The following is a 57671-nucleotide window of genomic DNA, read 5'->3' as shown; positions in this document are numbered from 1 at the left end:
TCCATTATTTCGAGATACCATACGAAAATCAATGCGCTTTCCTATGTTGAACAGGGCAAAAGTTCAAACACAATTGGAGAAGAAGAAAAAGAACTTCGCTTTAAAGCTCTTGAGGCGGAAAGGAAATTCCTGGACCAACTCATTAAAGAGGAGAAAGTAGATAGGGAATCCGCTTATATTTGCTTGGAATATATCCAACGTATGGAAGGGGCAGTCACTAATCGGATGAAATTCCGTTTTTACAGGTCCTTGACACTTTTCCGACGATCGATGTTAAAGGTGTTTAAACTATTCTTCCCGAATAAAAAAGAAATAAGAAGAATCAATTTGGAGAGACTAGAAAAGGTGAAAGACCTTAAGATCAGGATGTATAAAGTGGCTATCCAAGAGATACAAGCAGGCATTACACCTGAAAACCATGAGACATCTTCCATGATCATCGAAGAGTATAAATTACTTATTTTGAGATACAAAAGAGAAAATAAAGGGCGTAAACCTAGTAAAATGGTCAATTATGAACGAGAACTATTTTATAAGGCGATTCAGGCAGAACGTGACGACGTTCAGGAAATGTTTGAAAAAAGAAAAATACCAAGGGATGTTGCCAATAGAATCCGGCAGCAAATCAATTTACGCGAAGCACTTAGTATCAACGAAAACAGTCATTGACCATATTCAGGATAAGCACGGTCGAATTAATCGACCGTGCTTTTTCGGTGCGCTTGGAGGAGTTTCAACCGTAGAGAAAAGGAAAAGATAAAACAAAGCGAGTGGGATATCGATAAGGAACATTCGCACACCATCTACTAAATGATTGGAATTTGTCTGAAATGTTACATCCGGTTCAAAAGTCCATGTTGAATTCGTGGCTGTTTTAATTTCCCTTCTGCCTTATGGTACACTTTGTTTATTGATAAGTATGCTAATAGAGGTGTGAAAATATGAAAACAGTTGTAGTCATTGGCGGAGGAATTACAGGGTTGTCGACCATGTATCATTTACAGAAGGTCGTGAAGGCCGATAACCTTCCCGCAAGATTAATCCTGATAGAAGGAAATGATACATTAGGCGGTAAAATCAATACGATTCATGACGGTGCTTTTAAGATGGAGGCGGGTGCGGATTCGATTGTTGCCAGAAAACAACATGTAAAACCATTTATCAAAGAATTGGGTCTTGAAGATGATGTGGTCTACAATGCCACAGGAACATCATTCATCCATACGGACGGGAAACTGAAGAAAATACCTGAAGACGCTCTATTCGGTATTCCGATGAGCCTGGAGTCCTTGGCAAAAACCGAACTCATTTCTCCACAGGGTAAGGTGGACGCGTTAAGAGATTTTTATACAAAAAACGAGACGTTTACGAAGAATGATTCAATCGGTTTATTTCTGGAAAGCTTTCTGGGTAAGGAACTCGTTCAGAAGCAGATTTCTCCAGTTTTATCTGGCGTTTATTCAGGTAAGTTAAATGACCTGACCATTGCCAAGACATTACCGGAAATGCTGGATTATAAAAATGAATATGGGAGCATCATCCGCGGCTTATCGGAGAATAAGGATAAATACAAGAGCAAGGGAAACAAAAAATTCCTTTCGTTTAAGAATGGTTTATCGATGTTGGTTGAACGGTTGGAAGAACTCCTCGATTGTGTGGACATTTTAAAAGGGAATCCGGTTGAAAGAATAAGGAAAAATGAAGAGCGCTATACGGTTACCTTAGTAAATGGAGAAACCATCGAGACGGATTTCATCGTTCTAAGTACGCCACATACGACTACGCAAAAACTATTGGGCGACACTGAACTGGACCAGGACTTTGCCGGATTGCTTAATAGTTCGATGATCAGCATATACCTTGGATTCGATATCCCCGACAGTACACTGCCTGATGGAACAGGATTCATTGTCGGTGAAAATAGTGATTTGATGTGCAATGCCTGTACCTGGACTAGTCGGAAATGGGAGCATACTTCAGAAAATAGCCAGTTGCTAGTCCGGCTCTTTTATAAAAGCTCCAACCCTGATTATGATCGGTTACAGTCATTATCGAAGCAAGAATTAATACAAGTGGCATTAGGGGATATTAAAAAAAGCTTGGATATTTCTGAGTATCCTGTATCAAGCGAAGTTACGAAGTGGCAGGACAACATGCCGAATTACCACATTCAACACCCTTACATTGTTCAATCCCTAGAGCAGAAAATGAAAGCGAACTATCCGAATGTACTTCTTGCAGGTTGCTCATATTATGGGGTAGGGATCCCTGATTGTATTACGGATGGAGAGAAAAGGGCCCAGGAGATTGCGGCCAGATTATGATGAAAAAGGACTGCCGAAAATGGCGGTCCTTTTATTATGCACATCTTTCGGCAGAATGGATTGGGCATCTAAACGGGTAAACTTTCATTAAACGATTGATTAAATACTGGTAAGGATACAAGAGGCAGCCTTCCTTTTTCCCAGTTGTTGGCGGACTATCTAGCCATCTCATCGTAACGGGATTTTTTCCTTGCATTACCGTTGAACTTTTACTTAATTCCTGTATAATAAAGACCGTTAAATTAAAATTAAATTAAACTTAAAGTTTACTAATACAAAACTTTATTGACTGTAAGTTTACTATTCCTAAACGGATTGAGGTAATACTATGCATATTGGCAAAAAGATTAAAAATCTCCGTTTAAAAAAAGGATTGACTCAGGAAGAGTTGGGAGAGAGAACGGATTTAAGTAAAGGGTATATCTCGCAGCTGGAAAGAGATTTAAGTTCACCTTCAATAGAGACTTTTTTTAATATCCTTGAAGTACTTGGCTGCACTCCAAAAGACTTCTTTGATGAAGAGGAGCAAGTTCAAAAGGTAGTGTATGAGGAAGAAACGCAAACCTTTTTCATTGATGAAGAGCGCGGTTATCAGATTCAGTGGCTTGTACCAGAATCCAATGAAAAAGAAATGGAACCGATTCGGCTGACACTTCAGGAAAAAGGGGAGTTCAAGCAGTTTGAACCCTCGTTGTCAGAAACCTTTGGATATGTATTGAGTGGCAGGGTGATTGTGAAGCTTGGTACACATACCTATTTTGTAAAAGCTGGGGAATCCATTTACTTTCATGCATCCGATGAACATCAAATCATCAATGATTTTGATGGAGCATCCGAATTACTGCTGGTGGTGACGGAATCATATTTATAGAATTTAGTGATTGCAAACGCTTGTCTATTTGAAAAGTAGAACATGCGGTTCAATGGAAAGAGGGAAGTCTCTATGGCAAATGAAAAGATTATACGGTTTGAAAATGTTACGAAGCAATTCGATGACGATACAGTTGTTCTGGATAATGTCAGTTTTGAAATTGAAAGAGGGAAGTTTTATACACTACTGGGTCCATCGGGTTGTGGTAAGACGACCATCCTACGATTGATAGCAGGGTTCACGGAAGCTTCAAAAGGTGATATTTATTTTGAAGGTGAAAAAATCAACAATGTTCCGGCCAATAAACGTCAGGTCAACACGGTTTTTCAAGATTATGCCCTATTTCCACATTTGAATGTGTTTGAGAATGTGGCATTTGGACTTCGGATAAAAAAAATGAAGAACGCCGACGTCGAGGTTAAGGTGAAAGAAGCCCTAAGTTTCGTGAATTTGGATGGCTATGAAAAACGCGAAATCAGGGAGATGTCAGGCGGTCAGCGTCAGAGGGTAGCGATTGCACGGGCGATTGTGAATGAACCGGAAGTCATTCTTCTAGATGAACCATTATCAGCCCTGGATTTAAAACTGCGTACCGAAATGCAGTATGAATTGCGGGAATTGCAACAAAGACTTGGCATTACTTTTATCTTCGTCACTCATGACCAAGAAGAAGCGCTAGCGATGTCAGACGAAATTTTCGTCCTTAATAAAGGGAAAATCCAACAAAGCGGAACGCCTATTGATATTTATGATGAACCTTTGAATCGCTTTGTTGCCGACTTTATTGGCGAATCCAATATCGTAAAAGGAAAAATGATTGAAGATTACCTTGTCGAGTTTGTAGGGAGACAATTCGAATGTGTGGACCAAGGATTGAATCGTAATGAAGCCGTGGAAATTGTCATCCGACCTGAAGACTTAGAGATTACTTCAGTCGATCGAGGGAAACTGCAAGTTCGGGTGGACTCTCAGTTATTCCGTGGTGTGCACTATGAAATCAGCTGTTATGACCATGATGGAAATGAATGGCTAGTCCAGTCGACGAAAAAGGTGACCGTCGGGGATGAAATCGGTCTATATTTTGACCCAGAGGCCATACACGTCATGCGTTTGGGAGAAACAGAGGAAGAGTTCGATAAGCGTTTAGAAGCGTACCATGGTGGAGAAAGCCATGAAAAATAAGTTTTCTAGAAATATTTACTTTATCCCTTATATCTTATGGATTGCATTTTTCGTCATTGCGCCGATACTACTGGTTCTGTATTATTCCTTTTTCGATATCGAAGGCAATCTGTCGTTAATTAACTATCAAAAGTTCTTCACTCCCGTTTATTTGAAGATGACACTCAGTTCGTTTTGGTATGCCTTTTTAATTACAGCGATCTCGCTATTAGTAGCGTATCCAACAGCGTATCTTCTGACCAAGACCAAACACAAGCAACTTTGGCTGCTGCTGGTCATTGTGCCATCATGGATCAATCTGTTATTAAAAGCCTATGCGTTCCTTGGCATATTCGGCACATATGGCATGACGAATGCCTTTTTGGAAGCGATAGGAATTGGAAAACAACAGATACTCTTTACTGATTTCAGTTTCATATTCGTTTCCGTTTATATTTTTATTCCATTCATGATTTTACCAATATTCAATGCGTTGGACGAAATGAATCCGACTCTTGTAGATGCGGCTAATGATTTAGGCGCATCACGTTGGATGACTTTCCGACGCGTGATATTCCCGTTAACGATCGATGGCGTTAAGACCGGCTGCCAGGTTGTTTTCATCCCAGCCCTTTCACTGTTCATGCTGACAAGGCTAATTGCTGGAAATCGGGTCACTACGCTCGGAACTGCAATTGAACAGCATTTCTTGGTGACCCAGGATTGGGGAATGGGTTCTACCATTGCCGTCTTTTTAATCATTATTATGTTCCTGATTATGTTCGTAACGGGTAACCGAAAGCAGGGTGTGTAAATTGAGAAAAAAACTATCGCCGTTATCGAGGGTTTTCCTTGTCCTGATTTTTCTGGTACTCTATGCGCCGATTTTCTTTTTAGTCTTTTATTCGTTTAACAGCGGTGGAACGATGTATGACTTCGAGAGTTTCACGCTGGATTGGTATAAGGAGCTTTTCCAGGATACAAGGCTGTTGATCATTGTTTTAAATACGCTTGTGATTGCCTTATTGTCGGCGCTAATCGCCACGATTATCGGGGTCATCGGTGCTATTGGGATCCGTTCTTTTACAAACAGCCAAATGAGGAATTCATTCTTATCCCTCAATAACGTCCTGATTGTAAGTCCAGATGTCATTATTGGTGCTTCCTTTTTGATTCTTTTCACAATGGCTGGCATCAAGCTTGGGTTCTACTCGGTACTGCTATCACATATCGCTTTTAGCATTCCAATTGTTGTGTTACTGGTGCTTCCAAAGCTTCAAGAAATGAGCCCTACCTTGATTGATGCAGCCCGAGACTTAGGGGCGAGCCGATGGAATGTAATGTCGAAAGTCATTCTGCCTTATATTTCACCGGGTATTTTTGCCGGTTTCTTTATGGCATTGACTTATTCACTGGATGATTTTGCGGTTACGTTCTTTGTAACGGGTAATGGATTCTCTACTTTATCAGTGGAAATTTATTCATTGGCCCGCCGTGGGATTTCCTTGAATATTAATGCGTTATCGACCTTGCTATTCTTTGTCACACTAATATTGGTCGTTGTCTATTACTTTGTTACGCAGCGAGTCAAGCATACAGGAATGGGGGGGAAAAGATGAAGAAGATTGTCCAAATGTTCCTAGTCATTTCAATCACCTCTGCCTTGCTGTTATATGTGACATCGAAGTTGAACTCATCGCAGGGATTTACAAGTAGCGATACACTGACCATTTATAATTGGGGAGACTATATCGATACGGATTTGATTGACCGATTCGAGGAAGAAACCGGAATCAAGGTCATTTACGAGACATTCGATTCGAATGAAGCAATGATGACAAAGATTGAACAGGGCGGTACCACCTATGACGTGGCTATTCCGTCCGAATATATGATTGATAAAATGCGTAAAGAAAATCTGTTGATTCCACTGGATCATTCCAAACTTCCAAATTTGAAAAACATCGATGAGCGATTTATCGATTTACCTTTCGACCCGGAAAACAAGTTTTCGGTCCCTTACTTCTGGGGCACCGTTGGGGTTGTTTATAATTCCAAGATGCTTGGGGGAAAAGAAATAACAAGCTGGGAAGACTTATGGGATAAAGATTTGAAAAATCAAATCCTTTTGACGGATGGTGCTCGTGAAATAATCGGCATGGGTCTAAACTCGTTGAATTATTCCCTAAATGATACGAATGAAAAACACCTTCAAGAAGCGAAAACGAAGCTTGATAGCCTTACTCCAAATGTAAAAGCGATTGTTGGAGATGAGAGCCGCATGCTCCTGGAAACGCAGGAAGCAGCTATTGGAATCGTCTGGTCAGGAGTGGCCTCCGAAATCATGGCGGAAAACGAAGCCCTTGAATATGTGGTGCCCAAAGAGGGATCGAACTTATGGTTCGATAATATGGTCATCCCAAAAACAACGAAAAACGTGAATGCGGCCCATCAGTTTATTAATTTCATGTTAGATCCCGAAGTGGCTGCACAGAATGCGGAATATGTAAGCTATTCCACTCCGAATAAAGCAGCCTTGAAGTATTTACCGGAAGAAGTAGTGAAGGATGAGAGGTTCTATCCATCTCCTGAACTGACTGATAAACTAGAAGTGTATGAAAACATCGGAAAGAAAAATCTGGCCCGTTATAACGACCTTTTTCTAGAATTCAAGATGCATCGCAAATAAATGGAAGCCTGGTTTGAGAAGGTGTTGTCCTCCTTCTCGGACCAGGCTTTTTTTTTGCATAGTAGATAAGTCGCCCACTGGATAAGCCGGTTTCCTTTGATACTCTAAAATGTCGGTGGAGAAAAAATTATGTTAGTATAATCATTAAGAGCAGAGTGAAGAGGAATCTTAAGATATTCTTAATAATTTCCTGCTATTATAAAATGAAAAATCAAGGGAGAGAGAATATGAATTTATTGAAAAGCACGAAGACATATGTATGGGCAGGCGCCATATTAATTATCGCCGCCATCCTAATATATGCAATGGTAGTCTCTACTGATAAGACAGTCGCGAGCGTAGGCGGAGAGAAAATCAAAGAGGCAGAGCTACAAGATACGCTTGTCAAAAATTATGGAGCAGAAACGGTCGATCAATTAATCACTGATAAAATCGTTGAATTAGAAGCAGATAAGGAAGGCATTAAAATTACAGAGAAAGAAATCCAAAAAGAAATCGATACCTTAGCTGAATCATACGGTGGAGAAGATGCTTTAAAAGAGCAATTGGAAGCGAGCGGTTCTTCCCTAGCGGCATTGAAACAAGACATCGTGGTTTATCTTCATACGAAAAAATTAGTTGAACCTAGGATTACTGTTACTGATGATGAAATCAGCGCGTATTTTGAAGAAAATAAAGATACGTTTGCCCAAGAAGAACAAGTGGAAGCTAGTCATATTTTAGTGGAAGACAAAAAGACAGCGGAAAAAGTAGAAAAAGAACTTGCTGCTGGCGGAGACTTTGCTGAGCTGGCAACCAAGTATTCCACTGATGCTGGAACGAAGGAAAAAGGCGGAAGCTTAGGATACTTCGGAAAAGGTAATATGGTTAAAGAATTTGAAGACGTTGCCTTCAACATGGACGTTAATAAAGTCAGTGACCCGGTCAAAACGGAGTATGGATACCATATCATAAAAGTTACGGGTAAAAAAGAAGCTAAAAAAGCGAATTTAGAAGATAGCAAGCCAGAAATCAAAGAAGCGCTTCTAAATAATAAATTACAAGAAGAATACACGGTTTGGTTAGCAGAAGTGAAGAAAGATTACGATATAACGAATAAATTCGAAGCAACGAAATAAGATACGAGGGAAAATGGTGCAAAATCGGTAACATACGATTTTGCACCATTTTTTGTTTATATACGATTTTGTGAGATGAAATCTGGCGATATTTCAATTGTTTTTAGTGGTTTTAGGGTGTTAAAATTAATCGATATGAAGAAAGGTTTACATAAAATGGACATGTTGACGGGCTATTTTACAAGGTATACGGAATGGGTGATGGAAGAAAGTTTCATGTGAAAATAATGTTAAAGCCTTTAAACCAATAGGAACTGTTTTAGAAAGAAGGGGAAGGCAAGTGAAGTCGTTAAGAAAGTTATTGCCCTATCTGAAGCCATATACGCTGTTTGCGATTTTAGCACCGTTATGTATGTGTATAGAGGTAGCGATGGATTTACTACAACCCACTATGATGCAGCATATCATTGATGAGGGAATAGCCAACCAAGACAATGTGTATGTGACCAAACTAGGCTTTTTGATGCTGGGAGCTGCAGTGATTGGACTGATAGGTGGATTGGGTTGTACCGTTTACAGCACGAAAGCCGCTGTTCATTTTGCTTCAGATGTACGTAGGGATGTTTTTTGGAAAACGGAACTTTTTTCTAGTAAGAATACTGATTCATTCGGGACAGGTAAGCTGATCACGATTGTGACAAATGATATTACCTCTGTGCAGTCTTCTCTTATGATGACCTTACGGATATTTGTCCGGGGGCCGCTCATGTTTATTGGGAGTGTCATTATCGTCTGGGTGACAGCACGTGAATTGTTTCCGGTATTAGCGGTCGCTGTACCTGTTTTGATGGTCGCCATTATTTATTTTTCCTCACAGGCAGGGAAGTTATTTAAACGGGTTCAAGAAGCCATGGATCATGTGAATACAAAGCTCCAGGAGACACTGAGTGGCATCCGGGTCATTAAGGCATATGACCGCCAGGAATTTGAAAAGGAGAGTTTCAAGGAGTTTAATGATAAGCTGACGAAACGAAATGTAGCGGCAGAGCAGACCATTATGGCCTTAATGCCCATTTTGTTATTTGTTATCAATTTGGGTGTGGTGGCTGGTATGTGGATGGGTGCAATCAGGGTAGAAAACGGAACGATGCAGGTCGGTGTCATATTAGCTTTCATCAACTACTTGAATATCATCATGAACGGATTGATGTCGAGTAGTCACGTCTTGATGCAGATCACGCGCTCCTTTCCTTCGGCAGACCGGATTCAACAAGTGTTAGATACGGAAATTGATATTAATGAACCTTCCAAACCAGCATCTGTTCAGGCAAGGACGGGGGATGTGAAGTTTGAACGTGTGAATTACAGTTATAGCAAAAATGGTGAATATGTGATTAAAGATATTAGTTTTCATGCCCGAGGAGGACAAAAGATAGGTATTATCGGTTCAACAGGCAGTGGGAAGTCCACCCTCGTTAAGTTGATTCCGCGTTTATATGATCCTGATACCGGTACGATTACTATTGATGGCATCCCTTTACAGGATTATCCTCTAAAAAGCCTAAGGGGTGAGATTGGGTATATTCCTCAAAGGGCCTCGCTGTTTTCCGGAAGCATTGAAGAAAATCTACGGTTCGGAAAAGAGGAGGCGGGGACGGCAGATATGGAAGCAGCGACTCAATCCGCGGCCGCTCTTGATTTTGTTAAGGGCTTTGAGGGGGCATTCTCGTATAGGCTGACTCAGGGTGCCAACAATTTGTCAGGTGGGCAAAAGCAAAGGTTGTCTATTGCAAGGGCTTTTATCCGAAAACCTAGGATCTTGATCTTGGATGACTCGACGTCAGCGATAGATGCCCTATCGGAAGCAAAGGTCCTACAGGCGTTGAAGCGGGAATTTACCGATTCGACGGTGTTCATTGTTTCATCCAAGATATCTTCGATTATGGATGCCGATCAGATTCTTGTGATGGATGACGGAATGATTGAGGCGAAGGGTACTCATGAAGAACTACTCGCCAAAAGTCGTGTTTACCAGGATATTTATCGGACGCAAAGCGGAAGGGAGATAGCTCCCCATGAATAAGCAGATGAATCAACCTCCAGTATCAGATGTGATGGGGAAAGCCCGCGGACCAAGAGGATTTGGTGGCCCGGTCGTTCAAGCAAAGAATAAAAAACAGACGGTTAAAAGGATTTGGCAGTATGTAGAGAAGCAGAAAGCGGGTTTGATCATAGCGATTTTATTTGTGGTGCTCTCGACATTACTTGGTCTATCAGGACCTTATCTGATTGGAAGAATCATAGATCACTATATTATTCCGAAAGATATTACGGGTACGGTAAGAATGCTAGGGGTACTTGCAGCTGTCTATATCGGATCGTCTCTGTTCACCTGGATGCAGACAGCCATCATGATAAATGTATCGTTACGGACCATTCGAACGCTGCGTAAAGACTTATATAATAAATTTCACACGCTTTCCTTACGATTTTTTGATAACCGGGTTCATGGAGATTTGATGAGCCGGGTGACGAACGATATTGATCAATTGAACAATGCATTAAGTCAAAGTGTCATCCAAATTTTTAATTCGTTGCTCATGATTGCCGGTGTGACGATAGCGATGTTCTCCATGAATGCAATTTTAGCGGTGGTAACCCTACTGATTGTCCCGCTGATGATACTGACGACTAAAAAGATCATCAAATACAGCAGCAGTAACTTCATAAAAAGGCAACGTGACTTAGGGGAGTTAAATGGGTTCATCGAGGAATCCATTTCAGGAACGGAAGTCATCACTTTATTTGGAAAAGAAGAAAAGGTCTTCAGCCAGTTTTCCACCGTTAATGAGAGGCTTCGCCGTTCTTCAATGGCCGCTGATACAGTTTCCGGGTTCTTGGGGCCAATTAATAACTTCATTAACAACATCGGCTTAGCTATTGTCATCGGTGTCGGTGCTTTGATGGCCGTAAAGGGAACGGTCACGGTGGGACTCATTGCCGCTTTTGTGACCTACTCCCGGCAATTTTTCCGACCAATCAATCAACTGTCCAGTCTACTAAATACCTTTCAATCAGCCATTGCAGGAGCCGAACGTGTATTTGAAATCTTGGATGAAACGCCTGATATGAAGGATAAAAAGGGTGCAATACCCGTCGATGCCTTTAAGGGGGATGTAGAGTTTACAGATGTCCATTTTGGCTATTCCAAGGATCAACCGATTCTAAAGGGAATTAACTTTACGGCATCAGCCGGGCAGACCATTGCCCTTGTTGGTCCGACCGGATCGGGGAAAACGACGATTATTAATTTGCTATCCCGATTTTATGAAGTGGACCAGGGTCAAATCAACATGGATGGTCGAAACATACAAGACTATAAAATTAGTGATTTACGAAAGAAAATCGGCATTGTTCTCCAGGATACTTTTCTATTTTCGGGGACCATTTTAGAAAATATCCGATATGGCCGGTTAGATGCAACAGATTCTGAAGTGATTGAAGCGGCTAAGGTTGCTTCGGCACATGGCTTCATCAAACACTTGCCAGATCAGTATCAGACCCGGATCACAACAGGCGGTTTGAATTTAAGTCAAGGGCAAAAGCAGCTTTTGGCCATAGCCAGGGCCATCTTGGCGGATTCGGATGTGTTGATTTTAGATGAGGCGACATCGAGTATTGATACAAGGACGGAAATTGAAATCCAAAAAGGAGTGAACCGCTTGACGGAGGGGCGCACGAGCTTCGTCATCGCCCACCGATTGAAAACAATAGAAACCGCCGACAAGATTTTGGTTATAAAAGATGGTGAAATCATCGAAATGGGTACCCATCACGAACTTATGATGAGTCGAGGGTTTTATAAGGATTTGTACGATAGTCAATTCAATATTTAGTACGAAAAAAGAGCAGAGTTTTCTCTGCTCTTTCTTTATGTGTTAGAAGTTGGATGAGATGGATTTTTCATTTGATAGTTGGGATTTGGTGACCATTTCATCGCTATCTTTTTCGCCTTTTTTATTATCTTCCTTTTCCGTTTTCAGGGATTGTGCAGGAGTTTCTTTCAATTGCTTCCCAGCCACTACGACTTTAGAGCTAATGTCCTTCAATTCACTTGTTGCATCTTTCGCTGAACCGAGGGCGTTGGTGGAAATCTCTTTCACTTCCGATACTTTTCCTACGACTTCTTCATTAACGGTTTCATATAGGGTTTCAACGTCACTGATTGCCTCTTTGATCGTTTCGGTTGCACCCTTAACGCCGGATACCATTTGTTCCTTCACTTCACCGGGATTTTGTTTTACCTGTTCAATCATATTCATGGAATTGTCTTTTAAAAGAACTGCAGAACGTTTCATTTTATTTCTTGTGTTCGAGTCCAATAATGTTAAGGCACCGCCGACAATTCCTCCGATAATAATACCTTTTAGTAGTTTGCTATTCGATTCGTTTTGATTATTTGATTGAGTCATCTATACTTCCTCCTTTAAGAATGGTTAGTATGTTCTTACTTTCTTGTTTCCCTAATTTTCCATGATTTAAACGGATAACAATAAAACTGTCATCTAATTGACATATTAATCCAATTTATAGTAAGATGGCAAATAGTTAAGTGACTGAACTACTTTTTATGGGGTGAAGGGATGAGTGATAAACAAGTTACCGAATTGATTGATCGATACATGAAGGTTTCCTTTCATGTGAATAAGATGGGGGAGCTTCTCATTAAAGACGAGATTTGTGATGTACTGACAAATGAACAATATTATACTTTGCGTTTCATAAAACAACAGCAATTCTGTACCTCGACCGAGCTTAGTGAGGCTTTCCATGTCAATAAAAGCGCAGTCACATCGAACATTAAACGCCTTGAAGGCAAAGGCTTGATAGAGCGTGCACGTGACCTTGATGACCGAAGGGTGGTCCATTTGAGGCTTTCCGAAAAGGGAGAAACATTATTTCAGGAAATGGAGCAGAAGATTCATATAGTCGTAGAGACAATCATGGGGAATTTTAAATATGAAGAGATTGTTAGTTTCCTGGATACATATGAAAAGCTTTCATGGACTTTTGCCGAGATGAAGATGGGGATAAGGGAGGAAAGGTAAATGAGAGCAATTTTAAAAGGAAAATGGGCAATCGTCATTATCTGGATTGCCATTACAGTTGGATTATTGTTCATAGCTCCTAATATGGCGGAACTCGTCAAGGAAAAGGGACAGTTGGATGTTCCGAAAGAGTATTCTTCCGGAATGGCGAATGAACTTTTGAAGCAAGTGCAAAATGAGGATGAATCGCAGGTGGCCCTGGTTTTTCATAGTGAAAAGAAGCTGACTGCAGATGAAAGGCAAGAGATTGAAAAGGGGATACAAAGGTTAGAAGTGAATAAAGGGGAACTGGGCATCAAAGAAATACTGACCCATTTTAAAGAACCATCCCTTAAAGAACAGTTGGTTTCGAAAGATCAATCCACGATACTGACCTCCATCACCATGACCAAGGGAGACCGTGAGGCAAAGGACGTCATTGACGCGCTTTATAAGGAATTGGATCAAATAGATGTTGATCATTATTACACGAGCAGTTGGATAATCGATGAAGATCTTAATACCAATTCCCAGGAAGGATTAAAAAAAACGGAGGGAATCACCGTCATCTTCATATTGGTGGTATTATTGGTGGTCTTCCGTTCGGTAGTGACGCCTCTTATTCCGATGATTACAGTAGGCTTCACCTATTTATGCTCCCAATCCATCGTTTCCTTTTTGGTGGACCGTTGGGATTTTCCCATCTCGTCCTATACCCAGATTTTCTTGGTCGGGATTTTGTTCGGGATCGGAACGGATTATTGCATTCTCTTGTTAAGTCGTTTTAAAGAGGAATTATCAGGACAGGAGTCATTGACGGAAGCCATTGTAGAAACGTATCGTACGGCTGGTAAAACGGTCTTCTTCAGCGGATTGACCGTGATGATCGGATTTGCGGCCATTGGCTTTTCCACGTTTAAGCTATATCAATCAGCAGCTGCCGTGGCCATCGGAGTCTTTATCCTGATGGTTGCCCTGTATACAATCGTTCCATTTTTCATGGCAGTGCTTGGCAAGAAGCTATTCTGGCCTTCAAAAGGCAAGCTTGAACATAGCGATAGTAAGTTGTGGGGCAGATTAGGAAACTTCTCCTTAAATCGTCCTTTGCTGGCCTTGCTTATCGTGGCGATTGTTTGTGTTCCCTTTTTATTGATGTATGAAGGGAAGATTTCTTATAACTCTCTTGAAGAGGCTGGGAATGATGTTCCCTCAATCATGGCCTTCAATATCATTGCCGACGAATTTGGTCCGGGACAATCCATGCCAACCCAGATCGTCATCCAGAATGATGAGCGGATGGATTCAGAGGATTATGTCGGGCTTGCGGAGAAGATCAGTGTGGAAATCACGAAGGTGGATGACGTCGATGTCGTCCGTTCTGTAACCCGTCCGACCGGTGAGCCTATAGAGGATTTGTTTGTCTCCAATCAGGCCAAAACGTTGGAAAAAGGAATCGGAGAAGGGAATCAAGGGATTGAACAGATTAGTGACGGATTAAAGACGGCAGGAAGTGAACTTTCAGAATCTGGTCCGCGTTTAAAGAAGGCGACAGACGGAATCGGAGGCCTGATCTCTGGAACCAATGAATTGAAAAACGGGGTAGGCCAGGTAGAGACCGCTTTAACGAGTATTGAAGCAGGTATCCGTGATGGCTCCTTAGGTACAGGGGACGTGAAAAAAGGACTGGAAGAGGTCAAGTCTAACCTTGAAAAGCTGGCTACAGGCAGTGGAAATCTTTTGGAAGGCTACCAGCAGTCCACATCTGGATTGAATGAACTTAAAGGCGGGTACAAAGATATTCAGACAAATCTTAATGAGGTGTCGAAAAGTCTTACGGGGCTGAACGCATCCTTTGAAAAAATGGAAGCTAGTAATCCGGAGCTTCAGCAAGATGTGAACTACCAAACAATCAAACAAACGGTCCAGGGCGCACAGAGTGGGGTAGGAACGATGGCAGCTGGACTAACGGAACTCAATAAGAATCTCGGCCTTGTATCTGGTGGCTTGAATACCGCGAATAAAAGCATGGCGGAAATCGTGAACGGACAAAAAGCCCTGGGGAAAGGTCTAACCCAGTTGATCACAGGGGTGGATACCTTGCAAAAAGGATTAACGACCATGGCCAATGGACAAAGCGAAGTCATTAAAAATCTATCCCAGTTTGAAGGGGGCCTAACAAGCTTAAGCAGTGGTCAGCAAGAGCTATTGAATGGCTTTTCCAGCATGGGTGGTCAGCTAAACCAATTGGAAGATGGTTTAAATAAAAGTGCCGATGGCCTGAATGAAGTCCATGATGGATTATCATCTGCACAGGGCTATTTATCCGGTCTTGCGAAGACGGATAAAACGGTCACAGGCATGTACATTCCAAAAGAGGTGTTGGAAAGCAAGGAATTTGGAGAATCACTGAATACCTATCTATCTGACGACGGCAAAGTGATGACACTTGATGTAATCTTCAAGACGAATCCATATTCCAACGAATCCATTGAACAAATTGATAGGATTGAGGATGCGGTCAAAAATGTAACGAAAGGAACAAAACTAGAAAATGCCAACATTGCTATCGGCGGAATTACAAGCACCCATCATGATTTGAGCATGATGTCAGAGGCTGATTTCTCTAAGACAGTGGTGTTGATGCTTTCAGGTATTGCAATCGTTCTATTCTTTATGTTTAGATCGTTGGTTATGCCAATCTATTTAATCGTGTCTCTTGTTTTGACATACTTCACGGCAGCGGCGATTACAGAATTGATATTCGTTAACATTCTGGGGTATGCGGGCATAGGCTGGGCCGTTCCATTCTTCGCTTTCGTTATCTTAATAGCACTCGGAATCGATTATAGTATTTTCTTGATGGATCGCTTTAATGAGTGGAAAGGTAAACCGGTAAAAGAAGCGATGTATTTATCGATGCGGAAAATGGGGACGGTCATTATCTCCGCGGCCGTGATCCTTGGTGGGACTTTCGCTGCCATGATGCCTGCAGGCGTTCTGTCACTCCTAGAGATTGCGACTTTAATATTGGTAGGCCTAGCTCTATACGCGTTCATCATATTGCCACTGTTTATCCCAGTGATGGTTGCAACGTTCGGAAAAGCTAACTGGTGGCCGTTTATGAACCAACAGCAATCTGAGAAATGATACCAAACGAAAGGCACCCCACCTGGGTGCCTTTCGTTTGGTTACTTAGCATTAACGCGTTACATAAACATCTTTTGCTGCTTCTTCTTGTTGGGCGATATTATCGTATCCATAACATACGGGAGCCCCATTGGAGGGGTCTATCATGATCCGTGCATCGATTTGAAAGACCTCTTTCAAGACTTCCGGTGTAATCGTCTCGGAAGGGGTTCCAACCTTCATGATTTTTCCATTCTTCATGGTGATGATTTCATCAGAAAAGCGGGCCGCATGATTGATGTCATGTAAAACCATGACGATGGTTCTATTTTGTTCTATGTTTAACCTTTCAACGATCCGTAGAACTTCCAATTGATGAGCCATATCAAGGTATGTCGTAGGTTCATCCAATAATAATATGCCCGTTTCCTGTGCTAATGCCATGGCAAGCCAAACCTTTTGACGCTGCCCACCGGATAGGTTGGCTATTTCCCTATCACGAAAAGGGAGGGTCTTGGTAATGTCCATGGCCCATTCAATCTTTTCTTTATCGTCTCTGGTTAATTTATTGACATTATTGCGGTGTGGATATCTACCATATGAAATAAGTTCCTCCACTTTCAATTGAGAAGGTGCGACAGGGTTTTGGGGAAGCAAGGCCATTAACTGGGCAATCCGCTTTGTATGAATGGACTGTAAATCCTGCCCCTGCAGATAAATGGTCCCGTTTTTTTGCTTAAGGATGCGCCCTATTGTTTTTAGTAAAGTGGATTTACCGCATCCATTCGGTCCAATGATGGTTGTGATCAGTCCTTCTTTTATTTCCAAATTTAAATCTTTGAACACTGTGAATTTTTCATAATTGGTTTCCAGATTTTCCATCTGCAGAATGCTCACGGGCCATCTCTCCTTTTATCTTTTTTCTTTTATTAATAAATAGAGAAAATAGGGAACACCGATAATGGAAATGACGATTCCTACTGGCAATTCAGCCGGTGCAAACACCGTCTTTGCGATATAGTCGGAAGCGATTACCAGGAAGGACCCAATCACCCCACACACAGGAAGCACATGTTTGTGGTGGATTCCTACAAGGTGTTTTGCAATGTGTGGGGACATCAACCCGATAAATCCGATGTTACCTGATACGGAAACACATGCACTCACTAAGCCGATACTGCTGAGCAAGAGAATCGAAGTTTCCTTTTCTACTGATATTCCGAGGCTTTTTATACTGGTCTGTTCCAATTGAAACAAATCCAATAAATAGGCCTTCCTCATAATGATGGGTATTAAGATTATTAGCCAAGGTAACATGGCGACGATGTATTTCCAATTGGCCGAGTAGATACTGCCTGAGATCCATACAGTGGCCATTTCAAAATCCGAAGATTTCATCTTCAAAGATATGTAGAGGGAAAGGGCCCCAAATGCCGAGCCAATCGCAATCCCGGTCAGTAAGAAACGACTCGTATCAAGGGATCCGTTTTTCCACGAAATAAGGAATATGATGAGGGCGGCTGAAATTCCACCAACCAATCCAAACAACGGAACGCTCATGATGGACAGCCAATCAGAACCTGCTCCAATATATTTACCTTGAAAGAAAAACATGAAGATGACGATGGCAGTTCCGGCCCCTGCATTTATTCCCAAGATGCCTGAATCCGCCAAACCGTTTCTCGTTACACCTTGAATGACAGCTCCTGCAATACCTAGTGCAAGTCCCACTAGACCGGCAATGACAATGCGGGGGAGCCTAAAATCAAAAATGACCAAATCGTAGTCTGCGACCGGGTTTATACGGAATAACGTCCGAACGACATCCATGACGGTCATATCAAAGGTACCGCTTACCAAGCTTAAATAGCTTGTCGCTATGATTAGGCAGATACCGACTGTCATTGTGATAACCAAGCGTTTCGATGATTGACTATACACTTTTTTCTCCTCCTTTCGTTCTTATTAAATATAGGAAGAAAGGGATGCCGATTAAGGAGGTGACCACTCCGATCGGCGTTTCGAATGGATAATTAACGAACCTACTGATTACATCGCATAATGCTAGGAAAATTCCACCGATTACACCAGCACAGGGAACGATCCATTTATAATCGATTCCTATTAAAAAGCGTGTGATGTGTGGGATGATCAACCCTATAAATCCAATCTTGCCGACGAGTGCCACTGCAATACCCGTTAGGCATACGACAGAGAGTTGGGAAACAAGCTTAACTAGTTTCGTACGTTGACCTAAGTTGATGGAGACTTCATCCCCCAGAGATAGAATGGTGATGGATTTGGAAATGAATAGAGCAAGGATGATGCCAATTGCCCCAATGGGGATCGAAAGTTTCAGGATGTCCGGATTGATCTGATGCAATCTTGCATTATACCAAAAACTAACACTCTGGGAAATTTGGAAGTAGGAGGCTATCGCAGCCGATATACTACTCAAAAATGTTCCGATTACCGTACCGATTATGGCTAGGCGTACCGGGGATAAACCATTATGTAGTAATGAACCAAAACCAAAAACTATGCCAGCCCCTAAGGCAGAACCCAGCATCGAAAAAAGAATCATATGGAAAGAAGACATGCCAGGAGCGAAAACCATACAAAGAGTGATGACAAATGCAGAGCCATCGGTCACTCCCATGATTGAAGGGGATGCAAGATAGTTTCTTGTCATCCCCTGCATGAGTGCTCCTGATATGGCTAAAAATGCCCCAACAAGAAGGGCACCCAGAACCCTTGGCAATCGTGAAGTGATTATAATAGCATGATCGACGTTCTCTGGGTCATAATGCAAAAATGCATTCCATACTGTTATAAAGTCTATATTTTTTGCACCATAAAGAATGGACAAAATGGTTGTCAGAATAATTAAGACGGGTGCCATACATAGAATTATGATCGGTAATGAATTTATTTTTGCCATATCAATCAACGCACCTTACTGCTTATTTAGCTAAATTTTCCGATGCAGCTTTTAAGAAGGCTGTTTTACTCCAAGCTGTTCCACCTTGTGCAAGCGGATCAACAGAGTTCACAAACACCTTATCGTTTTTAACAGCCTCGATGCTCTTCCAAATGGAGTTGCTTTCCAATTCTTCTAAAGCTTTTGGTTTTTCAGCATTTTCGCTTTCCGAGAACTGTAGGAAGATATAGTCCGGGTTAATTTCAGCAAATTTCTCTAATGCAATCATTTCTTGCGCTTTGACTGGTTTAATTTCTTCAGGAACCGTTAATCCTAAATCAGCATATAACACTGGGTTGAAGTATATATCTTGAGGATATAGGAATAGACTACCGTTTCTTACCCTCACAACCATTACCTTTTTATCCTTCAGGTTTTCGCCGACTTCCACTTTTGCTTTTTCAGCATCCTCTTTGTATTGAGAGATGATAGATTCGGCCTTGTCTTCCGTGCCGGACAGCTTGGCCATTAATCGTAAGTTGTCCTCCCAATCAGTAGAAATATGTGAGTAAGGGAATGTTGTAGCCACTTTATCTAATTTTTCCGTTACCGTACCGTCGGATTTGGATGTCCACATGATAGCATCTGGTTTAAGGCCAAGAATGGTTTCGTAGTTTGGCTGCATTTTCTCACCAATTGACTCTGCACCCTCAAGGTCTTTCGCCAAATATTCTGGAAGTTTCCCACCTACCGTTATAGCACCCACTGGTTTAACTCCTAATGCAGCGGCATCTTCCATTGACTCCAAACTTGCTGTCACTATTCTTTTAACTTCAGAAGGAATCGTATATTCCTTGCCAAGATAGCTTATCTTTTGTGTCTCTTGCTTCTTCGTTTCGGTCGCACTGCTTTTTTCAGAAGTATCCCCTGAACTGTTTTCAGCATTACCGCAAGCTCCAAGTCCAATACTAAAGACTGCCGCCATGCCAAGTACCATTAACTTTTTCTTCATGTTCTGACTCCCCTTATTCTAAAATATTTTTTTAAAAATGTGTTACAAACAATATGTAGATGTTCTCTAGCGCAGTTAAAAATTTATTTCGATACCTGTCCAACTAGGAATCTAGTGAGTTAAACGAAGGTAACTAGTGATAACGATTATCATTATCATGCAATATACAATATATAGGTAATCTGCAAAATTATCAATAGCATTTTTGTAAAAAAATAAAATATCATCATTAATTTTCTAAGAAAAAGTTATTCAGGAAAAGGCGTGGTTGCAAATTTCACCATTGTTGATAAACTAAATGAGAAACATTATCATTTGGTGGGAAGTAAGTACTATCAATAAATGGGTTATGAAATACATGATAACTAGAAGTGAAGATTAATAGTCGAAAATTAGGTAATGGGAGGAATGAAAGAATATGGAGAAAGAAAAGGATAAGGCAGCAATGGTGGGTCACTTTAGGGAAGATAGAGAAGTAGTCTTGAAAGGGACGAGTCAATTCCTCATGAAATCTAGTAGGGAAGGACGGATGTACCAAATTTTCATCTATCGACCAAAAGAGGCACAGCCAGCAGGAGGATTTCCAGTCATATATGTGCTCGACGCCAATTCGGTGTTTGGAACCATTGTCGAGGCCATGCGTTTGCAGTCGAAGCGACCTGAAAAGACAGGGATCGTACCTGCCGTTATCGTCGGTATTGGATATCCGATAGACGGAGCATTTTCCACCGACCGTTATTATGACTTCACATTGCCCGTCGATTATTCAGAATTGCCAAAGAAACCTGATGGGGGGGATTGGCCTCCACATGGAGGGGCGGCGAACTTCTTGAATTTCATTGAAGAAGACCTCAAGCCCGAGATTATGAGTTCCATTAACATCAACCGGGGTAGACAAGCGCTTCTCGGTCATTCATTAGGTGGCTTGTTTACCCTGTATACCTTATTCAGTAATCCTCAAGCTTTTCAAACATATATCGCGGGTAGTCCCTCGATTCATTGGAATAAAAAGTGGTTTTCGGAAGAAGAGAATCATTTCCTGAGTCGATTGGGAAGGGATGATAGGGATATCTCCTTATTTGTAGGTGTGGGGGAATTCGAAAAAAATCACAAAAGTGGCATGAATGAAAATGCATTAGAACTCTCTAACCGTTTAAGAACTTCAACGAAAGGCCGGCTACATGTAAAGTTCACGGAGTTCGAGGAGGAAAATCACGTGTCTGTTTTACCTCCATTAATTAACAAGGGACTACGTTTTGCTTTAAGGGCAAATGGACCTGTGTAGGAATAGGTCTTTCTTAGCAAATCGATGAATACCCATTGACCGTGAAGATAGAAATGTATAACATTACCTGTAGAATTTAAATGATAATGATTATCATTATTGATAAAAGATAGAGGGAGAGCTGGTTAAAGGGTTCTCTACCAAACGATTTTTGTAATGAAACTGAGAATCTGTTGCATGGTTGCACTAGATTCTTTTATTAAGAAAGGGAGAGTTAAGCATGTACTTTCAGGAATGTAAGGGGAAAGTGGCACTCGTAACGGGAGGAGCACAAGGGATTGGAGGTGCAGTCGTTCAGTCGTTAGCCAAGCTTGGTATCGTAGTAGCGGCGGTTGACTTCCAAACAGATAAATTACAGAAACACGTAGATGCCTTGAAGTCTAAAGGTTTAGAGGTATATGGGTTTTCAGCAGATGTAAGTGATAGTCCAGCCATCGACCGCATTGTTGATACGGTCGAGCGAGAGATTGGTCCAATAGAAATATTGGTGAATGTAGCCGGGGTTCTTAGCCCGGGGCTAATCGAGTCCTATAGTGATCAAGACTGGCAAAGGACTTTTGCCGTCAATTCCACTGGTGTCTTCAATGTCTCCCGTTCCGTGAGTAAACATATGATAAACAGGAAAAAAGGTTCGATTGTTACAGTGGGTTCCAATGCAGCGAGTGTCCCACGAATCAATTTAGCGGCCTATGCGGCATCCAAGGCAGCGGCCACCATGTTTACTAAGTGCCTAGGCTTGGAATTAGCTCAGCATAATATTCGTTGTAACATCGTTGCTCCTGGTTCGACCGCTACGGAAATGCAGTGGTCTTTATGGGAAGGTGATAATGGGGTAAAACCGGTCATCGATGGCATGCCTGAATTATATAAAGTAGGAATTCCACTGAAAAAAATTGCGGAACCTTCTAACATTGTCGATGCCATTCTTTTCTTCATATCCGACCAATCAAATCATATTACCATGAGTAATCTTTGTGTAGATGGTGGAGCTACATTAGGAGTCTAATAAGCTCGGAAGACCACTATAATATCTGACTATTCAATAACGAAGGGGTTATAGCACATGACTAAACATCCATATAATTCGACTGTATTGGAAAAACCGATGTTGGAAGATTACCAAGATGGCGACTTCTTTCTATCAAGCCCGAACCAAACCTTATTGGGAAAAGGTTCCTTGCTAACGGTTCCGGGAAATGAAGAAAAAGAGAATCAGATGGAGGATCTTGCTAACAGGGTTGCAGCAACGTTGGAGCGAGCAAAAAGGCTTGGACAGGATAATCCAATCGTCACCGGCGCCATACCGTTCGATTATAAGAAGCCCGCTAATCTGCATGTGCCAGAGACGATACATTCAACTGTACGTGTTCAAGAATATGGTCCTAGTAGAACAGTGGAGACGGATTCAGTCCCTACATACCAAATTAAATCGGTTCCAGAGCCTGCCCAATATAAAGAAGGTGTCGAAGAAGGACTAGTACAGATAGCCAGTGGTCATCTGGACAAAATCGTCTTGGCTCGGTCCTTGCAACTTACATCTTCGATAAGTGTAAATATCAATGAGTTGCTTCATAACTTGGCAAGACAAAATACAAAGGGTTATACATTTGCCGTTGATTTGGGAGAGCAAGAAGATTCAAGCGTTTGCACCAAAACATTAATCGGCGCAAGCCCGGAACTACTAGTTTCAAGAACTGGATTACACGTGGTGGCTAATCCGTTGGCAGGCTCCCGACCGCGAAGTGACGATCCAGTGGAAGATCAAAGACGTTCGAAGGAATTGCTTTCTTCTTCAAAAGATTTACATGAACATGCTGTCGTAGTAGAGGCAGTGGCGGAAGCACTTCGTCCATTTTTCAAGAAGATGGAAGTCCCCAAAAGCCCATCGGTAATAAGTACAGAGACAATGTGGCATCTATCGACAGAAGTGAAGGGGGAACTTGTGGATCCTGAAACTTCTTCTTTGGAGCTTGCCATCGCGCTTCACCCGACTCCTGCCGTATGCGGTTCGCCGTTTGAGCGGGCAAGGGAATCCATCTTGGAGATTGAACCTTTCGATCGGGGATATTTCACGGGAATGGTTGGGTGGTGTGATGCAAATGGTGACGGTGAATGGATCGTCACCATTCGATGCGCAGAAGTGGAAGAAAAGGCGCTTCGTTTGTTTGCCGGAGCCGGCGTGGTCGGAGAATCTAAACCGGAAGAAGAACTTGCCGAAACTTCGGCTAAGTTTCAAACCATGCTTCGCGCAATGGGGATTGATACGGAATTATCAAAGTAATTGGCATGGAGGGGAAAGATGATGTTAGAAGGTTTTACTTCGTGGCCTAAGGATTTGGCTGATTTATATAGAAAAGAAGGTTGTTGGAAAGGGGAGACCTTTGGCGGCATACTACGTGACCGTGCCAAGGAGCATGGAGATCGGATTGCCATTACCGGAGGGGAAAGAAACCTGACTTATGCAGAGTTGGACGACCGTGCCGATCGGTTAGCGGTCGGCCTTCAAAAGTTAGGGATAAAGAAGAATGACAGGGTCGTCATCCAGCTTCCTAATGTCGTTGAGTTTTTTGAAGTCATTTTCGCCTTATTCAGGATCGGGGCTCTTCCTGTATATGCCCTTCCTTCCCATCGCAGCAATGAAATCGGGTATTTTTGCGAGTTCACTGAAGCCGTTGCTTACATCATTCCAGATAAACATGGTGGATTTGACTACAGAACACTTGCCCGAGGCGTTCAAAGTAAGAATGATAGCTTGTTGAATGTGATTGTGACAGGGGACGCAGAGGAGTTCACAAGTTTGGAAGGTTTATACGGAGAACCTGACGAATTGGTGGAAACAATCGTCCAGTCTAGTGATGTCGCTTTCCTACAGTTATCCGGCGGAAGTACGGGTTTATCAAAGTTAATTCCAAGAACACATGATGATTACATATACAGTTTAAGGTTAAGTGCTGAAATTTGCGGAATCAATCAAGATAGCATCTATCTAGCGGTGCTTCCTATCGCCCATAACTTTACGATGAGTTCTCCTGGCATCCTAGGCACATTATATGGTGGGGGACAGGTTGTCCTTTCACCTGGTCCTAGCCCTGATGAAGCATTTCCTCTCATTGAAAAACATGGTGCGACGATTACCGCACTCGTACCGCCCCTTGCATTGAGATGGCTTGAAGCCGTTTCATCCCGTAATGATGATTTATCAAGCCTTCAAGTGATGCAAGTTGGAGGAGCGAAGTTTAGCGCTGAGGCCGCCCGTCGAGTAGGCCCGGCCTTTCAGTGTAAATTACAGCAAGTATTCGGCATGGCGGAAGGACTAGTGAATTATACGAGGCTTGATGATTCAAACGAGCTCATCGTGAACACTCAAGGAAGTCCAATGTCAGAATTTGATGAAATTCGTGTGGTTGATGAAGAAGATAAGGAAGTTGCGCCCGGTGAAGTAGGGACATTATTGACAAGGGGGCCTTATACGATTTGCGGTTATTACAAGGCACCGGAACATAATGAGAAGGCCTTTACTAAAGATGGATTTTACCGTACGGGTGACTTGGTAAGCATAAATTCTTCAGGCTACTTAGTCGTTGAGGGCCGAGATAAGGATCAAATCAATCGAGGTGGCGAAAAAATTGCGGCAGAAGAAGTGGAAAACCATCTGCTGGCCCATGAAGCCGTTCATGATGCAGCCATTGTCTCGATGCCTGATGAATACCTTGGGGAGCGGTCATGCGCATTCGTGATACCAAGGGGGGAAACCCCTAAAGCCAGAGAGCTCAAACAGTTCTTGAAGGATAGGGGTCTGGCTACATTTAAAATTCCCGACCGAGTGGAATTCATCGAGACCTTTCCTAAAACGCCATTAGGAAAAGTAAGCAAAAAGGCACTTCGACAAATCATTTCTGACAAGCTAAATGAACGTAAAATAGCAACATTATTAAAATAAATTAGAAAAAGGAGTGATTTGATGGCTATTCCCGCTATCACACCATATGCAATGCCAGTTGAATCTGATTTACCAAAAAATAAGGTGGCATGGAAGGCGGAACCGAAGCGTTCGGTTCTTCTCATTCATGATATGCAACAATATTTTATCGATTTTTTCGAAAAAAATGATTCACCCATACCGGAACTATTGAAGAACATAACAACCATCAAGGATCGTTGTGTGGAATTAGGCATACCGGTAGTTTATACGGCGCAACCGGGAGATCAAAATCCTAAGGACCGTGCGCTCCTGACAGATTTTTGGGGAACGGGGCTCGATGATGACCCGAACCAGACAAGAATCGTGGGCGACGTTGCTCCGTCGGATGACGACATCATGCTGACTAAGTGGAGATACAGTGCATTCAAACGAACCAATCTTCTTGAATTAATGGAAGAACAGGGACGTGATCAACTTATCATTTGTGGAGTATATGCCCATATTGGATGCCTTTTAACGGCAAGCGAAGCGTTTATGCAAGATATACAACCATTCCTGGTGGCAGATGCGGTCGCTGATTTTTCGTTGGAAGAACATAAAATGGCCCTGAAATATGCCGCAGAGCGATGTGCGTTTACAACTTCAACGCTTCAGTTGCTTGACCAATTACAAGTCAGTGAACAATCATCACCTGCTAGTCAGGAAGGAGCCGATTGGACAATAGAGGAATTAAGAATAATGATTTTCGACCTTCTTGGCGAAGACCCTTCAGAAGGTCTTGAAGATTATGAGGATTTAATCGATAGAGGAATGGACTCCATTCGCATGATGAGCCTTGTGGAAATGTTGAGAGGAAAAGGGGCGGAAATCAATTTCATGCAAATGGCTGAGAAACCGACAATTGCTGATTGGTGGAACCTGCTATCTTCCCAGAAAGTTTTAGCTTGATCCGATGTGAAAAGGAGGTAAATGAGGTGAGTAATATGGAGAACCAAAAAACTCGTATGGCATTGTCCGGCGCACAGTCCGGCATATGGTTTGCGCAGCAACTAGAGCCGGATAACCCGATTTACAATACGGGTGAATACATAGAGATTAAAGGGAAAATGGAAGTAAGTAAGTTTGAAGCAGCGCTCATGCAGGCAGTAAGGGAGGCAGAAAGTTTACATATTCAATTTGGGGAGGACCAAAGCGGACCTTATCAAGTCCTGGTGGACTCCACTGAACTACCCTTTCAGTTCTTGGATGTAAGCGATCAAGATAATCCTGAAGAGAAGGCCTTGCAATGGATGAGAGAAGACCTGCTTCACCCCATTAACTTAAAAACGGACAGCCTTTATTCTCAAGCATTGTTTAAGGTTGGACCAGAACGGTATTTCTGGTATCAGCGGATTCATCATATAGTAATGGACGCCTTTGGATTTTCACTAATATCGCAGCGGGTCGCGAAGCTGTATACGGCACTTGTCCAAGGTCGACCATGTGAAGAGGCAGCCTTTAGTCCTTTCGTTAAGCTATTGGAGGAAGATGCTAGATACAGGGCGTCCGAGAAATTCGAAGCCGATCGTCAGTTTTGGCTGGAGCGCTTTGCTGATCAACCGGAAGTCATGAGCCTTGCTGAACGGGCTCCTAGGACATCTAACGGTTTTCTTAGCCAAACGGGTTATTTATCGACTGTTGCCACACAATCCTTTAAAAAAAAAGCTCATAAATACTCGGGGACGTGGCATGAAGTGGCAATGGCTGTCGCTGCTGTATATATTCATCGTCTGACGGGAACGGAAGACGTCATCCTCTCCCTGCCGATGATGGGGCGTTTGGGCTCTGTTTCAATCAATATTCCGAGTATGGTGATGAACTTACTTCCATTGCGTGTAACCGTTCGACCGGATATGGCGTTGAAGGAAGTAGTGAAGCAAGTATCAAGCGAAGTGCGTAATATCCGCCGCCATCAAAACTATAGACATGAAGAACTTCGCCGTGACCTTAAGCTTCTTGGTGATAATCAAAGATTATTCGGTCCGCAAATCAATGTCATGCCTTTTGATTATGGATTGGACTTTGCGGGTAATCAAGCCATTACACATAAGCTGGCAACAGGCCCGGTCGATGACATATCGATAAACATATATGACAAGTCTGATGGAAATGGATTAAGAATCGATTTGGATGCTAACCCGGAAGTGTACGATTTGGAAGAGCTAGGCATTCACCATACCCGATTCTTAAGGTTGCTCGAGAAGGTGGCCACTGCAGAAGAGGTCCAGATGATCGGGGAACTTGAAGTGCTTTTACCAGAAGAACGTGAGAGGGTCATGCACCAGTGGAATCAAACCGCCGAGGAGATTCCGTCTGCCAACTTGCCAAGCCTGTTTGAAAAACAAGTAGCTAAAAGCCCATACCTAACAGCCCTGGTAGATGAAAAGTCGGTCCTTAGTTATGAGGAATTGAATAAGCGTGCCAATCAATTTGCCCATCTTTTATTGGAAAAAAATCTAGGGCCGGAAAAATTCGTGGCGATTGCTTTACCGCGCTCTGCGAACATGGTCGTGGTCATGTTGGGCGTATTAAAGACAGGGGCTGCATATTTACCAATCGATCCCGATTATCCCATTGACCGCATTGAATACATATTGAACGACGCGAAGCCTATTTGTCTAATAACAAACCGGGAAATTGCTTCAAAACTACCAAGTGGTGGCGAAACGGAACTCATCTTATTGGATGAGGCAGAGCATGCTCTTTCATCAGGAAAATATTCCGATGGAAATGTGGACGAGTCAAAGAGGAATGGAGCCCTATCACCTCTTAATCCAGCTTATATGATCTATACATCCGGTTCCACAGGGAAGCCAAAAGGTGTCGTCATTCAATCGGAAGGGTTGATTAATTTCCTTTCTTCCATGCAAAGCCAATTTTCCTTGAATCAAGAAGATAGGCTTCTGGCAGTCACTACCATCGCATTTGATATATCCGGTTTAGAAATGTACCTGCCACTTCTTAATGGAGCCAGCTGCGTCGTTGCAGCCAAGGAGAAGATTCAAGAACCCAAGGCGTTGGCAGACATCATTACCGAACATGATATTACCATCATGCAGGCGACACCTACGCTTTGGCATGCCATGGTATCCAATTATCCAAATGTAATCAAGGGGCTTAAGGTACTTGTTGGTGGGGAGGCTCTTTCCATTAGTTTAGCCACAGCATTAAAGGATTTAGGGTGTGAAGTAACCAACTTATATGGTCCAACTGAAACGACGATATGGTCGACCTCTAAATCGCTGGATTCCAGTCAGACAGGCATGCCATCCATAGGATCACCCATTTGGAATACACAGGTGTTTGTACTCGATGCAGGTTTACAACCAGTCCCTCCCGGAATCGTTGGCGAATTGTATATTGCAGGGAAAGGGCTAGCCCGGGGGTATCTAGGTCGCCCGGATTTAACAGCAGAGCGTTTTGTTGCCAACCCGAATGGTCCTAAGGGCAGCCGGATGTACCGTACAGGTGATTTGGTTCGTTGGAGAGTGGATGGTTCACTGGATTATATTAGTCGCGCTGACCATCAAATTAAAATACGTGGTTTCCGGATCGAGCTTGGAGAAATCGAGGCAAAGCTTGTCCAACATCCTGAGGTTTTACAAGCGTCCGTGATTGTTCGTGAGGATATTCCTGGTGATGAACGAATTGTGGCTTATATTGTTCCTTCGCTGGATTCGACAGTGGATCCAGGGGAACTTCGTGCATTTGTTGGCAGTAGTCTTCCGGATTATATGATTCCATCGGCAATCGTTGAGATGCAAGAGTTGCCGCTAACTCCGAATGGGAAGCTTAATCGTAAAGAATTGCCAGTGCCCGATCTCTACTCGCTGATTTCAGACCGAGCACCAAGAACACCGCAAGAGGAAATTTTGAGCGAGTTGTTTGCTGAAGTTCTAGGTCTATCTAGAGTAGGAATTGATGATAGTTTCTTTAATTTAGGTGGGCATTCACTCCTTGCATCAACTCTAATGGCACGAATACGAAATACATTCGGAGTTGAACTCGGCATAGGCAAGATTTTTGAGTCACCGACCGTGGCGGGTCTTGCAAAACAGCTTTCCAATGGAAAAAGTGCACGATTGCCCGTGAAAAAAACGAGTAAGCCCGAAAAGATACCCCTTTCCTTTGCCCAGAGGAGATTGTGGTTCCTACACAGTCTTGAAGGCCCTAGTCCAACCTATAATATTCCGTTGGTCATAGAATTATCAGGGGATCTTGATACGAATGCTCTCGAGGCAGCAATCAATGACCTGGTTGCTCATCATGATACGTTACGGACGATTTTTCCAGTGACAGAGGGGAATGCTCATCAATGTATCATCGACCCTTCTGAAGCACAGGTGGAATTGTTAGTAACAAGAATAAATGAGTCGGATCTGGATACGGAGATAGCCGTCGCAACACGTTATAGTTTTAATCTTGCAGTGGAGCCATCCATTTATGCGCAGCTTTTCACAGTGGAACCGGATCAGCATGTATTAGTTTTACTTTTACATCACATTGTAGCCGATGGATGGTCCCTTACACCTCTTACGCGAGATTTGTCTGCGGCTTATAAAGCCAGGGTTCTTGGAGAGGTACCTAGCTTGACTCCTCTTCCTGTCCAATATGCGGATTATGCGCTTTGGCAGGAAGAATTGTTGGGAAAAGAGAACGATCAAGCTAGCTTAGTGAAAGAACAGCTTGATTATTGGAAGGAGACACTGGCGAATCTTCCCGATCAGTTGGAGTTGCCTATGGATTTCCTTCGGCCTATCGAACCAAGCTATAAGGGGGATACATTGAAGTTTATGATTTCTCCTGTCCTGCATCGTAGATTAGTGGATGTGGCTCGAGAAAACGGAGTCAGCTTATTCATGGTATTGCAGGCGGGACTTGCGACCTTGCTTACTCGCCTTGGAGCGGGTACGGACATTCCGATTGGAAGTCCGATTGCAGGGCGAAGCGACGATGCTTTGAGCGAAATAGTGGGATTATTTATTAATACCTTGGTGCTCCGTACGGATACTTCTGGAGACCCAACTTTCCGTGAACTTCTTGAAAGGGTAAGGAATGTTGATTTACAGGCGTATGAACATCAAGACTTGCCTTTTGAACGCTTGGTAGAAGAACTGAATCCACCACGTTCACGATCTAGGCATCCATTATTCCAAATCATGCTTGCCCTGCAGAATACGCCTGAGCCAAAGCTAGAGCTTCCGAGCATTCATTCCAACCTAGAGCTATATAGTGTGGGGACTTCCAAATTCGATATGACGATTGAGATTCGGGAAATGCATGATGATACAGGAAAACCGGATGGAATGAGCGGGTTTCTTGAATATAGTGCAGATCTATATAAACCTGAAACCATCGAAAGGATGCTTAACCGATTCGTACGAGTATTAGAGGGGGCTGTAATGGACCCGGACCAGACAATCGGACGATTGGAAATATTGGAGCCAAAAGAACGTCAAGAAATTCTTGTTGATTGGAATCAGCATGGTGAAGAAATCCCTGATTCCTGTTTACCAGCTTTGTTTGAAGAACAAGTGAACAGGTATCCAGATAAAATCGCTGCTGTATATGAAGATGAATCCCTAACATATGAAGAGCTAAATCATAGGGCAAACCAGCTTGCCCGTCTGCTAATGGCTAAAGGGGTTGCATCGGAGCAATTTGTAGCATTGGCCACACCAAGATCATTGGATATGGTGGTTGGCATACTTGCTGTACTGAAGGCGGGGGCGGCTTATTTGCCTCTAGATCCTGAATATCCTATCGACAGATTGTCTTTCATGCTTCAGGATGCGAAGCCTAGCTACGTCCTTACAAGTTCCAGTGTGGCAACTAGCCTTCCGAATCTGCATGATATCCAACAAATTGTATTGGACGATCCGAGCACGTTAGTGGAAATGTCACGATATTCAACAGATAACCCACTAGATCGTGAACGGAAACAGCCTTTATCACCATTAAACGCAGCTTATATTATTTATACTTCAGGTTCAACGGGTGTACCGAAAGGGGTAGTCGTCCCCCATCAAAATGTAGTACGGCTCTTTGGGTCGACAGAAGACTGGTACCAGTTCAATTCGGATGATGTTTGGACGATGTTCCACTCTTATGCTTTCGATTTTTCGGTATGGGAAATATGGGGGGCGCTTCTTCATGGCGGGAAGCTTATAGTTGTATCTCATTCAATCAGCCGGTCACCAGAAGAGTTTTTACAGCTCCTTGTGGATGAAGGAGTCACGGTTCTTAACCAGACCCCATCTGCCTTTTATCAATTAATGCAGGCGGATCGTAACAAGCCGGAACTTGGACAGAATCTAACGTTACGGTATGTGATTTATGGTGGGGAGGCACTTGAACTAAGCCGCTTGGAGGATTGGTATAGCCGTCATCCGGAAACTGCGCCGCGATTGATTAATATGTATGGAATTACGGAAACGACCGTTCATGTAAGTTATCTGGAACTTAACAGGGAAGTCACCGCCGTGAAGGCGAACAGTCTCATAGGCTGTGCCATACCGGATCTTGGGGTGTATATTTTGGATGCGAGTCTACAACCGGTACCTGCAGGAGTAACTGGGGAGATGTATGTCTCTGGTTCAGGTTTGGCCCGCGGGTATCTTGGGCGCCATGGTTTGACGGCAGAGCGTTTTGTTGCTAATCCATTCGGTCCATCAGGAACCAGGATGTATCGGACCGGAGATTTAGCCAGATGGCGTGCTGATGGCTCATTGGACTATATGGGACGGGCCGATCACCAAATCAAGATTCGCGGTTTCCGTATCGAGCTGGGAGAAATTGAATCATTACTTGTCCAGTGTCCTTATCTGGAGCAAGTTGCCGTCATCGTTCGTGAAGATCACCCAGGTGATAAGAGATTGGTGGCTTATGCTGTGCCAGCGGCAAATGCTGTTTTCAATCCAGCCGAGTTACGCCGGTTTGTGGCAGCAAGCCTTCCAGATTACATGATTCCATCTGCATTTGTCCAAATGGCCGATTTGCCTTTGACGGCAAATGGAAAGTTGGATCGAAAGGCGTTGCCAGTACCTGATTTCGGTGCAGCCGTTTCAGGACGTGGACCAAGGACCCCACAGGAAGAAATCTTATGTAAACTTTTCATGGAAATTCTTGATCTTCCACACGTTGGAATCGATGATGGATTCTTTGATCTGGGAGGGCATTCCCTGCTTGCCGTCCAGCTGATGAGTAAGATACGTGAAGCGCTTGGCGTTGAGTTGAGCATCGGAAACTTATTTGAAGAGCCGACAGTTGCTGGCCTAGCAGAAAGGCTTGAAATGGGTTCGAGTCAGAGTGCTTTGGATGTCTTGTTGCCACTACGCAAAAGTGGCGAGGAACTTCCGCTGTTCTGTATACACCCAGCGGGAGGGTTGAGCTGGTGCTACGCCGGGCTAATGACGGCTCTTGGTCCAGATTACCCGATATATGGACTGCAAGCTCGGGGAATTTCTGAGCGTGAGCGCTATCCGGAAACACTGGTAGAGATGGCAGCGGATTATATCGAACATCTCCGCAAGGTCCAGCCAAAAGGCCCTTATCGTTTATTGGGTTGGTCACTGGGTGGAAATGTGGTGCATGCCATGGCTACCCAACTGCAAAACGAGGGGGAAGAAGTCCAACTTGTGGCCATTCTGGATGCATTTCCAAGTCAATTTTTGCCGACTACTAATGCTCCTGGTGATGAGGAAGCATTGATCGCCCTGCTTGCCTTGGGTGGGTATGATCCTGATAGTTTAGGAGACAAGCCATTGGATGATGCTAGTGCCATAGAAATTCTGCGCCAAGATGGAAGTGCATTAGCTAGTTTGGAAGAAAAGACAATCCTTAACCTGAAGGAAACCTATGTGAATTCTGTTCGAATCATGGGTGAATATGAACCAGGAGTGTTCAATGGTAATGTTTTGTTCTTTAAATCAACACTCATACCAGAATGGTTCCCTAGCCTTTCAACGGATACATGGAAACCATATATAAATGGATTGATTGAACAACATGATATTGAGTGCCGTCATAAGGATATGTGTCAACCTGAGCCACTTGCGGAAATCGGACAGGTGATTGCAAACAAGTTTTCAAATATGAAAAAAAATTACGCATTAATTAATGAAGGTGGAGATGAATAATGACTAACCCTTTTGAGAACGAGAATGGTACGTATAAAGTATTGATAAATGAAGAAGGTCAGCATTCCCTCTGGCCTGCCTTTTTGGACATACCAGAAGGTTGGTCCACCATTTATGGAGAAGAAAGCAAAAAGAATTGCTTGGACTATATTAATGCCAACTGGACGGATCTTCAGCCTAAGAGCCTAAAGCTCGTATCGAGCCTTGATGGCGTAAAGTGAACGTGCGCATACACGAGAATCCTAAATTAGTCGTTTGCATGGTTTATGTGATTGCCATGTTCATGGTTTCGATGGACGGCACGATCGTCAATGTCATTCTTCCCGTCATCGGCCAGGAATTCAATGTCATCCCCTCAGCCACAAGCGGTATTAATATAGGCTACTTAGTAAGCCTCGCGGTCTTTCTCCCTATATCGGGGTGGCTTGGGGATCGATATGGTACCAAGAAAATTTTCCTATTCGCACTTGGGGTTTTCACACTCGCTTCCCTTCTATGCGGATTTGCGACAAGCCTAGAGACCTTGACCTTATTTCGGGCCTTGCAGGGTGCAGGCGGTGGACTCCTTACTCCAGTAGGAATGGCAATCTTATTTAGGACATTTTCTCAGAAAGAACGAATGAAAGTGTCAAGGACCCTTGTCTTGCCCATTGCCTTTGCACCAGCCATTGGTCCGGTTGTCGGTGGTTTCTTTGCGGAACAGCTATCTTGGAGCTGGGCTTTTTATATCAACATTCCTTTTGGAATCATCGCTTTCCTCATCGGTTTGCTGTTCTTGAAGGAACATAAAGAGCCATCGGCCGGCAGGCTTGACCTGACAGGGTTTCTGTTATCAGCTGCCGGCTTGTCGATGGTCATGTATGCACTGAGTACCGGTCCTTCAAAGGGATGGAGTTCTCCAGTCATTATGTATACGGGACTGATTGGCTTCATACTTGTCTGTTTGTTTGTATGGCGAGAATTACGGGTCAAGGAACCCATGCTGGATTTAAGCTTATTATCGGACAAATTGTTCCGTTCTCTTGGCCTTATTTCTCTATTATCGCAAGCAGCATTAATGGGCATGCTCTTTATATTCCCGTTAATGTATCAGAATGCCATGAATGCCTCTGCCCTGGATAGTGGATTGGCCACTTTTCCTGAGGCATTGGGGCTTATGGTAGCATCCAGGATGATTCCTTGGACTTTCAAGAAATTGAATGGCCAGCAGGTGATCTGTCTTGGGCTACTTGGGACGGCCTTAATCTTTGTCCTCATCAGTATTGTTGGTCCGACAGCGAATCCTTGGTCTTTACGACTCTTATTATTTAGTGTCGGCATCTGCTTGGGACATGCAGTGATTGCTGTACAGTCTTCCATTTTCACGAATATTACTTCAGCATCGATGGGAAGGGCAACTACATTATTCAATGTCCAGAATCGATTCGGCTCAGCTGTTGGGGTAGCCGTACTAGCGAGTGTGTTGGGAGCCTTGGGGACAAGCGAGGTGGCAAGGAACGGAATAGAACAGAGTAACTTGGAATCCTATCAATATGCTCTCCTTGGCTCATCAGTCTTTCTTGTTATAGGTCTTACTATCTCGTTACGTCTGAAGAAAGAAGACTTTAAGACCATCTTGCCAAGTCAGCAATCGACTGAAATTCCTAAGACAGAACCAGTCAGAATGAGTAAGTGACAAAATTCCAGATGGAGATGCTTGAAATAGAGGGTTGCTGTGATTCTAATCAGCGGCCCCTATTTATTTGTTTGAAGAGTATAAAAGGGGGGCTAGATGTGATTGAACTATATAGTTGTAAATTGCCTGCGAGCAGGGAAAATGCGGGTATGGACAATTTGCTTGTTCATGTTTCAAAAGAAAGGCAGAGCCGATTGAAAAGGTTTGTGAAGACTGATGATGCATATCGTTCCCTGATTGGGGATTTGTTGGTGCGTTTCGCATTAAAAGAACGATACGGCTCGATGGATAGGGAACTGAGAATTCAAACGAATGAATATGGCAAGCCGTTTTTATGTGACTTTCCTTCCTTCCACTATAATATCTCCCACTCTGGTGAATATGTAGTGTGTGTGGTTCATGATGACGCAGTGGGTGTGGATATAGAATACATAGGACCATTTGATTTACCCCTCGCCAAAGAGCTTTTTACTAAAGAAGAGTATCAATACGTTTTGAATGATAGAGAAGGCGGCCTTGGAGCCTTTTATGACATCTGGACCTTGAAAGAGAGTTATGTGAAAGCGGTTGGTGAAGGCTTATCCATGCCATTACAGGGGTTTTCTATGAAAAAGTGTAGCAATGGATCCATCCAAATCACAGATATGGAAACAGAAAGACAGATTAGGGATTACATATGCAGACAGTACACAATAGACAATCACTACTGTTTATCTGTTTGCGCCCATCATGCCAATGCAGATCAATTTAGAAATGAACCGACATGTGTCACGTTTCAGGATGTATGCGAGAGTTTGAATGTTCATTCCTGAATATGTACAGGGCGTTGGAAAACGGTGCTTAGATAGGGACGAGATAAAAACAATGGCCTTTGGCCTAAGTCTGGTATAGATCCTATTACTGATGGAGGAATGAAATGTGAAACAAATTAATGTTGCCCAGGTTATAGAAGGGAGTAAGTTTAACTCTTTTCATTTAACTGTTTTACTATGGTGTATTTTCCTCATCCTTTTCGATGGATATGATCTAGTCGTTTATGGAGCCGTCATTCCAACCTTAAGTCAAGAGTGGGGGACATCACCGGGCATCTTGGGATTGATAGGGAGTTTGACGTTGGTAGGCGGTTTAATAGGCTCACTTATTTGCGGGATCGTAGCGGATAAAGTAGGGAGAAAGAAAGTAATCATAGCTTGTGTTGCTATTTTTGGTTCGTTTACTCTATTGACAGGTTTAGCGAAGGGACCGGTAGATTTTGCGATATACCGTTTTCTTGCAGGGCTTGGTTTGGGCGGCATTCCGCCGTTATTGGTGGTGCTCACCTCTGAATATTCTCCCAAGCCGATTAAGAATATGATGGTGGGTATCATGTTCAGCGGATATTCGATTGGAGGTATATTAGTCTCTCTTTTCGGAATGAAGGTCATTCCGGAGTTGGGATGGGAATGGATGTTTTTCATAGGGGCCATTCCCTTATTGGCCATTCCCTTTTTAATTAAATCTTTACCTGAATCCCTTTATTATTATGTGGAAAAGGGAGAATATGAAAAAGCGAAGGGAATAGTGGCTCGTTTAAATCCCTCCTATGTTCCCCATGATGCAGATCGATTTATCATGAATTTATCAACTTCCGGTGTTCCAGTGGTAAAGCTCTTCGAGAATCGCCGTGGAAGATCCACCATCATGTTTTGGATCGCATGCTTTATGGGATTGCTGATGGTATATGGATTGGGTACGTGGTTGCCTCAACTGATGATTAAAGCAGGCTATCCGTTGAATTCCAGCCTGCTGTTTCTTTGTTGCTTGAACATTGGAGCAATCGTCGGTTCGGTATGCGGGGGTTGGCTAGCAGATCGAATTGGCTCAAAACGAGTGTTGATCAGTTACTTCAGTATAGGCGCGGTCTGCTTGCTCCTCCTCGGTTTTAAACCAGGGTCATTCTTTCTATATGTTTTGGTGGCAATAGCAGGGGCTGCGACAATTGGATCGCAAAATTTAAACAATGCTTATATCTCCATGTTCTATCCGACACAGATAAAGTCGACAGCACTGGGGTGGGCATTAGGTATAGGTAGGTTTGGGGCTATAGTGGGACCAACAATCGGTGGGCTGTTAATCGAGTGGGAGTTGCCTATTTATATAAACTTCCTCAGCTTTGCGATTCCCGCTTTTATTGCGGCGATCTCCATTAGTCTTGTCCAAAATAAATATAATAGCACCATGAATCTTGAACTCTCTTCTCCCAAACGATATCAAAAGATTATTTGAATACTTTATTGATCGCGTCAAAGGAGGGATGGGATTTTGGCTGAGTATACTTGCCAAGTATGTGACAAGACATTCAAAAGCTATAATGCAGATGCTAAGTATTGCTCTCAACCGTGTAAGGGAAAGGCTTATATAAAATATCCAATAAGACATTGTGAATCATGTAATCGACCCTTTAAACCAAGAACTGCATCAAATAAATATTGTTCAATGGGATGCAGTCATAAAAGTAGGAAAAATCCGGTCATTATTCATAGCTAGACCAAGGACCATCAAAAAAAGAACCCAATTTGAACATTCAGATTGGGTTCTTTGCCTATATATTAAGACCTTATGAAAACGAAAGAACCTTTGGCTCTTGTACATCCACTATATTTTGGACCTCTGTGCCGTCAATCGTCTCTTTTTTCAACAGGACCTCTACAAGCTCTTCGTATTGTGGACGGTTTGATTCGATCAGTTTTTCCGTTTCTTGAATGGCCTGGGTGAAAAGGGCTTGCATTTTTTGTTCTTTCTCACCTTTATTGAATGTTAAGGTGAAGCCGTCTTGCAACATGCCCGTATCGACCATCTGTTCAAGTAAATGCTTTGCCTGTTGAACGTCGCCACCAACTCCGACACTATGTTCACCAAGAAACATTCTTTCTGCGACACCGCCTGCTAAAATCATTTTCACTTGATCTAGCAACTCACTTGCCGTAGCTAAATGAAGTTCTTTAGGAATCGGAGCCACATACCCAAGGGCCTCGCCACGAGGGATGATGGTCGCTTTTCGAACAGAACCCGGTTTAGTGAGGGCAGCAATCAGGGCATGTCCACTTTCATGAATGGCCACCCGCCGCTTTGTATCCATATCGCTCAACGTTCGGGAAGTAGCCCCTAGAATGGTCCGGTCAATCGCGTAATCAAGATCTTGTTTGCGAATCATTTCCTGATCATGACGTAGCGCATGACGAGAAGCTGTTTCAAACAAGGAACGTAAATCCGCCCCGGAGAACCCGGATGTACTCTCAGCTAATTCATCCAAGGAAGAAAGGACATCGGCCGCCAGTTTCTTCCCTTTTGTATGAATGGCAATGATTTCTTTTCTTCCGTTTGTATCAGGAATCGGCACCTGGAACGAGAAATCGATTCTGCCTGGACGAAGAAATGCCTCATCAAGCATGTCCTTTCTGTTTGTGGCTGCCACGAATAGAATGCCTTCGTTTGAATGGCCTCCGTCTAACTGGACAAGAAGTTCAGTCAAGGTTTTTTCAGCTTCTTCCCCACCATGGGCTTTCCGTTTACCGGCCAATGCGTCCACTTCGTCGATGAAAATGACAGCAGGTGATTGTTTCCGGGCATTTTGGAAAAGGCTACGTACACGAGCTGCCCCCACTCCAACGAACATTTCATTGAAGGCCGAACCGCTAGTCGAAAAGAAGTTGGCGCCCAATTCTTTTGCAATGGCCTGTGCCAATAATGTTTTCCCGGTTCCTGGAGGACCGTATAGTAAGATGCCTTGTGGAGGCTTGATCCCAATTTTAGCTGAACGCTCCGGTTCTTTTAGAGTGGTGAGGGTTTGCAGGATCTCTTGTTTGATTTCGGGTTGCAAACCACCTATATCGGCTAAGGTTATATCGGGAAGTGCTCTAGGTGTAGAGATATTTTGTTTCTTGCTTTTTACGCGTAAACCGCCTTTTGATTTCTTCTGTATAATAATTGCGGTTGTGACTAGTGCCGCCAGCAATCCGCCTAAAATCCATAATGCAGACTTATTTGTCGATGAAAATGAATAGCGAACGTTATAAGTTTCGACTAGTTTGTTGACCATTTGACTGTTCGGAGGGATGTTAGAGACATATTTACCTTCTGGTGTAGTGATATGAAGTGTTCCATTTCGCTTTTCTTCAATAGAGACGAGGGCACCATTTTGGGCCTGAATGGTCTTTTCAACGGACGAGAAAGGAACGACCATTTCTTTTGACTGAGTCACAACGTACCAAGATATAACACCAATTATCACAATGAACACCGTTATGAACGGCAGCAACTTCGAAACTAATTTTGAGTTCGAGTTCAATATTTCATCTCCTTTAAGAATATATATTCAGTATAAAATTTTTAAACGCGTTAGCCATAGGTCATAAGTCCTAAAAATAAAGGTAAATACTTCCATGTTTTGATTTATGTGATGGGTGCCGCTTTTCTCTAAGGACTGAGTCGGATAGTGGACATCCAGTTGTTAACCTGCATGATAGACTTTTTAAAAATGAAATGCTAAAGTGAAATGGTCTTAGTGATGAAAAAATATAAAGGTAGATGAGTTGAACATTTATGAATAAATTTATGAGGGATTATATGATTACGATGAAGGATATTGTTCGGGAAGGCGATCCAATTCTGCGTCAGGTGACTGATGAAGTTAGCCTGCCAATTTCTGACGAAGACCGAGAAACATTAGAATGCATGATGCAGTATTTAAAAAACAGCCAAGATCCTAAACTTCAAAAGAAGTACCACTTACGAGAAGGGGTAGGCTTGTCAGCCAACCAAATTGGCCTGAATAAACGAATGTTCGTTATGTATTTTCCAGATGAAAAAGGAAAGGTTTACGAATATGCTATAGTGAATCCGAAAATTGTCAGCCATTCGGCATCCATGATTTACTTACCTCAAAGTGAAGGCTGCCTTTCTGTGGATCGTGATATCAAAGGATATGTGCCACGTTATGAGCGGGTGAAAATTAAAGCATTGGACAGCAATGGAGAGAAAATCGAGATGCGATTGAAAGGATTTGCAGCGATTGTTTTTCAACATGAGCTGGACCATTTAAATGGAATGATGTTTTATGACCGAATCAATTCCGAAAATCCTTTCAAGCTTCCAGAAAATGTGGAAGTGAAGAGCTTATAATGGAAAAAAGGCAAAGCCCCCATGCTTTGCCTTTTTGCTTGTTTAAGGTTGTGACAGTGTTTCCGTTGTCAAATGCTTTTGTAAATCACTGAATATGGCCTTGCTCATATGCTGGTATCCTTCTGACGTAAGGTGAATGCCATCGTCACTGATTAAATGGTCCAGATCACCGGCAGACTTTATATAAGAACGCACATCGATCAATGGCACCTTCAAATCCTCGGCCAGTTTTTTTAACTGGCGGTTATACATGCCATGCCAATGTTCAATCCCACCGACTTGAGAGACAAAATGTCCGATGGATGGTCCGAACCGATTGGCAATCGACCGATAATATCTGGCGGGATCCAGTGGGGGAAGAGTTAAAAGAAAGGGTGTGACATGCTTGTCCTGAACTTGCTTGACGAGTTGAGTGATATTTTCAAGGTACCGTTCAATCGGAACGATAGGCTCATGGTCTCCTTCAGGATTCTTCGCGACTTCCTCCCAATGGAAATTACAATCGTTACCACCGACTTCTATCAATACGATATCGGGATTTTCTGACATGACATCTTTCTGGACACGGCTAACTAGCAAGTCAGAATTGTCATTAAAGACCCCTTTATTCAAAACTTCAACGAATGGCAAGGACTCTGTCAACTTCGCTAAAGAGCTTGGGTAATTCTCTTTAATGATGCGAAGCCGGCCTTTAACGTAGGAGATACCTCTTGTTAAACTATCTCCGAAACAGACAATTCTCAAAATCTTCACCTCGATCGGTTAATGTGTTACTTATCATTTTAGTGGCATAATTGTATTTCGGCAAACTAAAATTTTTCATTCTTGAAAGAATGTTGTTTTATTAAAAGGATACCCGATTTTCTTAAATGAAAACTTTAAAAAGCGCTGGAAATCCAGCGCTTAAACATTTAGTGTGACGTTTTTTCCTTTGGTGACGTTTCTACTCTTGCTTTTCCCATGAAGAAAACAACGATTGCTGCCAAACCAATAGGAATCAGGGCTAAAGTGAAGATTAATGATATCGAATCAGACATGGCATACACGATTTTATCCAGGATCATATCTGGGATTTGGGCACGCGCATCTGACTGGAATAGCTGACGTGGATCCTGCGTAAGAACAGATGTTTCCGGCCCGCCTTGCATTCCTTTAAAGGCATCCGCCATCTTACTTGTGAAGGCGTTGTTCTGTATCGCCCCATAAATGGTAACGCCTAATGTCATCCCAAACGAACGGAGGAATGAATTGGTTGAGTTAGCAGACCCACGATACCTCGGTTCCAAGTTGTGGATGGAAGCGATCGGTAGAAGGGAGAATGAGAAGCCCATACCGAATCCAGTAAGAATCATATAACACGTTAGTAGTGTCCTGCTGGTTTCCGGGGTTAACGTTCCTAATAATAGCATTCCTGCAAAATAACAAACGACGGAAATCGTCATTAAGTTGCGGAAGCTGGTCTTGGAATTGAATATTCCCCCGATAGCACTACCGACAACGGACCCCAGCATCATTGGGGTTAGGATTAACCCTGCATTGGTAGCCGAACCTCCATAAACAGCCTGCACGAAAATCGGAATATACACAGTTAAAATGATGAACGTTCCGCCGTATAGGATTGCCAAGATCTGAGACGTTGCAAATAACCGCCTTTTAAATAACCATAATGAGATAATGGGATCTTTGGCCCTTTTTTCGAAAAAGAAAAATGAAACAAAAAACACGACAAAACTTGCAAACAAAGCAAGGATAGGAGATGAAGTCCATCCATACTCGCCACCAAGCTCGAGGGCGAACATTAAACTGACGACAGCGATAACGAGAGTCGCGGCCCCGCTATAATCGATTTTCTGTTCATGCGTATTGGCCTTTTCCTTGTAATAACGAAGAATGAAGAATAACGAGATGAAGCCGATTGGAACGTTGACGTAGAAAATCCAATGCCAGCTGGCATACTCCGTAATATAAGCTCCTAATAGAGGACCTAATACACTAGATGCTCCAAATACAGCCCCGAAAAGGCCGGTAAGTTTCCCACGTTTTTCAGGTGGGAAAATATCAAAGACGATGGTAAAGGCAATTGGCATCAAGGCACCTCCACCAATACCCTGAATGGCCCTGAAAATACTTAACTGGACAATGCTTTGAGCCATGCCGCATAGGGCAGACCCAATTAAAAAGACGATAAGCCCAAAAATGAAAAATCGCTTCCGACCGTACATATCGGAGAGTTTGCCGAATATCGGCATACTTGCCATCGTGGCGACCATATAGGCCGATGTCACCCAGACAAACTTATCGAACCCGCCTAAATCGGAAACAATCGTCCCCATGGCGGTTGCAACAATCGTATTATCCATTGCTGACATCAAAATTCCCAATAACAGTCCGGCAACTATAAACTTTTGATGTTTTGGTTGTTTCTCCAAAATGTTTTTTCCTCCCTTTTTATGAAACAATTCGTTTATTCATTTGCATGAATGAATGATAATCACTATTATGGAAACTAAATATTTATCTTGATTATCAAGATAAATTCAAGTGTAAAAGGGGTGGCATTTTATGTCAAGTGATAATGGGTTGAATTCAGACCTTTTAGAGAGTTTAACCCGGAGCCTGCAAAGGTACGGAATGAGGTCTGTATTGTTCCAACAGAATATGGCTCACAAAATAGGTGTGGCTCACACGGATTTAAAGACTGCTGAAATATTGAATGAAACGGGCCCTATTACAGCTGGAGAGCTGGCGAAGATTACAGGGTTGAGCACAGGCTCGGTCACGACGCTCATCGACCGTCTTGAAAAATCGGGCTATGTAAAAAGGGAAAGAGATCATATAGATGGTAGACGGGTAAAGATTGTCCCCATAGCATCAAGGCAAGAACAGATTAAATCACATTATCATTCACTATCTGCAGCCACAAAAGATCTTTGCACGTCCTATGAAGATAAAGAACTCACGATCATTCTTCGATTTATTGAAGATATTACGAAAATCATGGAAAAAGAAAATGAAATATTAATGAATGAACGAAAAGAGTTCTTGAAATAAGTAATTATTTGTCCCCATAAGCTATTCACCAAATAAGGTTATAAAAGTATGGTCTACCTTGATAACTGAAATGTAAATTGGAACAAAATATATATTGATAATGATTCTCACTACTGCTAATATAAATCTAGAATTAATATATATTTTCAGGGGAGAGTTTAGAGTATGAAAACGAAAGCAACCTTAGCCGTTTTATTATCAACCAGCCTATTATTTGGGTGTTCGCAGAAAAATGAAGAAACCAAGCCTGCAGAGGTGGATGCTAAGGAGACAAGTGCGAGTGCGCTGGATGGTGTATCCAACGACTATCGGGAATTTGCGATAGGTGAAATAGAAGAGTTTGTAAAAGCGACGGAAGAATTCACGACGGCAGTAACGTCTGGAGACATTGAAAAAGCGAAGCAGTTATATGCACCGGCTCGCATGCATTATGAGCGCGCTGAACCTATCGCTGAAATTTTTGGAGATCTTGATCCTAAAATCGATGCGCGTGAGGGTGATGTTGAGGAAAAAGAGTGGGGCGGATACCACCGAATTGAGATGGGGTTATGGGAAGAAAACACAACAAAGGGTTATGAAGAGTATGCTGAACAATTAATGAAGGACGTTAATTTGTTGCGTGCTAAAGTGGAAACAGTAGAAGTAACACCTGATGTGTTAATCACTGGGGCCGTTGATTTACTTAATGAAGTGTCAACATCCAAGGTGACTGGAGAAGAAGACCGCTATTCTCATACGGATTTGTATGATTTCGTTGCAAATGTAGAGGGCGCTGAAAAAATATATGAATTATTGACACCTGCCCTTAAGGAAAAAGACGAGGCGCTTACAACTGAAATCAAAGAGCGTTTTGCCGGAGTTTACAGCTTGCTTGAAAAACATAAAGATGGTGATGGATACGTTTCTTATACGGATTTAACAAAATCCGAGGTTAAATCATTAAGCCAGGCTATCGATGCTTTAGCTGAGCCACTTTCGCAAATAGGAATTGTAATGGAGGAGTCTTAATTGAAAGAACAAATATCAAATGACGAAACTTCACTTTTTTCCAAAAAGGTAAGCCGTCGTGATATGTTGAAAACAGCTGGCATCAGTGGGGTTGGAGTTGTAATAGGCGCATCGGGCCTAGGCGGGATGCTAGCTCTATCTGACTCGAAGGCAAAGGGACAAACGAATGATACTGTCCCTTTCTATGGGCCTCATCAAGCGGGAATCACTACAGAAGCTCAGGATAATCTTTATTTTGCTTCGTTAGAAGTGACATCCGAAAAAAGGTCAGACTTAATTCAATTATTTAAAGATTGGACAGAAGCGGCGGCCCAGATGACATCTGGCAAATCGGTAGGCGAAGCTTCCTCGAACAGGAGCATGCCACCAAAAGATACAGGGGAAGTAGAAGAATTATCCCCCTCTAACTTGACGATCACCTTTGGAGTAGGTCCTAGTCTATTTACGAAGAATGGGAAAGACCGCTTTGGCTTGAAGTCTAAACAACCTGCCGAATTGAAAGATCTTCCTTCATTTTCTTTAGATGCCTTAGAAGAATCATGGAGTGGAGGGGACATTTGCATTCAAGCCTGCGCAGACGATCTCCAGGTTGCGTTTCATGCCGTCCGGAATCTGGTGAGGATCGGTAGAGGAAAGACGATTATCCATTGGGCTCAAACAGGTTTTCAACGTACGAAAAAGGCTGATTCTCAAAAAACGACGCCTCGTAATTTGTTTGGTTTTAAAGATGGAACCGTGAATCCGGATACGAAGAAAAGCAGTGAGATGAACCAACATGTCTGGGTAAAGCCGGGGGATGGCCCTTCTTGGCTTGCAGGCGGTAGCTATATGGTCGTCCGCCGAATTCAAATGTACATTGAAGTGTGGGATCGGACCACGTTGAAAGAGCAGGAAAATACATTTGGTCGTCATCGTGACAGCGGTGCCCCATTAGGGATGAAGAATGAATTTGATACGGTTGATGAACATGTTAAGGATGAAAATGGAAATCGGATCATTCCTGAAAACTCCCATATGATCCTATCCCGTGGTGATGGAACAGTTAAGATTCTGCGACGTCCCTATTCATATGCTGATGGAATGGATCCTAAGACTGGAAGCTTCAATGCGGGGCTTCTGTTTATTTGTTTCCAACGAAGCCCAAGTAAACAATTTATCCCGATGCAAGAACGTCTTTCAAAGAATGATAAGTTAAATGAATATATCATCCACCGGGGGAGCGCTATATTTGCTTGCTTGCCGGGTGTAAAAAAAGGTGGCTATATCGGGGAGTCCCTTTTCGGATGAATTTAGTAAAATGAGAGACCATAAAATCACCAGCATGGATGGGAATCCGGGTTGGCGGTTTTTATCATAAAAGGGGAGTTTGTCATGTCTGTTTTTAAATGGAGAACGGGGTTGTTCGTTTTATTAACTAGTTTCATATTTTTAATGTCTGCTATACCAGGTGTTTCAGCCGGGGAAAATCACGATCAGCTTTTCGTATATATTGGAGACAGCCTAATGAAAGTGAAGTCTGGAGATCTTGAATCGGTTTCCAGTAATCTCTCTCTTTTTGAAAAGGACTGGAATGTGATAAAAACGGACAGTGAGGATGCCAAAAAAGTTGACGATTCATTAATGTCTTTGAAAAACGCTGTGAATAATCAAGAAGACGCAGGAGAAATGAAAAAGAAGTTATCCGCTTTATCAAGTGCCCTTGCTCAGTATGATACGGCAGAAAATCCGGTTGATAAAACCGATTATAAAGATCGCCTAGAAGCGTTACTTCCATTAATCGATGATTTAGATGCGACGATTAGCGAAGAGGACTTCAGCAAAGCTAAAAGTCAGTATCAAAACCTCCTCAATCAATGGAATAATGCGGAACTTGTAGTACGGGAGGAAAGTGTTGCTTCGTACGGTAAGATGGAAACCTATATGGCCTTTGTTCGGATAGCCATCACGCAGGATCCTCCAGATCCAGAAAAGGCACGAACTAATCTTGACGAACTGAAAGGGCTAATTCAAGGATTTCTGGAAGGCAAGGTAGAAAAAGAAGACCAGCAGACTTATACGTTGAGCGATGTAACAGACCTTCTACAAAGTAGTGTTAAGGATATGGAAGGAAACGATATCAATTCGGCAATTGACCAGTTGAATGAAGTATTAATGATTTGGCCAAATGTCGAAGGAGAAGTTTCTACGAGGGACAGTAAGCTGTACAGTGACATGGAGACTAAGGTACCAACCGCCATTAGCTTACTGCAATCGAAGAAGATACAAGTAAAGGAAGCGAAAGAAATCGTTTCCGATTTACATGCACGACTACTTCCTTTAATTGATGATACGAGCTATACGACATGGGATGCGGCCTTGATTCTTTTACGTGAGGGATTGGAAGCTCTCCTTATCGTGGCAACACTGTTGTCCTTCCTAAAGAAAATTGGACAGGCAGACAAACAAAAGTGGATTTGGTCTGGCGTCGGGGCTGGCTTGGCAGCAAGTGCAATCCTTGCCGTTATTATCAATATTGTATTTTCACAGATTACGGCTGCCTCAAGCCGGGAGTATATTGAAGGAATCACGGGCATAATCGCAGTGCTAATGATGCTGACCATCGGAATGTGGCTTCATAGTAAATCGAACATCCATGCATGGAACCGTTATATCGGCAAGCAAATGGACCATGCTATTGCAACAGGCAGTATCTTGTCTTTTGCGTTAATTAGTTTCCTATCGATTTTCCGAGAAGGAGCGGAGACGATCATCTTTTATGCCGGAATGGCTCCGTATATGGAACTGAAACAGCTATTGACCGGGATATTGATTGCCTGCTTGATATTGATGGTCATTGGTTTCGTCATGCTCCGTTACAGCGTTAAGCTACCGATGACGGTCTTTTTCAAAGTGGCGACGATCTTCATCTATGCATTGGCATTTAAGATTCTTGGTGTCTCCATCCATGCACTTCAAGTTTCTCAAGTGATTAAGACGCATACACTTCACACGTTCCCGTTCATTGAATGGATCGGCCTTTATCCGACAGTGGAAACGATAGTACCTCAAATGGTATTGTTACTCCTGATTATAGTGGCTGCGATTTGGGTTAAAAAGAATAATTCTGCAGTTGCATAAAAAAGCAGGCCTGACATTAATCATGTCAGGCCTCCCTTTTTAATGAAGAGAACGGCGATAAGTATATTGTTTCCATTGATAAAGGATGAAGCAACCAATGCAGAATCCAAGGATGGCAATAAATGAGGCCATCCCGACCATTACGGTTAGCACATAGCCGATAACGTTGAAGCCCAGTAAGAAGGAGAGTAAGCCGAAACCTAGGCAAACCACTGCAATAACCTGGTTAAACTGTTGCTGTGCAGGATCTTCAGGAATGTATTTAGAGGGGTCCTTCTTCAGAAAGAGCTTTGCAAGGCGCATAACCGGATTAAAATGTAAAAGAAGACCAGATAGCCCCGCTACTAAAGGTATGGCCAGTATCCATTCTTGACCGGTTGCTAAAGCGAGGACTACGCTTAAAAATATGACCCACTGATTTGTTCGGACTAGAGGACGCGGAATGGGATGAATTTTATCTGACAAATTAAAAACCAACCTTTCTGATGAGTTTTATATTATTTTATCTGTTTATACATGATTTGGGAAGGGGAACTTTTTAGTTTATAATTATTTTAATTTAGTATTGATTATTATAAGAGAGGTAGTATAATACTAATATGAAATAAAAAGGAGGACGGTATGATGGTAGCAAAAGTTTGTGAAACATGCGGTACACCAATAAAAAGATTAAAACACTCTTCTTTATGCCAATGCGGTCCCAAAATACTGAGTAATCCATTCTCAACAAAAACAAAAAAATAATCGATTATCATAAAAATATAGTAAACCGACTATTGGCATGATAGTCGGTTTTTTGTCTATATAGAAGGGTATAGGTAAATACCTTTCTATATTTATTAGGTAATCCATAATAAATATTTTTCAAAAGAATAGAAATGTTGTAGGATTAGAGAATAGGTGAAAATGTCACGGTAGGATATGGAGTAGTCCTCCAGAAGGCCAAAACCATCACGTGACGGTTGGGAGGGGTTATATTGGGAACGAGACATTGAAAATCGGTGAGCTGGCAAGCATGGCAAATGTTACGAAGCGAACGGTGGACTATTACACGAATAAGGGTCTGCTAAAAGCAGAACGTTCCGCCTCTAACTACCGCTATTACTCAGTTGAGGAACTTGAGCGATTACGCCTTATTGAGAAATATAAAAGAAAAGACTTTTCTTTGGAAGAGATAAAAGAACTTGTAAAATCAAATGCGAAGCCCCTTACTGAAATCGAGGAAACGGGACTTCAACTAAAAAGTAAAATGGATGGCTTGAATGAGGAATTGCGGGAAGTGATTAGCCTGATTGAAAAGGATGGAAAAAATGAACTTCTTCTTAAAAAACAGGTTTCTCATGAAAGCATTGCGTTGATTCAATCATTATTAGTGTTGTTAATTTAAAGAAAATTATCCCGATAGTTTATTGCACGAAGGTGCATATTACTCTTAAGGGCATTTCACTAAATGGTTTAGGATACGACATTCATATTTCGTTTGACATAATAGAAATCACCATTTATACAGGAGGTGCTTGGGACTGAACTATTGATTCTTTTCATGTAACTAGGATAAGGAATCGGTGGTAAACCCGAACATATTGGAGATATTTATAAAATTATTAGCAGTAGCTGTATTAATAGCATTAACCGCATTTTTTGTTGCCTCGGAATTTGCAATCGTTAAAGTCAGAAGTTCCCGCATCAATCAATTGATTGAAGAGGGAAATAAAAGTGCACTGGCAGCAAAAAAAGTGATTTCACATATCGATGAGTATTTATCTGCATGTCAACTGGGGATAACAGTCACTGCATTAGGATTGGGTTGGTTGGGTGAACCCACAGTGGAGGCTATTCTTGAACCCCTCTTCCATAGATGGGGTGTCGAGGAATCGTTAAGTCACATTCTTTCTTTCATGATTGCTTTTGCGTCCGTTACATTCTTACACGTTGTTATTGGTGAACTTGCGCCAAAAACGGTTGCGATTCAAAAGGCTGAGGAAATAACGTTACTGTTCTCTAAGCCATTGATTCTTTTTTACCGCATATTATACCCATTCATCTGGGTATTGAATGGTTCGGCACGTGTCCTTACAGGCATGTTTGGATTAAAGCCGGCTTCCGAGACTGAAATGGCTCACTCGGAAGAAGAACTGCGGATTATCTTATCGGAAAGCTACAAAAGTGGTGAGATCAATCAATCGGAATATAAATATGTAAATCAAATTTTTGAATTTGATGAGCGTAATGCCAATGAAATCATGGTTCCAAGAACGGAAATGACCGTTATTGAAATAGGAATGCCACTATTGGAAGTTGTGGAGCTCATTCAAGAAGAACAGTATACACGTTACCCTGTCATAGATGGTGATAAGGATAATGTAGTGGGAATGGTCAATATTAAACGTCTTTATACAGCGACCATCACCGAGAAGAATGTTTCGGAATTGACGGTGGATAGTTTCGTTACACCCGTGATACGGGTTCTGGAAACTATCCCTATCCATGACTTGCTTCTGAAAATGCAGAAGGAACGGATTCATATGGCTGTTTTGACTGATGAGTATGGTGGTACAGCTGGTCTAGTTACGGTGGAAGATATACTTGAAGAAATCGTCGGGGAAATCCGTGATGAATTTGACCAGGATGAACGACCACTTATCCAAAAAGTAGATGAGGGACATTATGTTTTTGATGCAAAGACGTTAATTGAAGATGTTAATGATACCCTTGCCATCCAATTACCTGAAGATGATATAGATACTTTGGGAGGATGGTTCCTGACAGGTAGATTTGAAATTGCCGTTGGTGACCAAATTGAATTTGAAGGATATAATTTTACCGTCACAGAGATGGATGGCCATCATGTTTTATATGTTGAAGTAAAAAAAATCAAATAATCATAGGTGGAAAATCGGGCGTGTGTAGCGTCCGGTTTTTTTGTTTGGGTTAGAAGATGGTATCCCAGTAAAAATGCCGGATTTTAGGATAGTTCAAAGGTAGGATTCTGGTTGAAATGGCCATTCAAATGTTGGAAAAGTGACGCTCAAGGTATCTATTTACTGTATAAGAATGATAAAATAGGGAGTGGACATTAAATCTTGCTGCATAACCAAATGCAAGTTAAATAGGATGGAATGTAAGGGATAGGCTCATATATTTGGAGTGGTAAATAATATTCGCTTACTATAAATAATGAAAAAAGGCGGGTGGGTAAAATGGGTTTTAAGAGAAAACAAATGCTGGGATTCGGTTTAATCCTGCTTTTTTTAGCTATACTCCTTTCTTTTATGGTGTTTACACTCAATAATCTAAAAGGCAGTATGACTGAAATCGTGGAGGACCGTTATTATAAAGTTTCTGCCGCGATGGAAATACGCCAGTTGTTTACACAGTCAGACCGTGAAATTTTATTTGCGGCAAATGAGGCCAACAAGGCAGAAAGAGCGGAAAGCCTTAAAGTCATCAATGAAAACCACAGCCTGATTGAGTCGCAAATCGCTGAATTGTCGGGTACGTTAAATAAAGCGAAGGCAAGGCAATTATTGAAAGAGTTTGAAACACAATATGCCACATACTCTATAACCGAGGCACAAATCATCCAAAACATACAATCGAAAAACCCAACGACGGACATTAGCAGACTAATGGATGATCAAAGGGATAAGCGGACAAAGGTTATCAGTACGATGGGTGCTTTTAAAAATTATCAAGAAAGTGTTATGAATGATACGTTAAGTAATGCGAAGCAAACCTATGAAGATATGATTAATTTCACTATTTTCGCAGTCATCCTTAGTATTCTAGTCATTTCCTTGACTGTCGCATGGATGATACGCAGCACATCAAAAGATTTGCAATCCATTACGAAGGTCATCAACAATATTGATTTTAAAAATTTATCGGTTGTGCCGAGAATTCCTATTCGCACAAATGATGAAATAGGCGATATCGCTCGTTCCTTCAATGAAATGGCCGTATCACTTGAAACGTATAATCGTAAGGAAAAAGAGTTCACTGAGAAAATTAGCGAGCGCAACTGGATACAAACCCGAGTTGCTGATATTGCGACCATGTACCAACGCATTGTTGATGTAGAAGTGCTTGCTGACAGGTTCATCACCAGACTTGCACCGATGATGGGGGCGTCTCTTGGGGCGTTTTATATCAGACGCGGTGAAGGGGAAAATATGCGTTTTGTAAAAATCTCCAGTTTCGCAGGCGATGGTGAAGGTGCGGGAAGACGTGAATTCCGTATGGGGGAAGGCTTGATTGGCCAATGCGCCCTTGAAAGAAAAATAGAATTCATTGAGAAGATTCCCGAAGACTTCCACTTGGTTACAACAGGGTTAGGTGAAGTAAACCCTAAAAGTATCGTTATTGCTCCCGTCATTTTTGAGGATGAAGTGGTAGCTATGGTCGAATTGGCAAGCTTGGAGAATTACTCTAAATTGCAGAAACATTTCTTGACTCAAGTCTTGGACACTTTGGGGATTACAATCAACAATGTCGAAGGCCGAATGGAAATTGAACGCCTATTGAAAGAGTCACAAGCACAGACTGAAGAGCTACAAGCTCAATCAGAAGAATTGCAATCCCAGTCAGAAGAAATGCAGGCCCAATCAGAGGAACTGCAGACACAGGCTGAGGAATTGCGGATGATTAACGAGCAATTAGAAGAGAGAAACCGTGAAACGGAAGACAAATCAAAAGAGCTTCAAATTGCCAAACTAAATCTTGAAAAACAAGCAGAAGAATTAAAACTAAGTTCAAAATACAAATCCGAATTCATGGCCAATATGTCCCATGAATTACGGACACCGCTTAATAGCATCTTGATTCTGTCGGAAATGCTATCTGACACGAATGACAGTAAATTGAATGAGGAACAGAAGGAATTCGCCCGTGTCATTAATTCGTCCGGTCAGGATTTATTAACGCTCATCAATGACATACTGGACTTATCAAAAGTCGAGGTTGGGAAGCTTGAAGTTGTCTTTGAGGAAATGAATATGAGTGAGTTACCGGAATTGTTACATCGAAACTTCGATCACGTAGCGAAGAAGAAGAATATCGATTTCATCGTTAGAAAAGATAAGGAGGTACCTGATATTTTCTTCACTGATGAACAGCGGTTCCAACAAATTCTTAAAAACCTGTTGTCCAATGCTTTTAAATTCACCGAAAAAGGTTCAGTCTCTGTTCAGATTAAAAAGGCTGACGAAGAAAAAGTCGCACAATGGATTCAAACGAAAGGTGCGAGCAATTGGGTTGAAATCAATGTGAAGGACACGGGCATTGGAATTTCGAAAGAGAAGCAAAAATTAATATTCGAAGCGTTCCAACAAGGCGATGGAGCGACGATGAGGAAATATGGCGGTACCGGACTTGGACTTTCCATATGCCGCGAGTTTGCTAAATTACTAGGCGGATGGGTTATAGTGGATAGCCAAGAGGGTGAAGGCAGTACGTTCACCTTCTTCATTCCAAGCATGCCAGAAGGCTTTAAAAACATGGGAGAAGCGATTGCTGCTTCCCCGGAAGTGGCAGCGGCCAGCCATGAAGGAGCTCCCGCTAGCGTAGTGGACGAGAAACCGGATGTAGTGATACTTGATGATGATTCACAAGAGAACGCTAATCCTTTCCGCGGCAAGTCGGTCTTGGTAGTGGACGATGATCGCCGTAATATCTTTGCTTTGACAAACGCTCTGAAAAATGAGGGCATGGAAATCCTTACAGCGGAAAATGGCTATGAATGTTTGGAAATCCTTGAAAAAGGAAAGAGTATAGATGCCATATTAATGGATATCATGATGCCAGGCATGGATGGTTATGAAACAATGACTAGAATCCGTGAACAAAATGAGTTTGATAATCTCCCAATCATTGCCTTGACCGCTAAGGCGATGAAAGGTGACAGGGAAAAATGTATAAGAGCCGGTGCATCTGACTATGTAAGTAAACCATTGAAATTGGAACAGTTACTGTCTGTTCTTCGCGTATGGCTAACGAATTAATAGTACGGGTAAGGAAGGTTTTAATGGAATGAAGGATACACTATCGATTGAAGAACGAGAAAATATAGAGATTGAGTTGCTCTTGCAAGCCGTTTATTCAGTCTCTGGCTTTGATTTCAGAAAGTACATGCGATCTTCCATACAACGGAGAGTCGAAAATCGGATGAGATTAGAGCATATAAGAAGAGCGAGTGGAATGATTGAAAAGGTTTTATATGAAAAAGGATTTGTTGAAAAACTTCTGAATGACTTTTCAATAAATGTTACGGAAATGTTTCGTGATCCTGACTTCTTTAAAGCTTTTCGAACGAACCTTGTTCCACTGCTTAAGGAACTTCCTGAAATCCGTATCTGGCATGCTGGTTGTTCAACTGGTGAGGAAGCCTTTTCGATGGCGATCATGCTAAAAGAAGAAGGGCTCTACGAAAAAGCGAAAATCTATGCAACCGACATGAATGAAACGGTAATAGAACATGCTCAAAAGGGAATTTTACCCCTCAATCGCATGCAGTCTTATACAAAGAATTATCTACAAGCAGGCGGTAAACGGGAATTTTCGGAGTATTATACGACGGACTATCAAAATGCTTATCTTGATCCAAACCTGCTTAAAAATGTTGTGTTTTTCCAACATAATCTCGTGACGGATGGTTCATTCAATGAATTTCATATCATCATGTGCCGGAATGTAATGATTTACTTTACCGGAGAGTTACAGACTTATGTAAATCAATTATTTTATGACAGTCTTTGTAAGGACGGCTTTCTTGCGGTTGGCAGTAAGGAATCCATTCGTACTTCTTCTTTTTCAGAAGTGTATAAGGACTTTGATGCAAGAGAGAAGATTTATAGAAAATTATAAAAAAAGGAGTTCGCTAAAACCTGGCGAGCTCCTTTTTTCGTTATCAAAGTTTAATTTTTTGAATGCAACTATATTTTAAGTTTAGGTGTCTGAAAAAACGGGTACATTTAATTAGTTAGGTCTGTATTTTTTTTTTAAAAGTAGCATAAGTAAGATATAATATAGTTCGGAATTCTTTTTTCAGGAAAGCCTTGCATTATATAGTACATGATAAAGATAAAAGTGCCGCTCGATATAAGCCAAAAGGGGAATAAAGCAATGACGATTTTAATCGTAGATGATAACCAGGTTAATCTCTTCGTTATAGAGAAAATTCTTAAGCGAGCTGGCTATACGGATTTTCTATCATTGAAGTCAGCGCATGAAATGTTTGACTACCTACAAGTGGAGAATCCTCAGCCAATCAAGACTTCTGTTGATATTATACTACTTGATATTATGATGCCTGAAATTGATGGAATAGAGGCTTGTAGAAGACTCCAAAACATACCACACCTAAAAGATATACCGGTGATCTTTGTAACGGCACTTGAAGATTCAAACAAAGTGGCCGAGGCTCTGGATGTTGGTGGAATCGATTATATTATGAAGCCTATTAACAAAATTGATTTGTTAGCCAGAATCCGTGTAGGGTTAAGGCTTAAATATGAAAAAGACTGGCATAAAATGCAGGAAGAAAAAATACGGAATGAATTAGACCTTTCGATGCAAGTGCAAAGCAGTCTATTGAGTGAGCCGGTGGTAGATAATCACTTAACAATAAAAGCATCTTACCTCCCTGCAAATAAATTAGCCGGAGATATGTACTATTGGCACCGGATTGATGAAAAACGGTACGGAATCATTATACTTGATATGATGGGCCATGGAATATCGGCTTCACTTGTTTGTATGTTTATTTCCTCTGTTCTAAGGGATGCCATCCGAAAACACACGGATCCCGTTGCGGTGATAAACGAAATGAATCATTGGATGAGTGTCCTTAATAAAAAGGAAAACCCGATTCATTATTATTTCACTGCCATTTATATGGTGATTGATACAGAACATAAAACGCTGGAATATGTAAATGCAGGTCATCCACCGGGTTTTGCCTTGATGGATGATGGGGAAGTGTTGTCCCTTTCAAAGGGGACATGCCCTGTTGGTTTCTTCACGGAGATGAAAGTGGAGAAAACGATTGTTCATTATGAAGATAGAATTCAAATTCTTGTATTTACCGATGGAGTCATGGAGGCAATCGATAGGGAAGGAACAGATGGACTGGATGAAATAAAAGAAGTCGTTTCACGGGATTGGTTGGATTGCGAGGGAAATGCTCCGATTGATCTGGTCATGCCTGCTGAACTCCATCTCGACCAACCTGATGATATGTGTGTGGTCGTAATCCAAGCTACTTGATAAAGAAAGAGGCTGCAGAATAATCTGCAGCCTCTTCTGTTTATAGGTGGGGGTTTACTTGTCGTAATCGTAAGGCATGTAATTGTGGTTTCTAAAACCTTATCTATGGGAATCTTTTACCTTGCCGATTCCTTCTTGGACATTACCTTTTAATTTATCGAGTTTTCCTTCAGCTTGTAAGTGAGGATCATTCTTGGCGTTTCCGACTTGATCTTTTGTTTCACCTTTTGCTTTATTGACAGTACCTTTTATCTTGTCTGATAATCCGCTCATTATGAGTTACCTCCTTGTTTTTGTCTACTATACTTATACCCGTGGGATATTTGAGTAAACCATAATGAGAGAAAAATCTTAAGAAGCGATCGTAATATCTTTGCTGTGTTTCTTAATGAAATGATAAGCACGCTCCACGATTAATTCTTTATCATAATCAAGCGAAGCAACATGATAGGAGTTAGGGAGAGAGATCAACTCCTTGCTATGAGAACTGACGGAATTATATATTCGGTCCGAACATTGAGATGGGACAACATGATCTTCGGGAGAATGGAAGAGGAGGGCAGGGCAGCTGATGTCCTCGAGTTGTTCATTCGTATGTTCCATAATAGTAAGCAACTGATTAATAGCTGTGATAGGTACGCAATCATAAGTGATTTCTGTAGTATCTTTGTTTTTAATGTCAGGAGCCCCTTCTGTAATGAAACGCGGAGCAGTTTGGTTGCGATAGGTTTCATATTCAGGGACTTGAAGGGCAGCGTTGATTGTCATTATTCCATCACAAGCTACTTTTGTTGCCAAATCCAAAACAAGGGCACCACCCATAGATTGCCCCATTGCGAACACATGCGTACAGGTTTGCTTTAGCTTTTTATAGGCAGTCTCGATATCCTTGATCCACTCTTGGTAATGGATCGTTTCCATTTCAAACTCATGTGTTCCGTGACCCTGTAAGCGAGGTGCGTAGACGGTGTAACCTTTGGCGGCCAAACTTTTACCTAAATACCCTACGCTTTGTGGGGTTCCGTTAAAGCCATGGCAAATGAGGATTCCGATAGAGTTCCCGGGATAGAAGAATGATTCTGCCCCTGGTATAACCTTTGCAACTGTCATGTGTCCATCTCCTTCACTATTCTTATTGTTCGTTTACTTGATATAAAAAATGACTATTCCGATTATATTACTTGGTTAAATGATAACATAAGAAAATTCACCAAGTCAATATTAGTTTGTACCTTTCATAGGGTGATGTCAGGAGATGCCAAGAATCGGCTGAATCTGAGTGTTAAAGGAGTTTAGGGCTCATAGAGAGTTGCCTTCCTTCTATATATAGTACTAATCAAAATCTCTTGTAGATTTCTTTGGAATCAGCAGAGGAAAGGGGATGCACAAGCTTCTAAGGAATTTATAAAATACCCGTTGACTTTTATGAAAAAAAGGCTTAATATAAATAAGCACTAAGAAAACAAACGCAAAACTTCATCGCTTATAGCTGAATGGCTAGAAGAAATGACACAATAAAAACTATTGACTTCTTATAAAGAAAATGATAAGATGAAATGGTCGCTGAAAAACACAGCGATTAAAAATAAGTTAAAAACTTCGTAGAAGTTGACAACTAATCGATAGTGTGTTATGATGGATTAACAAGTTGTTCTAACGAACAGCGAGATAAATTGCTCTTTGAAAACTGAACAAAACAAAGCGCCAACGTAAATTTTGAGTGAGCACACACTATAAAAAAGCAAAATGAGCAAGTCAAACATTTC

43 protein-coding genes (1 of these 43 running past the window's edge) are annotated in these 57671 nt (G+C 42.1%); 32 read left to right on the top strand and 11 right to left on the bottom strand.

The annotated features are described in order from the left end of the window. The 10 genes from ACIQXR_RS17950 to ACIQXR_RS17905 form a co-directional block, all read left to right on the top strand. Positions 1 to 669, top strand: partial view of a Na+/H+ antiporter gene (locus tag ACIQXR_RS17950; protein ID WP_402875650.1) — the final stretch only. It extends 1365 nt beyond the left edge of the window; 669 of the gene's 2034 nt are visible here — the last part of the coding sequence; the start codon falls outside the window, past its left edge; it ends in the stop codon at positions 667 to 669. Positions 670 to 941: 272 nt separating this feature from the next. Continuing rightward, positions 942 to 2324, top strand: a complete 1383-nt coding sequence (locus ACIQXR_RS17945; protein ID WP_402875579.1) for a protoporphyrinogen oxidase — start codon at positions 942 to 944, stop codon at positions 2322 to 2324. Positions 2325 to 2652: 328 nt separating this feature from the next. Further along, positions 2653 to 3195, top strand: a complete 543-nt coding sequence (locus ACIQXR_RS17940; protein WP_402875580.1) for a helix-turn-helix domain-containing protein — start codon at positions 2653 to 2655, stop codon at positions 3193 to 3195. Between the two features lie 72 nt (positions 3196 to 3267). Then, positions 3268 to 4377: an ABC transporter ATP-binding protein gene (locus tag ACIQXR_RS17935; RefSeq protein ID WP_402875583.1), complete on the top strand. Its 1110-nt coding sequence runs from the start codon at positions 3268 to 3270 to the stop codon at positions 4375 to 4377. Next, entirely contained in the window at positions 4367 to 5170 is an 804-nt protein-coding gene (locus ACIQXR_RS17930; RefSeq protein WP_402875586.1) for an ABC transporter permease, read from the top strand. Before ACIQXR_RS17935 ends, ACIQXR_RS17930 begins: the two co-directional genes overlap by 11 nt. 1 nt (position 5171) lies before the next feature. Continuing rightward, on the top strand, positions 5172 to 5975 hold the full coding sequence (locus ACIQXR_RS17925) for an ABC transporter permease (protein WP_402875588.1): 804 nt from the start codon (positions 5172 to 5174) through the stop codon (positions 5973 to 5975). After that, positions 5972 to 7045 carry an ABC transporter substrate-binding protein gene (locus ACIQXR_RS17920; RefSeq protein ID WP_402875589.1) on the top strand — a complete coding sequence of 358 codons (1074 nt, stop codon included), beginning with the start codon at positions 5972 to 5974 and terminating at the stop codon, positions 7043 to 7045. Before ACIQXR_RS17925 ends, ACIQXR_RS17920 begins: the two co-directional genes overlap by 4 nt. A 227-nt stretch (positions 7046 to 7272) precedes the next feature. Continuing rightward, positions 7273 to 8163 (top strand): peptidylprolyl isomerase, encoded by an 891-nt coding sequence (locus ACIQXR_RS17915; protein ID WP_402875590.1) that lies wholly within the window; start codon positions 7273 to 7275, stop codon positions 8161 to 8163. A gap of 280 nt (positions 8164 to 8443) precedes the next feature. Next, positions 8444 to 10186 carry an ABC transporter ATP-binding protein gene (locus tag ACIQXR_RS17910; RefSeq protein WP_402875591.1) on the top strand — a complete coding sequence of 581 codons (1743 nt, stop codon included), beginning with the start codon at positions 8444 to 8446 and terminating at the stop codon, positions 10184 to 10186. 31 nt (positions 10187 to 10217) lie between these two features. After that, positions 10218 to 11999, top strand: coding sequence for an ABC transporter ATP-binding protein (locus ACIQXR_RS17905; RefSeq protein WP_402875652.1), 1782 nt, complete (start codon positions 10218 to 10220; stop codon positions 11997 to 11999). A 42-nt stretch (positions 12000 to 12041) separates the two neighbouring features. On the opposite strand, the gene ACIQXR_RS17900 is transcribed toward ACIQXR_RS17905, so the two are convergent. Further along, positions 12042 to 12575 carry a YtxH domain-containing protein gene (locus tag ACIQXR_RS17900; RefSeq protein WP_402875593.1) on the bottom strand — a complete coding sequence of 178 codons (534 nt, stop codon included), beginning with the start codon at positions 12573 to 12575 and terminating at the stop codon, positions 12042 to 12044. Positions 12576 to 12746: 171 nt separating this feature from the next. Here ACIQXR_RS17900 and ACIQXR_RS17895 point away from each other — a divergent pair, with 171 nt between their 5' ends. Next, positions 12747 to 13211: a MarR family winged helix-turn-helix transcriptional regulator gene (locus ACIQXR_RS17895; RefSeq protein ID WP_402875595.1), complete on the top strand. Its 465-nt coding sequence runs from the start codon at positions 12747 to 12749 to the stop codon at positions 13209 to 13211. Beyond that, positions 13212 to 16337 (top strand): MMPL family transporter, encoded by a 3126-nt coding sequence (locus tag ACIQXR_RS17890; protein WP_402875596.1) that lies wholly within the window; start codon positions 13212 to 13214, stop codon positions 16335 to 16337. Between the two features lie 51 nt (positions 16338 to 16388). Here the strand turns inward: ACIQXR_RS17890 and ACIQXR_RS17885 are convergent, their stop codons facing one another. From ACIQXR_RS17885 to ACIQXR_RS17870, 4 genes are read right to left on the bottom strand one after another with little or no spacing between them, the layout of a single operon-like run. Then, positions 16389 to 17213: an ABC transporter ATP-binding protein gene (locus tag ACIQXR_RS17885; RefSeq protein ID WP_402875598.1), complete on the bottom strand. Its 825-nt coding sequence runs from the start codon at positions 17211 to 17213 to the stop codon at positions 16389 to 16391. Between the two features lie 15 nt (positions 17214 to 17228). Next, a complete protein-coding gene (locus ACIQXR_RS17880; RefSeq protein ID WP_402875654.1) occupies positions 17229 to 18221 on the bottom strand; it encodes a FecCD family ABC transporter permease in 993 nt (330 codons plus the stop codon). A gap of 28 nt (positions 18222 to 18249) precedes the next feature. Continuing rightward, on the bottom strand, positions 18250 to 19257 hold the full coding sequence (locus ACIQXR_RS17875; protein WP_402875600.1) for a FecCD family ABC transporter permease: 1008 nt from the start codon (positions 19255 to 19257) through the stop codon (positions 18250 to 18252). Between the two features lie 22 nt (positions 19258 to 19279). Further along, positions 19280 to 20248 (bottom strand): iron-hydroxamate ABC transporter substrate-binding protein, encoded by a 969-nt coding sequence (locus ACIQXR_RS17870; RefSeq protein WP_402875602.1) that lies wholly within the window; start codon positions 20246 to 20248, stop codon positions 19280 to 19282. 418 nt (positions 20249 to 20666) lie between these two features. Between ACIQXR_RS17870 and ACIQXR_RS17865 the strand changes: the two genes are divergently transcribed. The 10 genes from ACIQXR_RS17865 (at position 20667) to ACIQXR_RS17820 (ending at position 37572) form a co-directional block, all read left to right on the top strand. Then, positions 20667 to 21533: an alpha/beta hydrolase gene (locus tag ACIQXR_RS17865; RefSeq protein WP_402875604.1), complete on the top strand. Its 867-nt coding sequence runs from the start codon at positions 20667 to 20669 to the stop codon at positions 21531 to 21533. A gap of 220 nt (positions 21534 to 21753) precedes the next feature. Further along, a complete protein-coding gene (locus ACIQXR_RS17860; RefSeq protein ID WP_402875605.1) occupies positions 21754 to 22539 on the top strand; it encodes a 2,3-dihydro-2,3-dihydroxybenzoate dehydrogenase in 786 nt (261 codons plus the stop codon). 57 nt (positions 22540 to 22596) lie between these two features. After that, a complete protein-coding gene (gene dhbC / locus ACIQXR_RS17855; RefSeq protein WP_402875607.1) occupies positions 22597 to 23814 on the top strand; it encodes an isochorismate synthase DhbC in 1218 nt (405 codons plus the stop codon). Positions 23815 to 23835: 21 nt separating this feature from the next. Continuing rightward, positions 23836 to 25473: a (2,3-dihydroxybenzoyl)adenylate synthase gene (locus tag ACIQXR_RS17850; protein ID WP_402875609.1), complete on the top strand. Its 1638-nt coding sequence runs from the start codon at positions 23836 to 23838 to the stop codon at positions 25471 to 25473. 21 nt (positions 25474 to 25494) lie between these two features. Further along, a complete protein-coding gene (locus ACIQXR_RS17845; RefSeq protein ID WP_402875611.1) occupies positions 25495 to 26403 on the top strand; it encodes an isochorismatase family protein in 909 nt (302 codons plus the stop codon). A 35-nt stretch (positions 26404 to 26438) separates the two neighbouring features. Then, on the top strand, positions 26439 to 33632 hold the full coding sequence (locus ACIQXR_RS17840; RefSeq protein ID WP_403080533.1) for an amino acid adenylation domain-containing protein: 7194 nt from the start codon (positions 26439 to 26441) through the stop codon (positions 33630 to 33632). Then, positions 33632 to 33853, top strand: a complete 222-nt coding sequence (locus ACIQXR_RS17835; protein WP_402875615.1) for an MbtH family protein — start codon at positions 33632 to 33634, stop codon at positions 33851 to 33853. The genes ACIQXR_RS17840 and ACIQXR_RS17835 overlap by 1 nt, the downstream gene beginning before the upstream one ends. A 2-nt stretch (positions 33854 to 33855) precedes the next feature. Further along, positions 33856 to 35307: an MDR family MFS transporter gene (locus ACIQXR_RS17830; protein ID WP_403080532.1), complete on the top strand. Its 1452-nt coding sequence runs from the start codon at positions 33856 to 33858 to the stop codon at positions 35305 to 35307. 98 nt (positions 35308 to 35405) lie between these two features. Next, positions 35406 to 36119: a 4'-phosphopantetheinyl transferase family protein gene (locus tag ACIQXR_RS17825; RefSeq protein ID WP_403080531.1), complete on the top strand. Its 714-nt coding sequence runs from the start codon at positions 35406 to 35408 to the stop codon at positions 36117 to 36119. 106 nt (positions 36120 to 36225) lie between these two features. Then, the gene (locus ACIQXR_RS17820) at positions 36226 to 37572 is read left to right on the top strand and encodes an MFS transporter (RefSeq protein ID WP_403080530.1); all 1347 of its coding nucleotides are present in this window, start codon (positions 36226 to 36228) and stop codon (positions 37570 to 37572) included. Between the two features lie 331 nt (positions 37573 to 37903). Here the strand turns inward: ACIQXR_RS17820 and ACIQXR_RS17815 are convergent, their stop codons facing one another. Next, entirely contained in the window at positions 37904 to 39634 is a 1731-nt protein-coding gene (locus ACIQXR_RS17815) for an AAA family ATPase (RefSeq protein WP_402959234.1), read from the bottom strand. A gap of 254 nt (positions 39635 to 39888) precedes the next feature. On the opposite strand from ACIQXR_RS17815, the gene def reads away from it, so the two are divergent. Then, positions 39889 to 40467 (top strand): peptide deformylase, encoded by a 579-nt coding sequence (def, locus tag ACIQXR_RS17810; protein ID WP_403080528.1) that lies wholly within the window; start codon positions 39889 to 39891, stop codon positions 40465 to 40467. A gap of 42 nt (positions 40468 to 40509) precedes the next feature. On the opposite strand, the gene ACIQXR_RS17805 is transcribed toward def, so the two are convergent. Beyond that, a complete protein-coding gene (locus tag ACIQXR_RS17805; protein ID WP_403080526.1) occupies positions 40510 to 41211 on the bottom strand; it encodes an SGNH/GDSL hydrolase family protein in 702 nt (233 codons plus the stop codon). Between the two features lie 167 nt (positions 41212 to 41378). Continuing rightward, positions 41379 to 42896, bottom strand: coding sequence for an MDR family MFS transporter (locus ACIQXR_RS17800; protein WP_403080524.1), 1518 nt, complete (start codon positions 42894 to 42896; stop codon positions 41379 to 41381). A 133-nt stretch (positions 42897 to 43029) separates the two neighbouring features. Between ACIQXR_RS17800 and ACIQXR_RS17795 the strand changes: the two genes are divergently transcribed. The 4 genes from ACIQXR_RS17795 to ACIQXR_RS17780 all read left to right on the top strand — a co-directional run bounded on the left by ACIQXR_RS17795 (position 43030) and on the right by ACIQXR_RS17780 (position 47643). Further along, a complete protein-coding gene (locus ACIQXR_RS17795; RefSeq protein WP_403080522.1) occupies positions 43030 to 43518 on the top strand; it encodes a MarR family winged helix-turn-helix transcriptional regulator in 489 nt (162 codons plus the stop codon). Positions 43519 to 43683: 165 nt separating this feature from the next. After that, positions 43684 to 44526, top strand: a complete 843-nt coding sequence (gene efeO, locus ACIQXR_RS17790; RefSeq protein ID WP_402875627.1) for an iron uptake system protein EfeO — start codon at positions 43684 to 43686, stop codon at positions 44524 to 44526. After that, entirely contained in the window at positions 44527 to 45813 is a 1287-nt protein-coding gene (gene efeB, locus ACIQXR_RS17785; protein ID WP_403080520.1) for an iron uptake transporter deferrochelatase/peroxidase subunit, read from the top strand. An 84-nt stretch (positions 45814 to 45897) separates the two neighbouring features. Beyond that, positions 45898 to 47643, top strand: a complete 1746-nt coding sequence (locus ACIQXR_RS17780; RefSeq protein ID WP_403080518.1) for an FTR1 family iron permease — start codon at positions 45898 to 45900, stop codon at positions 47641 to 47643. Between the two features lie 39 nt (positions 47644 to 47682). Here ACIQXR_RS17780 and ACIQXR_RS17775 read toward each other — a convergent pair whose 3' ends face one another. Continuing rightward, positions 47683 to 48108: a DUF4395 domain-containing protein gene (locus ACIQXR_RS17775; RefSeq protein ID WP_403080516.1), complete on the bottom strand. Its 426-nt coding sequence runs from the start codon at positions 48106 to 48108 to the stop codon at positions 47683 to 47685. A gap of 490 nt (positions 48109 to 48598) precedes the next feature. On the opposite strand from ACIQXR_RS17775, the gene ACIQXR_RS17770 reads away from it, so the two are divergent. The 5 genes from ACIQXR_RS17770 (at position 48599) to ACIQXR_RS17750 (ending at position 55905) form a co-directional block, all read left to right on the top strand. Further along, positions 48599 to 49030 (top strand): MerR family transcriptional regulator, encoded by a 432-nt coding sequence (locus ACIQXR_RS17770; RefSeq protein ID WP_403080514.1) that lies wholly within the window; start codon positions 48599 to 48601, stop codon positions 49028 to 49030. 196 nt (positions 49031 to 49226) lie between these two features. Next, complete coding sequence (locus ACIQXR_RS17765; protein WP_403080535.1) at positions 49227 to 50525, top strand: hemolysin family protein; 1299 nt, start codon at positions 49227 to 49229, stop codon at positions 50523 to 50525. 318 nt (positions 50526 to 50843) lie between these two features. After that, positions 50844 to 53642, top strand: a complete 2799-nt coding sequence (locus ACIQXR_RS17760) for a response regulator (protein ID WP_403080512.1) — start codon at positions 50844 to 50846, stop codon at positions 53640 to 53642. A gap of 28 nt (positions 53643 to 53670) precedes the next feature. Beyond that, positions 53671 to 54504 carry a CheR family methyltransferase gene (locus tag ACIQXR_RS17755; protein ID WP_402875640.1) on the top strand — a complete coding sequence of 278 codons (834 nt, stop codon included), beginning with the start codon at positions 53671 to 53673 and terminating at the stop codon, positions 54502 to 54504. Between the two features lie 258 nt (positions 54505 to 54762). Next, positions 54763 to 55905, top strand: coding sequence for a PP2C family protein-serine/threonine phosphatase (locus ACIQXR_RS17750; protein ID WP_402875642.1), 1143 nt, complete (start codon positions 54763 to 54765; stop codon positions 55903 to 55905). Between the two features lie 99 nt (positions 55906 to 56004). Here ACIQXR_RS17750 and ACIQXR_RS17745 read toward each other — a convergent pair whose 3' ends face one another. Continuing rightward, entirely contained in the window at positions 56005 to 56178 is a 174-nt protein-coding gene (locus ACIQXR_RS17745) for a CsbD family protein (protein ID WP_402875643.1), read from the bottom strand. A 78-nt stretch (positions 56179 to 56256) separates the two neighbouring features. Beyond that, a complete protein-coding gene (locus ACIQXR_RS17740) occupies positions 56257 to 57015 on the bottom strand; it encodes an alpha/beta hydrolase (RefSeq protein ID WP_402875645.1) in 759 nt (252 codons plus the stop codon). Positions 57016 to 57671 lie beyond the last annotated feature (656 nt).

Source organism: Peribacillus sp. NPDC097224 (assembly GCF_044761985.1).
In the GTDB taxonomy this organism is placed as follows: domain Bacteria; phylum Bacillota; class Bacilli; order Bacillales; family DSM-1321; genus Peribacillus.
The sequence above is the reverse complement of the archived record's forward strand: the minus strand, read 5'-3'. Positions and strand labels throughout refer to the sequence as shown.

What these genes read in the sequence shown, in the direction of transcription:
- ACIQXR_RS17905 (WP_402875652.1), top strand. Translation starts at nt 10,218, where the DNA reads ATGGGGAAAGCCCGCGGACCAAGAGGATTTGGTGGCCCGGTCGTTCAA.
- ACIQXR_RS17895 (WP_402875595.1), top strand. Translation starts at nt 12,747, where the DNA reads ATGAGTGATAAACAAGTTACCGAATTGATTGATCGATACATGAAGGTT.
- ACIQXR_RS17850 (WP_402875609.1), top strand. Translation starts at nt 23,836, where the DNA reads ATGTTAGAAGGTTTTACTTCGTGGCCTAAGGATTTGGCTGATTTATAT.
- ACIQXR_RS17900 (WP_402875593.1), bottom strand. Translation starts at nt 12,575, where the DNA reads ATGACTCAATCAAATAATCAAAACGAATCGAATAGCAAACTACTAAAA.
- ACIQXR_RS17890 (WP_402875596.1), top strand. Translation starts at nt 13,212, where the DNA reads ATGAGAGCAATTTTAAAAGGAAAATGGGCAATCGTCATTATCTGGATT.
- ACIQXR_RS17940 (WP_402875580.1), top strand. Translation starts at nt 2,653, where the DNA reads ATGCATATTGGCAAAAAGATTAAAAATCTCCGTTTAAAAAAAGGATTG.
- ACIQXR_RS17835 (WP_402875615.1), top strand. Translation starts at nt 33,632, where the DNA reads ATGACTAACCCTTTTGAGAACGAGAATGGTACGTATAAAGTATTGATA.
- ACIQXR_RS17755 (WP_402875640.1), top strand. Translation starts at nt 53,671, where the DNA reads ATGAAGGATACACTATCGATTGAAGAACGAGAAAATATAGAGATTGAG.
- ACIQXR_RS17880 (WP_402875654.1), bottom strand. Translation starts at nt 18,221, where the DNA reads ATGACAGTCGGTATCTGCCTAATCATAGCGACAAGCTATTTAAGCTTG.
- ACIQXR_RS17750 (WP_402875642.1), top strand. Translation starts at nt 54,763, where the DNA reads ATGACGATTTTAATCGTAGATGATAACCAGGTTAATCTCTTCGTTATA.
- ACIQXR_RS17920 (WP_402875589.1), top strand. Translation starts at nt 5,972, where the DNA reads ATGAAGAAGATTGTCCAAATGTTCCTAGTCATTTCAATCACCTCTGCC.
- ACIQXR_RS17875 (WP_402875600.1), bottom strand. Translation starts at nt 19,257, where the DNA reads ATGGCAAAAATAAATTCATTACCGATCATAATTCTATGTATGGCACCC.
- ACIQXR_RS17845 (WP_402875611.1), top strand. Translation starts at nt 25,495, where the DNA reads ATGGCTATTCCCGCTATCACACCATATGCAATGCCAGTTGAATCTGAT.
- ACIQXR_RS17740 (WP_402875645.1), bottom strand. Translation starts at nt 57,015, where the DNA reads ATGACAGTTGCAAAGGTTATACCAGGGGCAGAATCATTCTTCTATCCC.
- dhbC (WP_402875607.1), top strand. Translation starts at nt 22,597, where the DNA reads ATGACTAAACATCCATATAATTCGACTGTATTGGAAAAACCGATGTTG.
- ACIQXR_RS17865 (WP_402875604.1), top strand. Translation starts at nt 20,667, where the DNA reads ATGGAGAAAGAAAAGGATAAGGCAGCAATGGTGGGTCACTTTAGGGAA.
- def (WP_403080528.1), top strand. Translation starts at nt 39,889, where the DNA reads ATGAATAAATTTATGAGGGATTATATGATTACGATGAAGGATATTGTT.
- ACIQXR_RS17935 (WP_402875583.1), top strand. Translation starts at nt 3,268, where the DNA reads ATGGCAAATGAAAAGATTATACGGTTTGAAAATGTTACGAAGCAATTC.
- ACIQXR_RS17870 (WP_402875602.1), bottom strand. Translation starts at nt 20,248, where the DNA reads ATGAAGAAAAAGTTAATGGTACTTGGCATGGCGGCAGTCTTTAGTATT.
- ACIQXR_RS17860 (WP_402875605.1), top strand. Translation starts at nt 21,754, where the DNA reads ATGTACTTTCAGGAATGTAAGGGGAAAGTGGCACTCGTAACGGGAGGA.
- efeO (WP_402875627.1), top strand. Translation starts at nt 43,684, where the DNA reads ATGAAAACGAAAGCAACCTTAGCCGTTTTATTATCAACCAGCCTATTA.
- ACIQXR_RS17760 (WP_403080512.1), top strand. Translation starts at nt 50,844, where the DNA reads ATGGGTTTTAAGAGAAAACAAATGCTGGGATTCGGTTTAATCCTGCTT.
- ACIQXR_RS17745 (WP_402875643.1), bottom strand. Translation starts at nt 56,178, where the DNA reads ATGAGCGGATTATCAGACAAGATAAAAGGTACTGTCAATAAAGCAAAA.
- ACIQXR_RS17840 (WP_403080533.1), top strand. Translation starts at nt 26,439, where the DNA reads ATGGAGAACCAAAAAACTCGTATGGCATTGTCCGGCGCACAGTCCGGC.
- ACIQXR_RS17915 (WP_402875590.1), top strand. Translation starts at nt 7,273, where the DNA reads ATGAATTTATTGAAAAGCACGAAGACATATGTATGGGCAGGCGCCATA.
- ACIQXR_RS17930 (WP_402875586.1), top strand. Translation starts at nt 4,367, where the DNA reads ATGAAAAATAAGTTTTCTAGAAATATTTACTTTATCCCTTATATCTTA.
- ACIQXR_RS17795 (WP_403080522.1), top strand. Translation starts at nt 43,030, where the DNA reads ATGTCAAGTGATAATGGGTTGAATTCAGACCTTTTAGAGAGTTTAACC.
- ACIQXR_RS17780 (WP_403080518.1), top strand. Translation starts at nt 45,898, where the DNA reads ATGTCTGTTTTTAAATGGAGAACGGGGTTGTTCGTTTTATTAACTAGT.
- ACIQXR_RS17945 (WP_402875579.1), top strand. Translation starts at nt 942, where the DNA reads ATGAAAACAGTTGTAGTCATTGGCGGAGGAATTACAGGGTTGTCGACC.